Annotated in this window: 58 protein-coding genes and 1 pseudogene (2 of these 59 only partly in view); 29 read left to right on the top strand and 30 right to left on the bottom strand. The window is 62.3% G+C overall.

Going from position 1 to position 55,551, the window contains the following annotated elements; genetic code table 11:
• Positions 1–351, bottom strand: the beginning of a protein-coding gene (speB, locus tag FHX10_RS11165; RefSeq protein ID WP_132573363.1) for an agmatinase. Its footprint begins 705 nt before the window's first position; the window shows 351 of its 1,056 coding nt (coding positions 1–351); its start codon is at positions 349–351; its stop codon lies beyond the left edge, outside the window.
• Between the two features lie 96 nt (positions 352–447).
• Here speB and FHX10_RS11160 point away from each other — a divergent pair, with 96 nt between their 5' ends.
• Complete coding sequence (locus tag FHX10_RS11160; protein WP_097622440.1) at positions 448–1,611, top strand: aminotransferase; 1,164 nt, start codon at positions 448–450, stop codon at positions 1,609–1,611.
• On the opposite strand, the gene FHX10_RS11155 is transcribed toward FHX10_RS11160, so the two are convergent.
• The 4 genes from FHX10_RS11155 to FHX10_RS11140 form a co-directional block, all read right to left on the bottom strand.
• Positions 1,591–2,127 carry a flavin reductase family protein gene (locus FHX10_RS11155; RefSeq protein WP_047614579.1) on the bottom strand — a complete coding sequence of 179 codons (537 nt, stop codon included), beginning with the start codon at positions 2,125–2,127 and terminating at the stop codon, positions 1,591–1,593. The two genes, FHX10_RS11160 and FHX10_RS11155, sit on opposite strands and share 21 nt — an antisense overlap.
• Positions 2,124–3,479, bottom strand: coding sequence for an LLM class flavin-dependent oxidoreductase (locus tag FHX10_RS11150; RefSeq protein WP_097622439.1), 1,356 nt, complete (start codon positions 3,477–3,479; stop codon positions 2,124–2,126). The genes FHX10_RS11155 and FHX10_RS11150 overlap by 4 nt, the downstream gene beginning before the upstream one ends.
• Before the next feature lie 111 nt (positions 3,480–3,590).
• Entirely contained in the window at positions 3,591–4,529 is a 939-nt protein-coding gene (locus FHX10_RS11145) for a LysR family transcriptional regulator (RefSeq protein WP_127429862.1), read from the bottom strand.
• Between the two features lie 28 nt (positions 4,530–4,557).
• Positions 4,558–5,265, bottom strand: coding sequence for a UTRA domain-containing protein (locus FHX10_RS11140; protein ID WP_097622437.1), 708 nt, complete (start codon positions 5,263–5,265; stop codon positions 4,558–4,560).
• A gap of 234 nt (positions 5,266–5,499) precedes the next feature.
• On the opposite strand from FHX10_RS11140, the gene FHX10_RS11135 reads away from it, so the two are divergent.
• From FHX10_RS11135 to FHX10_RS11120, 4 genes are all read left to right on the top strand, one after another.
• A complete protein-coding gene (locus FHX10_RS11135) occupies positions 5,500–6,327 on the top strand; it encodes a transporter substrate-binding domain-containing protein (RefSeq protein ID WP_025570099.1) in 828 nt (275 codons plus the stop codon).
• 96 nt (positions 6,328–6,423) lie between these two features.
• Complete coding sequence (locus tag FHX10_RS11130; protein WP_025570101.1) at positions 6,424–7,065, top strand: amino acid ABC transporter permease; 642 nt, start codon at positions 6,424–6,426, stop codon at positions 7,063–7,065.
• Positions 7,062–7,730 (top strand): amino acid ABC transporter permease, encoded by a 669-nt coding sequence (locus FHX10_RS11125; RefSeq protein WP_025570102.1) that lies wholly within the window; start codon positions 7,062–7,064, stop codon positions 7,728–7,730. The genes FHX10_RS11130 and FHX10_RS11125 overlap by 4 nt, the downstream gene beginning before the upstream one ends.
• Complete coding sequence (locus tag FHX10_RS11120; protein WP_025570103.1) at positions 7,727–8,518, top strand: amino acid ABC transporter ATP-binding protein; 792 nt, start codon at positions 7,727–7,729, stop codon at positions 8,516–8,518. The genes FHX10_RS11125 and FHX10_RS11120 overlap by 4 nt, the downstream gene beginning before the upstream one ends.
• A gap of 51 nt (positions 8,519–8,569) precedes the next feature.
• On the opposite strand, the gene FHX10_RS11115 is transcribed toward FHX10_RS11120, so the two are convergent.
• Genes FHX10_RS11115 through FHX10_RS11080 form a run of 8 tightly spaced genes read right to left on the bottom strand, consistent with a single transcriptional unit; the run spans position 8,570 to position 16,074 of the window.
• Positions 8,570–8,923 (bottom strand): cupin domain-containing protein, encoded by a 354-nt coding sequence (locus FHX10_RS11115; RefSeq protein ID WP_097596054.1) that lies wholly within the window; start codon positions 8,921–8,923, stop codon positions 8,570–8,572.
• Positions 8,916–9,584, bottom strand: coding sequence for a cysteine hydrolase family protein (locus tag FHX10_RS11110; protein ID WP_025570106.1), 669 nt, complete (start codon positions 9,582–9,584; stop codon positions 8,916–8,918). Before FHX10_RS11110 ends, FHX10_RS11115 begins: the two co-directional genes overlap by 8 nt.
• Complete coding sequence (locus FHX10_RS11105) at positions 9,584–11,134, bottom strand: ABC transporter ATP-binding protein (protein ID WP_097622435.1); 1,551 nt, start codon at positions 11,132–11,134, stop codon at positions 9,584–9,586. Before FHX10_RS11105 ends, FHX10_RS11110 begins: the two co-directional genes overlap by 1 nt.
• The gene (locus FHX10_RS11100; RefSeq protein ID WP_025570110.1) at positions 11,131–11,832 is read right to left on the bottom strand and encodes a cysteine hydrolase family protein; all 702 of its coding nucleotides are present in this window, start codon (positions 11,830–11,832) and stop codon (positions 11,131–11,133) included. The genes FHX10_RS11105 and FHX10_RS11100 overlap by 4 nt, the downstream gene beginning before the upstream one ends.
• 11 nt (positions 11,833–11,843) lie before the next feature.
• Positions 11,844–12,860, bottom strand: coding sequence for a formamidase (locus FHX10_RS11095; protein WP_097622434.1), 1,017 nt, complete (start codon positions 12,858–12,860; stop codon positions 11,844–11,846).
• A 12-nt stretch (positions 12,861–12,872) separates the two neighbouring features.
• On the bottom strand, positions 12,873–13,799 hold the full coding sequence (locus tag FHX10_RS11090) for an ABC transporter permease (protein WP_025570114.1): 927 nt from the start codon (positions 13,797–13,799) through the stop codon (positions 12,873–12,875).
• Positions 13,799–14,926 (bottom strand): ABC transporter permease, encoded by a 1,128-nt coding sequence (locus FHX10_RS11085; protein ID WP_097622433.1) that lies wholly within the window; start codon positions 14,924–14,926, stop codon positions 13,799–13,801. Before FHX10_RS11085 ends, FHX10_RS11090 begins: the two co-directional genes overlap by 1 nt.
• A gap of 20 nt (positions 14,927–14,946) precedes the next feature.
• Positions 14,947–16,074, bottom strand: a complete 1,128-nt coding sequence (locus FHX10_RS11080) for a BMP family ABC transporter substrate-binding protein (protein WP_025570118.1) — start codon at positions 16,072–16,074, stop codon at positions 14,947–14,949.
• A 339-nt stretch (positions 16,075–16,413) separates the two neighbouring features.
• On the opposite strand from FHX10_RS11080, the gene FHX10_RS11075 reads away from it, so the two are divergent.
• Positions 16,414–17,088: a GntR family transcriptional regulator gene (locus tag FHX10_RS11075; RefSeq protein ID WP_025570068.1), complete on the top strand. Its 675-nt coding sequence runs from the start codon at positions 16,414–16,416 to the stop codon at positions 17,086–17,088.
• A gap of 87 nt (positions 17,089–17,175) precedes the next feature.
• Here the strand turns inward: FHX10_RS11075 and FHX10_RS11070 are convergent, their stop codons facing one another.
• The 5 genes from FHX10_RS11070 to FHX10_RS11050 form a co-directional block, all read right to left on the bottom strand.
• Positions 17,176–17,973: an ABC transporter ATP-binding protein gene (locus tag FHX10_RS11070; protein WP_025570514.1), complete on the bottom strand. Its 798-nt coding sequence runs from the start codon at positions 17,971–17,973 to the stop codon at positions 17,176–17,178.
• Positions 17,974–17,984: 11 nt separating this feature from the next.
• Complete coding sequence (ntrB, locus tag FHX10_RS11065) at positions 17,985–18,878, bottom strand: nitrate ABC transporter permease (RefSeq protein WP_097622432.1); 894 nt, start codon at positions 18,876–18,878, stop codon at positions 17,985–17,987.
• Between the two features lie 56 nt (positions 18,879–18,934).
• On the bottom strand, positions 18,935–20,248 hold the full coding sequence (locus FHX10_RS11060; RefSeq protein ID WP_047612030.1) for a CmpA/NrtA family ABC transporter substrate-binding protein: 1,314 nt from the start codon (positions 20,246–20,248) through the stop codon (positions 18,935–18,937).
• A 446-nt stretch (positions 20,249–20,694) separates the two neighbouring features.
• Positions 20,695–21,699: an inorganic phosphate transporter gene (locus FHX10_RS11055; RefSeq protein ID WP_025570519.1), complete on the bottom strand. Its 1,005-nt coding sequence runs from the start codon at positions 21,697–21,699 to the stop codon at positions 20,695–20,697.
• Positions 21,699–22,343, bottom strand: coding sequence for a DUF47 domain-containing protein (locus tag FHX10_RS11050; RefSeq protein WP_025570521.1), 645 nt, complete (start codon positions 22,341–22,343; stop codon positions 21,699–21,701). Before FHX10_RS11050 ends, FHX10_RS11055 begins: the two co-directional genes overlap by 1 nt.
• 96 nt (positions 22,344–22,439) lie before the next feature.
• Here FHX10_RS11050 and FHX10_RS11045 point away from each other — a divergent pair, with 96 nt between their 5' ends.
• On the top strand, positions 22,440–22,973 hold the full coding sequence (locus FHX10_RS11045; RefSeq protein ID WP_063475746.1) for an NUDIX hydrolase: 534 nt from the start codon (positions 22,440–22,442) through the stop codon (positions 22,971–22,973).
• A 35-nt stretch (positions 22,974–23,008) separates the two neighbouring features.
• Here the strand turns inward: FHX10_RS11045 and FHX10_RS11040 are convergent, their stop codons facing one another.
• From FHX10_RS11040 to FHX10_RS11000, 9 genes are all read right to left on the bottom strand, one after another.
• On the bottom strand, positions 23,009–23,920 hold the full coding sequence (locus tag FHX10_RS11040; protein ID WP_025554754.1) for an ABC transporter permease: 912 nt from the start codon (positions 23,918–23,920) through the stop codon (positions 23,009–23,011).
• Positions 23,917–25,017 (bottom strand): ABC transporter permease, encoded by a 1,101-nt coding sequence (locus FHX10_RS11035; protein WP_097630182.1) that lies wholly within the window; start codon positions 25,015–25,017, stop codon positions 23,917–23,919. Before FHX10_RS11035 ends, FHX10_RS11040 begins: the two co-directional genes overlap by 4 nt.
• The gene (locus tag FHX10_RS11030; protein WP_184389293.1) at positions 25,014–26,537 is read right to left on the bottom strand and encodes an ABC transporter ATP-binding protein; all 1,524 of its coding nucleotides are present in this window, start codon (positions 26,535–26,537) and stop codon (positions 25,014–25,016) included. Before FHX10_RS11030 ends, FHX10_RS11035 begins: the two co-directional genes overlap by 4 nt.
• Positions 26,538–26,540: 3 nt before the next feature.
• Positions 26,541–27,638 (bottom strand): BMP family ABC transporter substrate-binding protein, encoded by a 1,098-nt coding sequence (locus FHX10_RS11025; RefSeq protein ID WP_097622429.1) that lies wholly within the window; start codon positions 27,636–27,638, stop codon positions 26,541–26,543.
• A 25-nt stretch (positions 27,639–27,663) separates the two neighbouring features.
• A complete protein-coding gene (locus tag FHX10_RS11020; protein ID WP_097622651.1) occupies positions 27,664–29,043 on the bottom strand; it encodes an amidohydrolase in 1,380 nt (459 codons plus the stop codon).
• Positions 29,044–29,045: 2 nt separating this feature from the next.
• A complete protein-coding gene (locus FHX10_RS11015; protein ID WP_028756311.1) occupies positions 29,046–29,705 on the bottom strand; it encodes a glutathione S-transferase family protein in 660 nt (219 codons plus the stop codon).
• Positions 29,702–30,547, bottom strand: a complete 846-nt coding sequence (locus FHX10_RS11010) for an aromatic ring-hydroxylating oxygenase subunit alpha (protein WP_097596050.1) — start codon at positions 30,545–30,547, stop codon at positions 29,702–29,704. The genes FHX10_RS11015 and FHX10_RS11010 overlap by 4 nt, the downstream gene beginning before the upstream one ends.
• Entirely contained in the window at positions 30,544–31,197 is a 654-nt protein-coding gene (locus FHX10_RS11005) for a Rieske (2Fe-2S) protein (protein WP_097622428.1), read from the bottom strand. The genes FHX10_RS11010 and FHX10_RS11005 overlap by 4 nt, the downstream gene beginning before the upstream one ends.
• Before the next feature lie 155 nt (positions 31,198–31,352).
• The gene (locus FHX10_RS11000) at positions 31,353–31,622 is read right to left on the bottom strand and encodes an acylphosphatase (RefSeq protein ID WP_097622427.1); all 270 of its coding nucleotides are present in this window, start codon (positions 31,620–31,622) and stop codon (positions 31,353–31,355) included.
• A 176-nt stretch (positions 31,623–31,798) separates the two neighbouring features.
• On the opposite strand from FHX10_RS11000, the gene FHX10_RS10995 reads away from it, so the two are divergent.
• The 12 genes and pseudogenes from FHX10_RS10995 (at position 31,799) to FHX10_RS10940 (ending at position 43,066) form a co-directional block, all read left to right on the top strand.
• Positions 31,799–32,527: a FadR/GntR family transcriptional regulator gene (locus FHX10_RS10995; RefSeq protein WP_025554837.1), complete on the top strand. Its 729-nt coding sequence runs from the start codon at positions 31,799–31,801 to the stop codon at positions 32,525–32,527.
• Positions 32,528–32,548: 21 nt separating this feature from the next.
• Positions 32,549–33,535, top strand: coding sequence for a D-erythronate dehydrogenase (denD, locus tag FHX10_RS10990; protein ID WP_097622426.1), 987 nt, complete (start codon positions 32,549–32,551; stop codon positions 33,533–33,535).
• A gap of 173 nt (positions 33,536–33,708) precedes the next feature.
• Positions 33,709–34,776 carry an ABC transporter ATP-binding protein gene (locus FHX10_RS10985; RefSeq protein ID WP_025570637.1) on the top strand — a complete coding sequence of 356 codons (1,068 nt, stop codon included), beginning with the start codon at positions 33,709–33,711 and terminating at the stop codon, positions 34,774–34,776.
• Between the two features lie 153 nt (positions 34,777–34,929).
• Positions 34,930–36,234, top strand: coding sequence for an ABC transporter substrate-binding protein (locus FHX10_RS10980; protein ID WP_025570636.1), 1,305 nt, complete (start codon positions 34,930–34,932; stop codon positions 36,232–36,234).
• Between the two features lie 82 nt (positions 36,235–36,316).
• Positions 36,317–37,249, top strand: coding sequence for a carbohydrate ABC transporter permease (locus FHX10_RS10975; protein ID WP_028758286.1), 933 nt, complete (start codon positions 36,317–36,319; stop codon positions 37,247–37,249).
• Between the two features lie 23 nt (positions 37,250–37,272).
• On the top strand, positions 37,273–38,172 hold the full coding sequence (locus FHX10_RS10970) for a carbohydrate ABC transporter permease (protein ID WP_097622424.1): 900 nt from the start codon (positions 37,273–37,275) through the stop codon (positions 38,170–38,172).
• Between the two features lie 226 nt (positions 38,173–38,398).
• Positions 38,399–38,543: pseudogene (locus FHX10_RS10965) on the top strand (helix-turn-helix domain-containing protein); the annotation flags it as partial.
• 178 nt (positions 38,544–38,721) lie between these two features.
• Positions 38,722–39,486, top strand: a complete 765-nt coding sequence (gene cobF / locus FHX10_RS10960; protein WP_097622423.1) for a precorrin-6A synthase (deacetylating) — start codon at positions 38,722–38,724, stop codon at positions 39,484–39,486.
• A 73-nt stretch (positions 39,487–39,559) separates the two neighbouring features.
• On the top strand, positions 39,560–40,942 hold the full coding sequence (gene cobG, locus FHX10_RS10955) for a precorrin-3B synthase (RefSeq protein WP_097630181.1): 1,383 nt from the start codon (positions 39,560–39,562) through the stop codon (positions 40,940–40,942).
• A 2-nt stretch (positions 40,943–40,944) separates the two neighbouring features.
• A complete protein-coding gene (locus FHX10_RS10950) occupies positions 40,945–41,577 on the top strand; it encodes a precorrin-8X methylmutase (protein ID WP_025570630.1) in 633 nt (210 codons plus the stop codon).
• The gene (locus tag FHX10_RS10945; RefSeq protein WP_097622421.1) at positions 41,574–42,305 is read left to right on the top strand and encodes a precorrin-2 C(20)-methyltransferase; all 732 of its coding nucleotides are present in this window, start codon (positions 41,574–41,576) and stop codon (positions 42,303–42,305) included. Before FHX10_RS10950 ends, FHX10_RS10945 begins: the two co-directional genes overlap by 4 nt.
• Positions 42,302–43,066, top strand: a complete 765-nt coding sequence (locus tag FHX10_RS10940) for a precorrin-3B C(17)-methyltransferase (RefSeq protein WP_047611991.1) — start codon at positions 42,302–42,304, stop codon at positions 43,064–43,066. Before FHX10_RS10945 ends, FHX10_RS10940 begins: the two co-directional genes overlap by 4 nt.
• On the opposite strand, the gene FHX10_RS10935 is transcribed toward FHX10_RS10940, so the two are convergent.
• Positions 43,030–43,800, bottom strand: a complete 771-nt coding sequence (locus tag FHX10_RS10935; RefSeq protein WP_097622420.1) for a cobalt-precorrin-6A reductase — start codon at positions 43,798–43,800, stop codon at positions 43,030–43,032. The genes FHX10_RS10940 and FHX10_RS10935 overlap by 37 nt on opposite strands.
• On the opposite strand from FHX10_RS10935, the gene cbiE reads away from it, so the two are divergent.
• Together cbiE and cobM are read left to right on the top strand one after the other, a co-directional pair.
• Positions 43,799–45,031, top strand: a complete 1,233-nt coding sequence (cbiE, locus tag FHX10_RS10930; RefSeq protein ID WP_097622419.1) for a precorrin-6y C5,15-methyltransferase (decarboxylating) subunit CbiE — start codon at positions 43,799–43,801, stop codon at positions 45,029–45,031. The genes FHX10_RS10935 and cbiE overlap by 2 nt on opposite strands.
• A 4-nt stretch (positions 45,032–45,035) precedes the next feature.
• On the top strand, positions 45,036–45,794 hold the full coding sequence (gene cobM / locus FHX10_RS10925; protein ID WP_028758292.1) for a precorrin-4 C(11)-methyltransferase: 759 nt from the start codon (positions 45,036–45,038) through the stop codon (positions 45,792–45,794).
• Between the two features lie 93 nt (positions 45,795–45,887).
• On the opposite strand, the gene FHX10_RS10920 is transcribed toward cobM, so the two are convergent.
• On the bottom strand, positions 45,888–46,700 hold the full coding sequence (locus FHX10_RS10920; protein ID WP_097622418.1) for a TIM barrel protein: 813 nt from the start codon (positions 46,698–46,700) through the stop codon (positions 45,888–45,890).
• Positions 46,701–46,860: 160 nt separating this feature from the next.
• Positions 46,861–47,889 (bottom strand): LacI family DNA-binding transcriptional regulator, encoded by a 1,029-nt coding sequence (locus tag FHX10_RS10915; protein WP_097622417.1) that lies wholly within the window; start codon positions 47,887–47,889, stop codon positions 46,861–46,863.
• A 133-nt stretch (positions 47,890–48,022) separates the two neighbouring features.
• On the opposite strand from FHX10_RS10915, the gene FHX10_RS10910 reads away from it, so the two are divergent.
• The 8 genes from FHX10_RS10910 to nadC all read left to right on the top strand — a co-directional run.
• The gene (locus FHX10_RS10910) at positions 48,023–49,111 is read left to right on the top strand and encodes a fatty acid desaturase family protein (RefSeq protein WP_097622416.1); all 1,089 of its coding nucleotides are present in this window, start codon (positions 48,023–48,025) and stop codon (positions 49,109–49,111) included.
• 21 nt (positions 49,112–49,132) lie between these two features.
• Positions 49,133–49,447, top strand: coding sequence for a MocE family 2Fe-2S type ferredoxin (locus FHX10_RS10905; RefSeq protein ID WP_047611977.1), 315 nt, complete (start codon positions 49,133–49,135; stop codon positions 49,445–49,447).
• An 11-nt stretch (positions 49,448–49,458) separates the two neighbouring features.
• Entirely contained in the window at positions 49,459–50,685 is a 1,227-nt protein-coding gene (locus FHX10_RS10900) for an NAD(P)/FAD-dependent oxidoreductase (protein WP_097630180.1), read from the top strand.
• A gap of 42 nt (positions 50,686–50,727) precedes the next feature.
• Positions 50,728–51,540 (top strand): 3-methyl-2-oxobutanoate hydroxymethyltransferase, encoded by an 813-nt coding sequence (locus FHX10_RS10895; protein ID WP_097630179.1) that lies wholly within the window; start codon positions 50,728–50,730, stop codon positions 51,538–51,540.
• Between the two features lie 29 nt (positions 51,541–51,569).
• Positions 51,570–52,568, top strand: coding sequence for an NUDIX hydrolase (locus FHX10_RS10890; protein ID WP_174824420.1), 999 nt, complete (start codon positions 51,570–51,572; stop codon positions 52,566–52,568).
• Positions 52,569–52,637: 69 nt separating this feature from the next.
• Complete coding sequence (gene nadA / locus FHX10_RS10885; protein WP_097630178.1) at positions 52,638–53,609, top strand: quinolinate synthase NadA; 972 nt, start codon at positions 52,638–52,640, stop codon at positions 53,607–53,609.
• A complete protein-coding gene (locus tag FHX10_RS10880; RefSeq protein ID WP_097630177.1) occupies positions 53,606–55,147 on the top strand; it encodes an L-aspartate oxidase in 1,542 nt (513 codons plus the stop codon). The genes nadA and FHX10_RS10880 overlap by 4 nt, the downstream gene beginning before the upstream one ends.
• On the top strand, positions 55,147–55,551 hold the 5' end (the start) of the coding sequence (gene nadC, locus FHX10_RS10875) for a carboxylating nicotinate-nucleotide diphosphorylase (protein ID WP_097630176.1). It continues 495 nt past the right edge of the window; only the first 405 of its 900 coding nucleotides appear in the window; it begins with the start codon at positions 55,147–55,149; the stop codon falls past the right edge of the window. Before FHX10_RS10880 ends, nadC begins: the two co-directional genes overlap by 1 nt.

Genomic DNA, 55,551 nt, shown 5'->3' with positions numbered 1-55,551 from the left:
AAGATCGAAGACCGGCGCCGTGGCGAGAACGTGATTGTAGGGGCCGATCCTTTCGATAGCGCGAAGCGCTCTCGGTCCGAAGCGCGAGCCTGGACGATTGGTGACGCCAAGATCCATGGGGATGCCGGTGATCGCAACCTGGAGATTGCCGAAGTCCGGATCCTCGGCCGCAACCTGCATGTAAGGCGCGCTGAGGAAAGTCGGTATTCCGGCATAGGGCGCCAGTCTCGTGCCGTTCTTGGAGATGATCTTCTCCGCCACTTTCCGAAACTTCTCGTCGAAGATCTCGCCGCCATTGGCGTCCGCAAATTCTGCCCGCAGTTGTTCCAGCCGCGTTTTTTCCCACACCATGCGCTTGCGTCTCCGCTTCAGGTCCGTCTCGTCAGACAAAGAGGTTGAGAAAGCAATTGGTATCGTTGTAGCAATCGGTATCAAAGAGAAATCGACATGATCGCTGCAAAACCCAATTCCCTCGTTGCCCGCCTCTCTGCCCCGCCTATTCCTTCGGTCGTCGCCTGGAGCCGCGAATACAAGGGCGAAAAAGGACCGCTCATCGATCTGTCGCAAGCCGTCCCCGGCTATCCCGCGCATCCGGAAATGCTTCGTCTTCTGGCCGAGGCGGCCGGTCAACAGGCGATGACCGGATACGGGCCGATCGAGGGCGAACCTCTGTTGCGCAAGACCTATGCGGCTCACCTTGCCGAGCTTTACGGCGCCGAGCTTTCCGCCGGCAATATCCATATCACCGCCGGCTGCAATCAGGCCTTCATGTGTGCGGCGATCGCGCTTGCGGGCGCCGGCGATACGGTGGCGCTCACCAATCCCTTTTATTTCAATCACGACACAACGCTGTCGATGCTGGGCATCGGGCGTCGATTGGTCGATTGCGCCGCCGCCGGCGGGTTCCTTCCCGATCCGCGTTCGGCCGAGGCTGCACTTGCGGCCGGCGCGAAGATGCTTGCCGTCGTAACACCCAACAATCCCACCGGAGCGGTGTATCCGCCAAGCCTGCTGCACGAGCTTTTCGTCCTCTGCCGGAAATATGGCGCCTGGCTGATCCTCGATGAAACCTATCGCGATTTCCTTGGCGAGGATTATGGGCGGCCGCACTCTTTGCTGTCCGAGCCGGACTGGGAGGACACGCTCGTTCTTCTCTACAGTTTTTCGAAATCCTTCTGCATTCCCGGTCATAGACTGGGTGCGATCACGGCAGGCCCCAAGCTCATCGCCGAGATCGCCAAGGTCATGGACAATATGCAGATCTGCGCGCCGCGCTCGGCTCAGATCGCCGTTGCATTGGCCCTCCCGGCGCTTGCCGATTGGCGGGCCGGCAATCGGCTGGAGATCGCCCGCCGGGCCGATGCGTTGAGGCAGGTCTTTTCCGGGCTGCCGGATTGGAAGATCGGAGCGATCGGCGCCTATTTTGCCTTTGTCCGCCATCCCCACGCCGATCGATCGTCTTCAGAGGTTGCCGAAAAGCTCGCCAGGGAAGCCGGCATAGTTTGTTTGCCCGGCGCCTATTTCGGGGAGGGACAGGAGCGCTACCTCAGACTTGCCTTCGCCAACGCGGATGTGGCCTCGATCGGATTATTATCCGAGCGCCTTCGCTAGACCGCTGCGATCGGCCTCCGCCGGAAGTTGATGATAGCCACCGCGCCAGTAAAGCAGGGGTCCCATGTCCTGCCGGATTTCGATAGCGCAGACATGTCCGACCAAAATCGCATGAGAATTGTAGTGGAATGCGGTTTCGAGCTTGCAGTCCAGGACCGTCAGGGCATTTTCAAGGGCGGCGGCACCCGTCTTGAGGCGATACCATCCCGCGTCGCCGTAACGTTCGGCGCCTTTTCGCCCGTCGAGACCGGCAAAGGATTGGGCCACCTGCTGCTGGTCGGCGGCGAGCACGTTGACACAGAAGCAGCCGTACCGCTGCAGCGCCGGCCATGAGGAAGACGCGCGGTTGACACTGACGATGACGGAAGGCAACGCCGCCGAAAGCGAGGACACCGAGGTTGCGGTGAAGCCGGTGCGGTCTTGCCCGTCGCCGACCGTAATCACGCTGACCGCCCCTGCCAGATGACGCATCGAAAGCTTGAAGTCCGCCTCGCTGATCAAAGCCTCGGCACTCATCGGGCTGACTCTTTCGTTTTGGCAAAGCGGTTTACAGGCATTGAAAGACCGAGGTTTTCACGCAAGGTCTTGCCCTCGTATTCCTCGCGGAACAGCCCGCGGCGGCGAAGCTCGGGCAGGACGAGCCGCACGAAGTCGTCGAGACTCGACGGCAAGGTCGGAAACATCAGGATGAAGCCGTCGGCGGCGCGCGTCTCGAACCATTCCTCCATGAAGTCGGCAATCTGGGACGGCGTGCCCGTGATGCCATTTCCAGTATGTTTCTCGGCATAGTGCCGGATGAGTTCGCCGACGGTGTGGCCGCCTTTCACGAAATCGACCAGCTCGTCGAACAGAGCGCGTGACCCCTTCGGCGCCGCCGGCAGCCGATCCATAGGGAAGGGCTTGTCGAGAGCGACGTCGTGCAGGTCCGCTTCCAGGAATTCGGAGAGCATCAATCGGCCGACATCCGGATGCATCTTGTCGATCAGATAATCGACCTTGGCCTTTGCCTCGGCCTCGGTTTCACCGACATTGATCACGATGCCCGGCATGATTTTCAGATCGTCCGGATCGCGTCCATAGGCCGGCATCCGGCGCTTGACGTTTTCGTAGAAGGCCCGGTTACGCTCGATATTCGATGCGAGGCTGAAGACGATCTCGGCGGTTCGCGCCGCCATGTCTATTCCGGGTTCCGAACCGCCCGCCTGGGCGATGACGGGGCGGCCCTGGGGCGTTCGCGCGATGTTGAGGGGGCCGCGAACCTGGAAGTGCTTACCTTTGTGATTGAGCGTATGGTGCTTGTCCTTGTCATAATAGACACCGTTTTCACGGTCGAGAAGCAGTGCGCCTTCCTCGAAGCTGTCCCAAAGACCGAACACGACATCGACGAATTCGTTGCCGCGCTCATAGCGTAGAGCATGCGGGTCGAGCCCCTCGCGGTTGAAGTTGTAGCCGGTTTCGTCGTGATCTGACGTGACGACGTTCCAGCAGACGCGGCCCTGGCTCAGATGGTCGATCGAGGCGAACAGACGCGCGACATTGTATGGCTCGTAGTAACTGGTCGAGACGGTCGCCACGAGACCGAGATCGCTGGTGGTGACCGCCAGAGCCGAAAGCAGCGAGAGGGGTTCGAAACGGTTCATCTTGGTCGGAATGCGGGCAAGCGCATTGGCGTCGCCGACGGCAGCGGCGGGGGAATCCGCCATGAACATGAAATCGAATTTCGCCGCTTGGGATCGTTTGGCGACATCGAGCAGATGGGCGAAGTCGTTGGCGCCCTTGACGTCGCTTGCCGGATGCAGCCAGGAGGCAGGATGAAAGCCGAAGGTATAGACGAAAGTCCCGAGTTTCATCTTGTCGGTGCGCGCCATTGAGCTCTCCTGCTTTGTCGGGTCATGCCGCCAACGCAGGGCGACTGAGCGAATTATCGCCCAGCGCAAATTTTCATCAATATCGCCCAGCTGGGTTCCATTTTAGTTTTTCTAAAGCATTGGCTTGGGTGCCGATGCCACGGCCTGCTGACGGGAAATAGCGATGAGCCAATCGCGGAATTCGCGCCCATGGGGCTTCTGCAACGCCGCACGATCCCAGGCGAGGAAATAGCTTTCACGCAGTGCAATGCGTATGTCGACCGGAATGACGAGCGTTTGCGCCGCGAGCTCATCTGATATCATCGACATTTGCGCCAGCACGACGCCGCGTTTGTTGACGGCCGCGTCAATCGCACTGCTCGACAGGGTGAAAGAGAGGCCTGATGTCGACGCATCGAAGGAAATGCCGGCCTTGGCGGCAAACTCCGCCCAGCTGGGATAGGGAGTGAAGTGTCGTTCCCACTCGACATGCAGCAAGGGCTGTTCGAAGAGATCGCGAGCCGCATGCGCGCGATCCTGCATCAGCGCCGGCGAGCAGGCCGGCACGACCCAATCCCGAAACAGTTCGGTATAATGTTCGTGCTGCAGCACGTCCGACCCATAGCTCACGCGGAAATCGACATCATCGAAGCCGATCCGGGGCTCTTTGTCGCGTCCGATGATTCTCACCTGCACGTCGGGATGAAGGGCCTGCCAGTCGAAGATGCGCCTGCCGATCCATTTGTTGACGACAGAGGACAGCGCACTGAGGACCAGTGCCGTCTCATTGCGCGCCTTTTCCAGCAGTTGTTCGGCGCGCGCAAATTGCTCGAACCCCTTCGATATCTCCTGATGATAGAGCCGGCCCCAGGCGGTCAACTCGACGGTTCGTCCGCTGCGCTCCAGAAGTGAAACTCCCAGAAAGCTCTCGATCTTGCGAATCTGCTGGCTGATGGCCCCTGGCGAAACCTTGAGCTCCAGTGCCGCAGCCGTCACGCCGCCGCAGCGCCCCACGGCCTCGAAGGCTTGCAAACTCTTCAGCGGGATCGTCTTGAAGCGCTCATCGGTCACTTGCAGAGCCTCTCGTGATTTGCGCCACTCAATTTGCCATCGGATGAAAGGTCCCCGCAAACTGGAACCGGTCGCCTGGATGGACAAACTCGACATAAGTCACCGTGCGGCCATTCTGCCAGGTCTGGCGGACGAGGCTAAGGCAGGCCTCGCCTTTCTCTGTCTGCAGGATTCGGGCGGTCGCACTATCGGCCGAAACGGCACGAATGACATGTTTGGCCTTGGACCAGGGAACCTCCTGCAGCAGCCATTTGCCGGGGGGAGTCGAGGCAAAGCTTTCTTCTCTCGCCCGCGGGACGGCATCAAGCATGATGATGCGCCGCTCGATGGCATTCGGTCTGCCGTCGACGATATGCAGGCATTGAAGCCTGAGGACTTCTGCATCGGCAGCTTCCGACAGCTGCTGCGCTTCCACCTCTCCGAGGCGCTCGATCTTGCGGGCGAGGATTTCGAAGTGGTGTTCGTGCCCGGCCAGTTCCGCCTCGGTGCTGATATCCTGGATATCCATCACCGTGCGGTCGATCTGGGGGGAGGCGACGAACGAACCGGTCTTGCGCCTTCTGACGATCATGCCGCGCTCGGCCAGCGCCGACAGCGCCTTGCTGACCGTCATGCGCGAGCATTGATATTGCGCCACGAGTTCGCGCTCGACGGGAATGCAGTCACCCGGCCGCCAAATGCCGCTGATGATCTTCGTCTCGATATCCGTAAAAATACGCTGGTAAATCGATACCAAGTCCGCACCTCATCCGGCGTCAACGATCATAAGTTCCGGAACGGTCGGGTCGCGCCGGTGCAGATCGCTGCCGCCCGGCACAAATTTTGCGTTCCTCGTCTTTTACATTGACACTCTAGGCCCGCCTATATCTATTTGTATAGTCAAAAGCGGAGCATAGAAATCCGCGCAGAGGAAATCGAAGTCGAGAACCAAAACTCCTCCACCGGGGGAATGAAAACTGGAGAGATGATCATGAAGGCAAATTCACTGCTGAAGGGTCTGGTCGGCGCTGCGTTCCTCATCGGAGCAGCCGTTTCCGCCCACGCAGCCGACACGCTTGCGGCCGTCAAGGCAGCCGGCACCCTCAAGGTTGGCACCGAAACAGCTTTTGCCCCGTTCGATTATATCGATGCCGGGGAACATACGGGCTTGAACGTCGACCTCTTTGCCGAGATCGGCAAGGAACTCGGCGTCAAGATCGAGTGGGTCGCCCTTCCCTGGGACGGTGTCTTCCCCGCGCTCGAGGCCGGCAAATTCGATGTCGTCGCAGGTCCTGCAACAATTACCAAGAAGCGCTTGGAGCGCTATCGCTTCACGCCGCCGATCGCCGAAGCGACGATTGCCATTTTGAAGAAGGCTGGCGATACGACGATCAGCAAGCCGGAGGATATTGCCGGCAAGACGATCGGTGTCGGCAAGGCAACCGCTCAGCTCGACCAGTTGAAGGAGTTCTCCGCCACCCTGCCGACCAAAGTTGACGTGCGTGAATATCCCGCCTTTACCGAATCCTACGCCGATCTCGCCGCCGGCCGTATTGCCGGCGTTGCCAATTCGCTACCGAATATCGCCTTCGTCGCCAGCCAGCGAAAGGGCACGTTCGAAGTCGTTCTGCCGCCATTCGGCAAGAAGTCTTATTTCGGCTTTATCGGCCTCAAGGATGCCGATCATGCGCCCCTGATGGATGCGATCGATGCCGCGATGCTCAAGATCAAGGCAGATGGACGCATGGCGGAGCTGCAGAAGAAGTGGTTTGGTGCGTCTTTCGATACGCCTGATGCTGTCAAGGATCCGGCATTCTGATGAGCCACCGGTGAACGAACGCGCCCCGCCAATGGTCGGGGCGCAATCTGCCGTGGCATCAGAGCTCACGGCCGCAGCGCCAGGCAAACACCGCCCATGTCCATCAAACTTTTCGAACTGCTTCTGCAAGCGTCGATCTACACGGTAACGATCAGCGTGGTTTCTATCCTGATCGGCTTTGCGATCGCGATCGTTATTTCCGCCATGCTGCTGTCGCGACAGCAGCTCTTCGTCCTGCCGGCGCAAATTTTCATCAGTTTTTTTCGTGGCGTGCCGCTGCTGGTGCAACTGCTGCTGATCTATAACCTGCTGCCGGCGATTGGCCTCAACGTGCCGAGTATCGTTGCGGCCGTCGTTGGTCTTTCGCTGTGTACGGCAGCCTATCAGGCTGAAAATCTGCGTGGCGGTTTTGCCAGCGTTCCCATGGGTCTTGTCGAGTCTGCCGAAATGGTCGGCATGACTCCCGTTCAGATCTTCCGCCGGATCAAGGCCCCGATCGCCCTGCGCCTGACTTTCCCGGCGCTCGTCAACGAAGCGATCCTTATCCTGAAGGCGTCGTCGCTGGTCTCGGTCGTCGGGGTCATCGAGCTGACGCGCATGGCCCAGGACCTTGCCGGCAGCACCTTCCTGCCGCTCGAGATTTTCGCGTCCGCAGGGCTGATCTATTTCGTCATCAATTGGATCGTCGCCCTTGCGGGCGGCCTGATCGAACGCTCCCTGCCGGGAGTGCCGCGATGACCTTCGACATCAATGTGATTTTCAACAACCTGCCCGATATCGTCAGCGGTGCATGGCTTACCCTCCTCATCTGGATCGTCACCACGCCAGTCGCTGCTGCGCTCGGCTTCCTTATCGCCGTTGCCAGACGTTTTGGCGGCGTCATCCCGGACAAGGCGTTCGGCATTGTCATTGCGGTGCTGCGCGGCACGCCCTTCCTCATCCAGATATTCCTCGTCTACTACGGCGGGCCCTTCGTCGGCTTGTCACTCGATCCGATCCCGGCCGGCATCATCGGCCTTTCCATCTACGGCGCGGCTTATTTCAGCGAGATCTTCCGCTCGGGTTTTGCCGCCGTCCCGAAGGGACATATCGAGGCCGGCCTGTGCGTCGGCCTGACACAAGGGCAGATCATCCGGCGCATATTGCTGCCGGAGATGACCATGCTGGTGCTGCCGCCTTCGATCAACATGACGATCATCCTCATGAAGGAGACGGCCGTGCTGTCCATCATCACCGTGCCGGAATTGACGGCGACGCTGAGTGCGATCGGCTCGCAGCAATATGCCTTCGTCGAGGCGCTCTTCGTGCTTGCCCTATTCTATTGGGCGCTCGTCGAAATCACCGGCTGGCTCGGTCATCTCGCCGAAACGAAACTCTCCAGATTCAGGTTTTTCAACATATGAGCGTTCCTGCGATCGCAGTCAAAAATCTCGTCAAGACGTTCGGCGGTTCCACCGTGTTGCACGGCATCGACCTCGATATCGTGCAGGGACAGGTTTCCTGCGTCATCGGCCCGTCCGGCTCCGGCAAGAGTACGTTGCTGCGCTGCATGGCCTTTCTCGAGGAATCGACGAAGGGGACGATCGCCATCAATGGCGAGGTGCTTGGCTTTACGGAAAACGCCAAAGGCGTCCGTGAGCGGGTGCCGGCGGCGGCGAACCGGCGGATACGATCGCAGATCGGGATGGTTTTTCAGCAGTTCAATCTCTGGCCGCATATGACGGCGCTCGGCAATGTCAGCGAAGCGCTGAAGACCGTTCACAAGATGAGCCGTAGGGATGCAGAGGAGCGGGCCATGGCCCAGCTCGTCAAGGTCGGCCTCGAGGCCAGGGCAGGGCACTATCCGTCGCAGCTTTCCGGAGGTCAGCAGCAACGCGTCGCCATCGCCCGGGCACTCGCCCTCAACCCGAAGATCATGCTGTTTGACGAGCCGACCTCATCGCTCGATCCCGAGCTGACCGGCGAAGTGCTGAACGTCATGCGCGATCTCGCCGCCGAGGGCATGACGATGGTCGTCGTTTCCCACGAGATCGGATTTGCCGCGACGGTCGGCCAGCAGATCGTCTTTCTCGATCACGGCAAGGTGCTGTTCACCGGCCCGCCGCAGGACGTCTTCAAACGGCCGAGAAACCCCCGGCTCGAACAGTTCCTGGACACCTATATCGATCGCGGAGCCTCGATGCTGCTCTGACGTTCATGTCCTTCCTGATCGTCGGAAAGACCTCCAATTCCGACGTCGGGTTCAGGCAATATCGTCTTCGAGTATCTTCACGGGCCGGTCCCACTGGATGAGAACGACACAGCCGGGGTCACTCCAGACCGAGTGTTCGCTGCCCGGCGCATTGACGATATAACTGCCGCTGGAGTAATCGCCCGTCTCGTCGGATTGAACGCCATCGAGCACCAGGATGGTCTCGAGCCCCTCGTGACGATGACGGGGAACGGAGGCGCCAGGCTCATATTTCAACAGCGCCACGCCCGGCTGATCGCCCTCGAAGGGCCGGATCCAGTGAATGGTGACCGCGTCGCGAAAAGGGCCGAATTCCAGCGCCTTCCAGCCGCCCGAGGTCAGCAGTTCGCGGGTCGTGTCAGGCATGGATAATGCTTTCCAGTATGTCGTCGACATGGGCGGTCCAGCCGACGATCGCGCCCTGAGCGCGGATCATGGCGATGGCTGCGGCTTTGAATTCCGGGAAATAGCTTTCCGTCGCCTCCTCGGCGAGCAGGCACTCATAACCGCGGTCGTTTGCTTCACGCATCGTCGTCTGCACGCAGACTTCGGTGGTAACGCCGGCAAAGACGAGTTGTTTGATACCCTTCTGCTGCAGCACGGTGCCGAGTTCGGTGGCGTAAAAGGCGCCCTTACCGGGTTTTTCGATGACGACTTCGCCCTTCACGGGCGCGAGTTCCGGCAGGATTGCCGTGCCGGGCTCGCCCGAGATCAGGATGCGGCCCATCGGGCCTTCGTCGCCGATCCTGAGCGCAGGATTGCCGCGGTCGCGTTTGGCCGGCGGCAGGTCGGAAAGGTCCGGCCGATGGCACTCCATCGTATGGATCACAGGCAGGCCGGCATTGCGGAAGCCCTGGATGAGGCGTTTGACATCGGGAACGATCCTGGTGATGCGGCTGACATCGTTGCCGAGGCTTGCACCGAAACCGCCGGGCTCGGCGAAATCGCGCTGCATGTCGATGACGATGAGGGCGAGCTCGTCGTGCTTCACCGGAAAGGCAAAAGGTTCGGCCTTGATCTTCACCATCAATGATGTCCCGCCATGTGGGCGCCGATCACGCCGATATCGGCCGAGCGTGCCGGTGTTTCGTAAACCAGCTTGCCTTCCGAAATGACCATGATGCGGTCGGACATCTCGAGCAGTTCGTCGAGGTCTTCGGACAGCAGCAGCACGGCGGCACCCAAATTGCGTGCCTTCATGATGCGGGCGCGGATTTCGGCAACGGCCGAGAAATCCAGACCGAAACAGGGGTTCGAGACGATCAGCAGATCGACATCGCCGGTCAGTTCGCGGGCGAGCACCGCCCGCTGCACGTTGCCGCCCGAAAGCGCTGCGATCGGCGAGGAGGAAGAGGCGGTCTTGACCTTGAAATCGGAGATCAGCGCCGAGGCGCGCTTCTTCATGCCGCCCCTGTTCAGCCAGATCGCGTCCTTGCCGTCCGGCTTCAAGTCGAAGGTGCGAAACGCAAGGTTCTCGCTCACGCTCATCTTGGGCGCGCAGGCATTCTGCAACGGCTCTTCGGGGATGAAACGCACCTTGTTCTTGCGGGTCTCGTCACGGGTGGCGCCGTAAGCCTCGCCATTGACCATGACCTCACCGGTATCGGTCGGGCGCTGGCCGGCGAGAATCTCCGTCAGCTCCTTCTGGCCGTTGCCCGATATGCCGGCAATGCCAACGATCTCGCCGGAGCGGACCGTCAGCGCGTCGATCTCGATCGTCTTCAGGCCGGAGCGATCGGGGGCCTTCACCTGGCTGACGGTCAGCACCGGTCTTGCCGCTTCGGCCACCGGCAGGCGGCTGTCGAGCTCGGCGAGCTTGACGTCGCCGATCATCATCGCCGCCATCTCGGCGGTGGAGAGTTCGCCGACCTTGCCGGTGCCGACCAGCTTGCCGCGCCGCAGGATCGAGACGGCATCGGCGAACTTCGTCACCTCGTGGAACTTGTGGGAAATCATCAGCACGGTGAGTTCGCCGCGCTCGGTCATTCCGCGCACGATGCCGAGCATCTCGTCGGCTTCGGCCGGCGTCAGCACCGAAGTCGGCTCGTCGAGCACGAGGAAGGAGCGGCCGAGATAGAGCTGCTTGACGATTTCGAGCTTCTGTTTTTCGCCGGCGGCAAGTTCACTTACCGGCCTGTCGAGCGGGATCTTGAACGGCATGCGCTCCATGAAACCCGCCAGGTCCTTGCGCTCCTTGGCCCAGTTGATCACCGCGGGGACTTCGGTGCGGCTGATGACCAGGTTTTCCGCGCCAGTCAGAGAGGGAACCAGGGTGAAATGCTGGTAGACCATGCCGAGCCCATAGGCTGCGGCATCCTTGGGGGAGGCGACCGCCACCTCGCGGCCGTCGACCGACAGCGAACCTGAGGTCGCGTGATAGAAACCCATGATGCATTTGACCAGTGTCGACTTGCCGGCGCCGTTTTCGCCGAGAAGGGCGTGGAAAGAGCCGGCCGGAACGGCCATCGAGACGTTGTCGAGCGCGGTGAACGAACCGAAGCGCATGGTCATCCCGAGCGTATCGATACCGACCGCCTTGCCGGCCTTGGGGAGGGGCGTGTCGCGAACGGTGCTCATGGCAGCTGGCTCACAAAGGTTTCGGAATTGGAGACGGCGCCGAAGACGCCGCCCTGCATCTTCACCATCTTGATGGCGGCGAGGTGGTTTCCGTAGTCGGTCGCGCCGCAGCAGTCCTCCAGCAGCAGGCATTCGTAGCCGCGGTCGTTCGCCTCGCGCATCGTCGTCGAGACGCAGACATCGGTGGTGATGCCGGTGAGGATGATGTTCTCGATGCGCTTCCGGTTGAGGATGAGTTCGAGGTCGGTGGCGCAGAACGAACCCTTGCCGGGCTTGTCGATGATCGTCTCGCCTTCGACCGGGTAGAGTTCGGGGATGATGTCCCAGCCGGGTTCGCCCCGCGTCAGGATGCGGCCGCAGGGGCCGGGATCGCCGATACCGGCGCCGATCCGCTGCGAGCGCCAGCGTTTGTTGGCCGGCAGATCGGCGAGGTCGGGACGATGGCCCTCGCGGGTGTGGATAATGTGGTAGCCCTTGGCCCGCATAGCGGCAAGCACGCGTTTGATCGGTTCGATCGGCGCCTGCACCAGCGACAGGTCGTAGCCCATATGGTCGACATAGCCGCCCTTGCCGCAGAAATCCGTCTGCATGTCGATGATGATAAGGGCGGTGTTATCAGGCCTTAGAGCGCCGTTATAGGGCCACGGATACGGATCGGCGTCGATAAAATGCCCTTCGGTTTCGACCATCGCGTCCATCATTCTCTCTCCTATTCCGCGGCAGGTTTGAGGGGTTCGCCGTAGCGGCGCATCGGCTTGTCAAATCCGCAGGACGTGCCGTCCTTGACCTTTATCTCGTCTTCCCATGGCAGGCGGTATTTGCCGGCGACGAGGTCGTGCATGTAGGTGTAGGGCGCATCCTGCGCGCCGCCGGCGACGGCGACATAACCGCGATGGCCGAACTGGTAGATATTGTTCTCCACGCCCCAGCCGAGCCGGGCCTCGCGCACCAGGTCAGGACGCACCTCGGCGGTGATGATCTCGTTGACGCGGCCGGAGGTGCCGTGGGCGATGATCGTGCCGTCGAAATTGCAGATCATGCCTTCACCCATGGAATCGAACGTGCCGTCCGAGCCGCACATACAGACATTGGCGGTGATCATCAGGTTGCAGAAGGCATTGGCCTGGTTGGTGAAGCGCCAGGCCTCGCGGATCGGCGCCGTGTAGCCGGCTGTGCGGATCATGATTTCGGCGCCCTTATAGGCGCATTCGCGCGCCATCTCCGGGAACATGCCGTCATGGCAGATGATCAGTGCGAGCCTGGCGCCTCGCGGGCCTTCGATGACAGGGATGCCAAGATCGCCGGGCTCCCAGGGCTCGACGGGGATCCAGGGATGCATCTTGCGGTAATAGAGCTTCAACTCGCCTTGATCGTCGATGACGATGCCGGAATTGTAGGGCATGCCGCCAGGGTTCAGCTCCATGATCGAGAAGCAGCCCCAGATCGCATTGTCCCTGCAAGCCTTCCTGAAGGCCGCGACCTCCGGCCCGTCGAGCGTGCACATGATCTCCGGATTGATGTCCATGGAGAGGCCGTGCAGCGCATATTCGGGAAAGACGACGAGGTCCATGCCCGGCTGGTTGCGCCGCGCTTTGGCCACCAGATCGACGATCACCTGCGTCTGTTTTGCCAGATCCGCTTTGGTGACCGTCACCGGCAGCTGGAGTTGTACCAGGCCGATACCCACACCGTGTTCGGATTTGTTGAGGCCGCCAAGTCCGTTCATCGGCAAGCTCCGTTATTTCGTAAGCGACAGCGCACCCGGCGCACCGGCGAGCGAGCGGGTGGGCGAGGACGTGGCGATCAGGATGATGAGGGTAAGCACGTAAGGTGCCGCGTAGAAGAGGTAGTAGCCTTGCGTGACGCCGACCGATTGCAGCGCCGGGCCGAGCGCGCCGGCGCCGCCGAAAAGCAGGGCAGCGAGAAAGCAGCCGATCGGGTTCCAGCGGGCAAAGATCACGAGCGCCACGGCCATCAGGCCCTGACCCGACGAGATGCCTTCGTTCCACGAGCCCGGATAGTAGAGCGACAGATAGGCGCCGCCGATCGCCGCCAGCGAGCCGCCAGCGGCGGTCGCCAGCAGGCGAACCCGGTCCGGGTCGATGCCCATGGCTCGGGCCGCGTCGGTGCTGTCGCCGACAACGCGCAGGATCAGGCCGATGCGAGTGTTCTTGAAGGCCCAGAACAGGAAGAGAGCCAGCGCTGCGCCGATGAAGAACAGCACGTTGATATTGAGTGCCGCCTGGATCTGCGGAGTGCTCGACCAGCCGCCGAGCGCAATCGAGGGCAGTTTCGGCGCCACCGGCTGGATGAAGGATTTGCCGAGGAAAAACGCCATGCCGAGACCGAACTGCATCATCGCGATGCCGATGGCGATGTCGTTGACCTTCGGGAATTTGCAGATCCAGCCGTGGATGAGGCCGAAGACTGCGCCCGCCGCCATGGCGGCGAGCACGCCGAGGGTCGGCGAGCCGGTGATGACGGCCACCGCATAGGCCGTCATGGCGCCGAAGACCAGCGTGCCTTCCAGGCCGAGATTGATGCGGCCGGAGCGCTCGGTGATCGTCTCGCCGAGGCTGACGAAAATGAATGGTGTGGACACGCGGATGGCGCCTGCGAAGATCGCCAGCGGCACGCCCCAGATGCCGATGCCTGTCTCTTCCATCAGAGGCTCCTTTTCCAGAGGTCGGGATTGAAGATCTTGAAGCGGCCGTAGAAGGTCTCGCAGAAGAGAATGACGATGAAGAGCGTCCCCTGCAGCACCAGAACCGTCGCATCCGGCAGGCCCATGCGCCGCTGGATGAGGCCGCCCGAGGCGTCGATGCCGCCGAGCAGGATCGCGACCGGAATGATCGCCAGCGGATTGTGCCTGGCGAGGAAGGCGACGAGGATGCCGGTATAACCGTAGCCGGCGGCAAGCGAGGCGTTGGCGCTTCCCTGCACCGCCGCCACTTCAATCATGCCCGCCAGACCGGCAAAGCTGCCGGCAAGTGCGGTAAATCCCGCGATCAGTTTGCCCACAGGAAGTCCCTGGATCTGGGCGGCGCGCACGTTGCCGCCGGCGATGCGGGCGGCAAAACCGTAGCTCGTCGCCTCGATCACTATCCAGGACACAATGCAGGCGAGGATGCCGATGACGAGACCCCAATGCACGTCCATGCCGGGAATCTTGCCGAGCATATAGTCCGCCGGCAACGGCCTGGTCGACGGCTTGTTGAGGCTTGCAGGATCGCGGAGCATCCCTTCGACGAACTGGTTCATCAGGGCAATGGCGATATAGGATAGCAGCAGCGACGAGATGGTTTCGTTGACGCCGCGGTAGTGGCGCAGGAAACCGGCAAGGCCGATCCAGATGCCGCCGACCAACATGGCGGCGATCGCCATCAGAATGAGGGTGAGGAAGACAGGCGCGGTGCCGGCAAGCGGCAGAGCCATGGCTGCGGCCGCAACGCCGCCCAGCACGACCGCTCCTTCCCCGCCGATGATGACGAGGCCGAGACGGGCGGGCAGGGCGACGCAGAGCGCCGTCAGGAGAAGGGGTGCGGCGCGGCTTAAGCTGTTCTGCACCGAAAACCAGCTGCCGAAGCCGCCGGTATACATCAGTTGGAAGAGGGTGACCGGCGACTTGCCGACCGCCAGGATGAAGAGGGAGAAGAGCGCAAGACCGATCAGTATGGCCGCAAGGCCGATGACGACAGGTTCGGCTCGCCGCGCGATCCATTCGAGGACGGGGCGCAGCGAAGCCGGTTTTTCCGCGATGGCGAGTGCGGGATCATTGGCCTCGATGGTCATGGCGCTTCTCCCTTCGCGGTTTACGCCGTGGACCCGACGACGCCCTCAACCAGGTAATTCATGCTCTCGAGCTCGATCGCATCTTCGGCGTAGCTCTTGTCGGCAGCCACGACGGTGTCGCCCTTATTGTCCTTCAACGGGCCCTTGAAGACCGAGAAGCCGCCCTTCATCATCTCCGCCTGCGTGGCTTCGAAAGCCTTGCGGCCCTCCGCCGACACGGCGGGGCCAAGCGCGCTCATCTTCACGAAGCCGTCCTTCAGGCCGCCGCGCACGAAGTTGCCGAGCTTTTCGCCGGCCTGCGCCTTCTTGACGAAATCGCTGTAGACGTTGCCCCAGGCCCATTCGGCGCCGGTGAGGTATTTTTCGGGAGCAAGTGGGCTCTGATTGGCGTGATAGCCGCAGACGAAGGCGCCGCGGCCGGCCGCCGTCTCGACGACCACTTTGGGGCTGTCGACGTGGCAGGTGATGACGTCGGCGCCCTGATCGACCAGCGCATTGGTGGCTTCGGCTTCCTTGACGGCGAGCGACCATTCACCGGTGAAGATCACCTGGCAGGTGATAGCGGGATCGACCGTGCGCGCGCCAAGCAGGAAGGCGTTGATGTTCTGCAGAACTTGCGGGATCGGCTTAGCGGCGACGAAGCCGATCTTTTTGCTTTTCGTCGCATGACCGGCGGCGATGCCGTTCAGATACTGGCCCTGGAAGATATAGCCGAAATAGGAGCCGGTATTGGCGGGGTTCTTGCCTTCCTGCCAGAGGCCGCCGCAATGGCGGAACTGGATATCGGGATATTTGGCGGCCATGGCCAGCATGTGGGGATCGAAATAGCCGAAGGAGGTCGGAAAGAGCAGGGTCGCACCGTCGAGATTGATCATCGACTCCATGGTCTTCTGGACATCGACGGTTTCCGGCACATTCTCTTCTTCGACCAGCGTCACGCCCGGCAGCGCCTTGACCACGGCGGCACCTTCCGCATGCGCCTGGTTGTAGCCGTAGTCGTCTTTGGGGCCGACATAGATGAAGCCGACGGTCAGCGCGGTCTGGGCTGCGGCTGGCGAGCCGATCAGGCCCGGCATGGCGCCGGCGAGCGCACCGGCGGCGGAAGCCTGAAGGAAATTGCGGCGGTTCATGGAAAGGAGTTTGGTCATCGGAATGCTCCTTGCGGCGCTGGGCCGGTTTCGAACGGGTACAGAAAAGTGCATGCAATGTGCGTGCCAGAAATCAATCTATTGTTTTTTATAATTTATTTGTTTCTGCAAAATGCACACTCCGAAAAGTGCATGCAGATTGATCGATTTCTTGCGCAAAAAGTAATCAACAGGTATTTCTTGGTCATCGTGACTGCGTGATTGCTGATACTTCGCGCAGGCCAAGCTCTCTTATTCATCAGAAAGCGAAAATTTAACAATATCTTCCCTGCTCAATTTGACTTATCGAGTCTCGGACGGCATCTGTATGCAGAGTGTTGATGTGAGCAGATTCGTATTGTGAAGCAGACTAGGCGCAGAGAAGTGATCCGCACCGGAACCACCGTCGAACAGATGGTGCGGGCGATTTCCGACATGATCGTCACAGGTGAAATCCTGCCGGGCGCGAAGTTGGACGAGGTGTCGCTCGCGGTTCGTTTCGAGGTTTCGCGCACGCCGGTACGCGAGGCCTTGCGTGAGCTGGGCGCCATGGGATTGGTCGTCCGCGAGCCAAACCGCAGTGCCCTCGTGACCAATGTCACCGAGGCCTATCTGCATTCGATGTTCGAGGCGATGGCGGAGCTTGAAGCAATCTGCGCCAGGCTGTCGGCCGAGCGCATGACGGTCGATGAGCGGCGCGCGCTGGAGTTGGAGCATCGGGCATCGGTGAGGCTGGTGCATGCCGGCGCCGAAGAGGAATATTCGGCTCACAATACCGAATTCCACACCCGGCTTTATCGAGGTGCGCATAATGATCATGTCTTCGAGATGGTGACGCAGACCAGGGCGCGGCTGGCACCTTTTCGACGGGCACAGTTCCGTTTGCCGGGGCGCTTGGCAAAATCCTATGAGGAGCACGGCCGGATCGTGACCGCGATCATGCGCGCGGACGCCGCGGCCGCGGGGCAGGCGGCCTATTCCCATGTGGAAATTGTCAGCGATGCCAGCGCGGTATTTGCAACGGCCGGGGAGTAGAGAGGACGCGGCGCCCGAAATCAAGCGCCGCCCCCGCTACAAGACAAAGGGCTCCGACAACCAAACGCTCCAGTTGTTTCGCGGCGTCTACTCCGCGGCTTCGACGAAACGGTGGCGTTCGTAGAGGAACTTCAGCACGGCCTCGCGGCATTTGAGATATGTCCGGTCGGAGGCGAGTTCGATGCGATGGCGCGGACGAGACATGGTCACATCGAGCACTTCACCGATCCGGGCCGCCGGGCCATTGGTCATCATGACGATGCGATCGGACAACAATACCGCTTCGTCGACGTCATGGGTGATCATCACCATCGTATTGCCAAGCCGGGCGTGGATTTCCATCACCGCGTCCTGAAGATGGGCGCGGGTCAGCGCGTCGAGCGCGCCGAAAGGCTCGTCCAGCAACAGGATCTTCGGCTCCATTGACAGCGCGCGGGCAATGCCGACGCGCTGTTTCATGCCCCCTGATATTTCCGAAGGCCGCTTATCCCTGGCATGCGCCATCTGCACGAGGTCGAGGTTGGCCATGACCCAGTCGTGCCGCTCGGCCTTGGTCTTTGTTCGGCTGAAGACCTTGGTGACGGCGAGATTGACGTTCTCGTAGACCGTCAGCCAGGGCAGCAGCGAATGGTTCTGGAAGACGACGGCGCGTTCCGGACCCGGTTCGTTGACCTCGCGGTTTTCAAGCAGCACGGCGCCTGCGGATACCGGAGTCAGGCCGGCAATCAGGTTGAGCAGGGTAGACTTGCCGCAGCCGGAATGGCCGATGATCGAGACGAATTCACCCTCGGAAATCGTCAGGTTGATGTCCTTCAGCACCTCGGCGCGCACGCCGCCCCGATCGAAATGTTTGTCGATATGGTCGAGTTTGAGATAGGCGTTCATAGGTGCGTTCCTCAGTTGGCCATGGCGCCGCGGGTGACGAGTTTGCCGAGCGCAGCCACCAGCTTGTCAAGGGCGAAGCCGACGATGCCGATATAGGCGAGCGCGACGATGATGTCCGGAAGGCGCGACGAGTTCCATGCGTCCCAGATGAAGAAGCCGATGCCGACGCCGCCCGTCAGCATTTCGGCCGCGACGATGGCGAGCCAGGAGAGGCCGACGCCGATCCTGAGGCCGGTGAAGATATAGGGCGCTGCCGAAGGCAGCATGATCTTCCAGAAAAACTCGAACTGGTTGAGGCGCAGCACTTCGGCGACGTTGCGGTAGTCCTGCGGGATATTGCGGACGCCGACGGCGGTGTTGATGATGACAGGCCAGATCGACGTGATGAAGATCACGAAGATTGCCGAAGGATTGGAATCCTGGAAGGCTGCCAGCGACAGCGGCAGCCAGGCGAGCGGCGGGACCGTGCGCAGCACCTGGAAGATCGGATCGAGGCCGCGCATCGCCCAGATCGACTGACCGATGATCGCCCCGATGATGACGCCGGCGACTGCGGCAAGGCCAAAGCCATACACGACGCGCTGCAGCGAAACGAGCACGCGCCAGCCAAGCCCGATATCCTGGGAGCCGTAGTTGAAGAACGGATAGGCGATCAGGTCGTAGCTCTCCTGCCAGACCTGATGCGGCGAGGGCAAGGACGCATCCGTCGATGAACAGAGCACCTGCCAGACGAGCAGGATGAGCGCCAGCACCACGGCCGGCGGAACGACATTGCGAAGTGCGGTCAGCGCCGCTCGACGAAAATCGATCCGCGATCCATGCTTGCCGGAAAATGGCAGAACCTTTGCCGCCGGCTTGGCTGAGGCGGCCGTGGAGGGATTTTGTTTATTTGCCAGGGCGGACATCGACGCGCTCCTCATACGAATGAAAGGCCGGCGCGCCGATCGCGCGCCGGAGCGGGTCAGGCGACGGCCTTGATCGAAAGGCTGTCGAGATAGGCGGAGGGATTTTCAGGGTCGAAGACCTTGCCGTCGAAGAAAGTCTCCTTGCCGCGAGACGACGACGCGGGAATATCGGCCGCCGCGACGCCGAGATCCTTGGCGGCCTCGCGCCAGATGTCTTCGCGGTTCACCTGGTTGACCAGCGCCTTGACGTCGGTGCTCGCCGGCAGATTTCCCCAGCGGATGTTTTCCGTCATGAACCAGGTATCGTGGCTCTTGAACGGGTAGGAGGCGCCGTCCTTCCAGAACTTCATGTAGAGGTCGGTGGCCTTGACCTCGCGGCCGTTGCCATAATTGATATCGCCCTTGAGGCGGCCGAGCACGTCCTTGGTCGGAACGTTGAACCACTGGCGCTTGCCGAGAATGTCGGCCATCTCCGCCTTGTTGTCCATGCTTTCGCACCACTGCTGAGCTTCCATGACAGCCATCAGCAGCGCCTTGGCAGCATTGGGATTCTTTTCGATCCAGTCGGCGCGCAGCCCGAGCGCTTTTTCGGGATGGCCCTTCCAGAGCTCGCCGGTGGTGGCGGCGGTGAAGCCGATGCCCTGGTTGACCAGCTGCTCGTTCCACGGTTCGCCCACACAGAAGACGTCCATGTTGCCAACCTTCATATTGGCAACCATCTGCGGCGGCGGCACGACGATGGTCGAAACGTCCTTGTTCGGATCGATGCCGCCGGCGGCGAGCCAGTAACGGATCCAGAGGTCGTGGGTGCCGCCCGGGAAGGTCATCGCGGCCTTGATCTCCTTGCCTTCCGCCTTCTTCTTCTCGAAGGCGGCCTTCAGCTTAGAGGCATCGAGCTGGACGCCGGTTTCGGCATATTCCTTGGCGACGGAAATGCCCTGGCTGTCGAGGTTGAGCCGGGCGAGGATTGCCATCGGCACCGGCTTATTGTTCTGCGTCACCTTGCCGGTGTGCATGAGATAGGGGAGCGGCGAGAGAATATGGGCGCCGTCAATGCCATTGGCTGCGCCGCCCAGCACGAGATTATCGCGGGTCGCACCCCAGGAAGCCTGTTTGGCCACATCCGCTTCCGGAAGGCCATGCTTGTCGAAAAATCCCTTTTCCTTGGCGATGATCAGCGGTGCGGAATCGGTGAGCGCGATAAAGCCGAGCTTGACACCTTTCACCTCGGGCCCTGCTCCGGCTGCGAAGGCGCCCGATGGAAAGGCAGTCTTGACGGCGCCGATGAGGGCAGCCGCTGCAGTCGTCTTGAGCATGCCGCGGCGGGTCATGCCGGTTGTCGAAATCCCAGTCGTCGAATTTTTTGTCATGCGCAGGTTCCCTCTGCTGGCTGAATTTGGACACAAAAAAACGCCGCCGGAAATTGCGTCCAAGGGATGAGAGATCCCGGATTGCAAAGACCTTGCGACGTCGGTGTCTAATGCAGGCGCTTATGCCGCGCCTATCCGCCCCGGTCGCCGTTGACCGGTGCATCTAAGAACCTGCAAGCAGCGTGCCAATTTCGAGAGGAGTTGGTAACAGCATGAAGCAAAAGGAGAAATGCGAAGAATTAACGATTGCCTATTTCTTGAGCGCTATCGTTTTCTGCTTCCTTTTTGTGCGATTGCCACGATAGTCACAGCCATGGAAGCGCTCTATTTGTGCAGTGCACGCAACATTAAAGCCGCGATGCAGCTGGCCGGATGGATGTCTTTCCAGCGGCAAAGCTCAACAGGAGAGGGGTAATGTGCGGCGATTGCCTTCGCTCTCACCCCATTCAGTGCAGCAAAGATACGAGTCCGTAGAACGCTGCGGATATTGCTGCCGCCGCCGGCATCGTGACGATCCAGGCGATCACGATGTTGCCGGCCAATCCCCAGCGCACGGCGGAAACACGGCGAGCCGCGCCCACTCCAACGATTGCTCCGGTGATGGTATGCGTCGTCGAAACGGGAATGCCGAGCCACGTCGCTCCGAACAGCGTCAGCGCTCCGCCCGTCTCCGCGCAGAAACCTTGCATGGGGTTGAGCCGGGTGATCTTCGACCCCATGGTATGAACGATCCGCCATCCGCCAAACAGCGTACCGAGAGCCATTGCCGATTGGCAGGTAATGACCACCCAGAACGGCACGTAGAATGTCGGGCCGAGATATCCCTGACTGAACAGGAGCACCGCGATGATGCCCATCGTCTTCTGCGCATCGTTTCCGCCGTGGCCGAGCGAATAGAGCGAAGCGGACACGAACTGCATGATGCGAAAGGTCCGATCCACCGCAAACGGCGTCTGCCGGACGAACAACCAGGAGACGGCGAGTACCAGCACCAGCGCAAGCAGGAAGCCGATGGCTGGTGAAAGGAAAATGGCGCCGACCGTCTTTAGGAGACCATTCCAGACGATCGAGCTGAAGCCCACCTTTGCCAGACCGGCCCCCACCAGCCCACCGACAAGCGCATGCGACGAACTCGATGGAATCCCGAAAATCCAGGTGAGGATATTCCAGATGATGGCGCCCATGAGCGCGGCGAAGATCAGTTGGGGCGAGACGATCGCGGGATCGATGATGCCAGTCCCCAGCGTCTCGGCGACATGCAAGCCGAAGAACAGGAAAGCGATGAAATTGAAGAACGCCGCCCAGGCGACCGCATATTGCGGCCGCAGGACGCGGGTCGAGACGATCGTGGCAATGGAATTGGCCGCATCATGAAGGCCGTTGAGAAAGTCGAAGAACAAAGCGACGACGATAAGGCCGACCAGCAGCGGCAGAGCGAGGGAGGCATCCATCAGACGTTCTCGATGAGAATGCCGCTAATCTCGTTGGCGACATCCTCGAAGCGGTCGACGACTTTCTCCAGCTCTCCGTAGATTTCGCTGCCGATCATGTAGGCCATCGCATTGCCGCTGGCGCCATGACGCAAGAACAGATCCTTCAAACCCTGGTCGTGGAGCTCATCGGAACGTCCCTCCACTCGGGTGACTTCCTCCGCGATGGCGGCGAGACGCTGCGCATTGGCCCCCAATCTGTCGAGCAGGGGTATCGCTTCCGCGACAAGATTTGCCGCCTTGACGATTTCGCTGCCCATCTCCTGCATGAGCGGATCGAAGCTGGATTGCTCGAACAAGCGGATCGTCTTGACTGTCTTGTGCATCATGTCGATCGAATCATCCATCGACTGGATGAGGTCCTTGATGTCTCCCCGGTCGAAGGGCGTGATGAAGCTTCGGCGAACGGCAAGAAGAACGTCACGCGTGATGTCGTCGGCCTCGTCTTCCAATGTGACGATACGTTCGCAGTTTTTTTCGACGTCATTGCCCTTCAGGAGTTGGTCGAGGGCGTAGGCTGCGGCAACGACGGTCTTCGAGTGCTTGGAAAACATGTCGAAGAATCTGTCTTCCCGTGGCATCAGCTTGCGAAAAATGCTCATCATGCCTGGGAACCTTCCTCGTGCGGCCGATTGTCATAAATCTGTCATAAACACGCTCAGGCAATTGAAGCAACATGCAAATTCGGTAATTCATCTACTATGACGCCGAGCAAGAAAAGCAGGAAGCCCCGACCGGACAAGTCCCAGCCACTGCTACGGCAGCTCGCTGCTGTTCCTGAAACGCTGTTCGCCGGTGCATTCCGTCAACAGTACGGCGCTCTTTGCTTCCGCTACGGCGATGCCGGATCCGCGATCGAAATCCTGGTGATCACATCGCGTGAGAGCGCACGCTGGGTCATCCCAAAAGGATGGCCGATGAAAGGGAAAAAGCCTTTCGAAGCAGCGGCAATCGAGGCGTGGGAGGAGGCAGGCGTGCGCGGTGTGGTGAAGAAGAAGCCGGTCGGCCGTTATACCTATCTGAAAGAACTCGACAATGGCGATGTGGCCCCCTGTATCGTCGACATGTTTCAGATTGAAGTCACTGATATCAGCGGCGATTTCAAGGAGCGGGGTCAGCGTATCCTCGAATGGGTCAGCCCGGATGAAGCGGCACGCCGCGTTCGCGAGATCGAACTCAAGTCGCTGCTCGTCCAATTCGAAGCGCGCGGCGGAAAGAAGCTCGATCGCGGCTGACCATCTTCGCCGGCAGATAGCAGCGCCGCGCGTCTTTATCGCTCGAATGGTTCGCCGAGCGAAGCAACGCCGTTCAGTTTCAGCAGGCGACGGTCGGCGGAGATGATGCCGAGCACGATGATCGTGACAAGATAGGGCAGGCTCGACAGCAGCTGCGAGGGAACATCCAGTCCGGTTGCCTGGGCTGCAAGCCCCATCAGCGAGACCGCCCCGAAGAGGCAGGCGCCGAGGAAGATACGGCCGGTGAGCCAAGTCCCGAAGACGACAAGGGCGATGGCGATCCAGCCGCGGCCGGCGATCATTCCATCGGCCCAGAGCGGTGTGTAGACCACCGACGCATAGGCACCGGCGAAGCCCGCCATGGCGCCGCCGAAGGCGATGGCGAGGACGCGGACTGAGATGACCGGATAACCGATGGCATGCGCGGCCTTGGGGTTCTCGCCGACAGCGCGGACGATGAGACCGAGCTTGGTGTAGGCAAATATGGCCCAGAGGGCGAGGGTCGCGGCGAGCGAAATCCACACGACGATGTCCTGGACGAAAAGGCCGCCGATAACCGGCAGTTCCGAAAGTCCGGGAAGGGCGAGCTTCGGAAGTCCTCTGACGGTGAGGCTTTCATAGGTCTTGCCGAAAAGTGCCGAGAGGCCCTGGCCGAGAATGCCGATGGCAAGGCCCGCCGCCACCTGGTTTGCCCGGAATCCGAGGGTGACGAAGGCGAAGAGCAGGGAAAGGACAGCGCCGCCGAACCCGGCGACGACGAAGCCCAGGAGATGTCCGCCGCCCTGATAGACGACGATGAAGGCGAGCACGGCGCCGAAGGCCATCAATCCCTCGACCCCGAGGTTGAGGACGCCGGCGCGCTCGGCCACCAGTTCGCCGAGGGCTGCGAGAAGAAACGGTGTCGCCGCCGCAAGCATGCCGGCAAGAATGAACTCGATGGCGTTCATGACGGGCTCCGGTGGGCGGCGCGGCGCCATTCGAGGCGGTAGCGCACGAAGGCGACGGCGATGAGATAGGCGAGCAGCAGACTGCCTTGGAAGACGCGGACGGCGGCGATCGGCAGGCCGGCCGAGACCATGGCATTGTCGCCACCGATATAGATGACCGCCATGACCAGCGCCGAGACCACGATGCCGATCGGGTGCAGGCCACCGAGATAGGCGACGATGATGGCCGCATAGCCATAACCGCTCGCGACCGAACGCTGCAGCTGGCCGAGCGGACCGGCGACTTCGGCAGCACCGGCAAGACCGGCGGCAAAGCCGCCGATCAGCAGCGACAGCCAGATTGCCCAACCCTCCTTGAAGCCGGCATAGCCGGCAGCCCGCGGCGCCAAGCCGCCGACCTGCAGCTTGTAGCCGATGAAGCTCTTCTGCATGAAGACCCAGGCGGCAACCGACAAAGCGAGCGTAATCAGGAAAGAGACGTTGAGGCGGGTCCCGGAAATCAGGGTCGGGACCATCGCATCATACTGGAACATCACCGACTGGGGGAAGTTGAAGCCGTTCGGATCCTTCCACGGGCCGAGCAGCAGATAGTTCAGCAGCTGCGCCGCAACGAGGCTCAGCATCAGCGAAACGAGGATCTCGTTGGCGTTGAGGCGCACGCGCCAGAAGGCGGTGAGAGAGGCCCAGAGCGCGCCGCCGATGGCGCCGAGCAGCAGCATCGCCGGCCAGATCCACTGGCCCGTTGCCTGAGGAAACCAGACCGGAATGGCCGAGGCGAAGATCGCGCCGAGAATGAACTGGCCTTCGGCGCCGATATTGAAGACCTTGGCGCGAAAGCCGATCGCCAGTCCCTGGGCGATCAGCAGGAGCGGGCCTGCCTTTAAGAGCACTTCCGAAAATGACGCCCAGGAGAGGAAGGGCTCGAAAAGGATCGCGTAGAGGACCGCGACCGGGTCACGGCCCATCAGGATGTAAAGGCCGAGGTTGAGCGCGATCGCTATGACAAGCGCCATGACGGGCGCAAGCAGGCTCGCGGCAAGCGAGGCGCGCTCCCGGCGCACCAGGGTGGGAACGAAAGCAGGGGACCAAGCGCTCATAGACGGACTTTCTCGGGTGAGGCTTGTGCCCCGACCATGTATCGGCCGATCTCTTCGGGCTGTGTGTCCCGCGTTTTTAGCGGCGGGCTGAGCCGGCCGTGATGCAGCACCTGGATGGAATCGCAGAGCTCGAACAGCTCTTCCAGCTCTTCGGAAATAACAAGGATCGCCATGCCCTGATTGCGCAATGCGACCAGACGGCTGCGAATGGCGGATGCGGCGCCGATATCGACGCCCCAGGTCGGCTGCGCCACGAACAGCAATTTGGGAGCCAGCATGATTTCCCGGCCGACGATGAATTTCTGCAGATTGCCGCCGGAAAGCGTCCCGGCTTCCGCATCCGGGCCGGGTGTGCGGACATCATACTGACGGATACAATCCTCGGTGAACGCCGTCGCCCGCGCCTTGTCGAGAAGACCATGGCGCAAAAGCTTCAGCGGATGGGCCGTCAGCAGGCTGTTGAGGATAAGCGACATTTCGGGCACGGCGCCGCGTCCGAGCCGGTCCTCCGGAACGAAGGCAAATCCAAGCGTCCGTCGCGCCGCGGCATCGAGCCTGCCGACATCCATCCCCATCATGTAGATCCGGTCGCGCTGGTCGCGCCCCAGCACCGTCTCGCCCGAGACCAACGCGGCAAGCTCGCTTTGGCCGTTGCCCGAAATACCGGCGATCCCCAGAATTTCACCGGCATGCACTTCGAGGCTGATGCCGGAGAGCGACACCGCAAAGGGATCGTCCGGCTGATAGTCCAGACCGATGATCTCCAGCCGCTTTTCCCCGCCGGACAGCGGCAGCGCCGACAAGGGTTCGGGCATGTCGCGGCCGATCATCATGCGGGCAAGGTCATGGGCATCATGTTCACGCGGGTCGACATTCCCGGTCACCCGGCCGCCGCGCAGAATGGTCGCCCGGTCGCAGATTGCCCGGATTTCCTCGAGCTTGTGGGAGATCAACAGGATGGAAACGCCGCCGTCGCGCAGCCGGCGCAGCGTGTCGAACAGCTTCTCCACCAGTTGCGGCGGCAGGACGGAGGTGGGCTCGTCAAGGATCAGCAGCTTCGGATCGGTCATCAGGCTTCGGATGATCTCCACCCGTTGCCGCTCGCCGACGGACAGCGCATGCACATGGGCGAGCGGGTCGACTTCAAGGCCGAACTCCCGTCCAAGCGTCCGGATGCGTTCCTTGAGCTCAGCCTTGCGGCCCGGCACGACCAGCCGAATATTCTCCAGGACGGTCAGGGTCTCGAACAGCGAAAAATGCTGGAAGACCATGCCGATACCGTTGCGCCTTGCCTCCGCCGGAGAGGCGAGGCGCAAGGGTTTTCCTTCCCAGACGACGTCTCCGTCATCCGGTTGCTCGACGCCGTAGATCAGCTTCATCAGCGTCGATTTTCCCGCGCCATTTTCTCCGAGAATCGCATGGATCGATTGCGGAGCCACGTCCAGATCGATGGCCTGGTTGGCGTGGATCTGGCCGTAGCTCTTCGAAATGCCGCGCAGCGACAGGAGCGTGGTCGTCATGACTTATTTCGGCAGCGGCGTGGACACGCCCTTGACGTGCCAATTCATGGCGATGATCTCGGGGTCGGCCAAGGTCGCGCCGGATGCGACACCTTCGCTGCCGTCGGCCTTGGCGATCGGCCCGGTGAACGGCGAGAAGCTGCCGTCGGCGATCTTTGCCTCGATCTCCTTGATCTTGGTCATGACGTCAGCCGGAATATCCGAATTCCAGTCGACCACTTCGACGACCTTGTCGGCGACGCCGAGGAACGCATTGGCCCCCTTGAAGGTACCGGCGAGATGGGCATCGACCGAAGCTTTGAAGAACGGTGACCAATCCGTCGCGACGCAGCCGAGATAGGTCTTCGGCGCATATTTCTTCATCGAAGAATTGAGGTTGAAGGCATAGACGCCGGCTTCCTCGCAGGCCGAGATGACGGACGGCGTGTCCTGGGCGTTGGAGAAGATCACGTCGCACTTCTGCGCAATCAGCGCCTTGGCGGCTTCCTGCTCCTTGGCCGGGTCGAACCAGGAGTTGACCCAGACGACCGAGACTTCGATGTCGGGCTTGACCGCCTGGGCGCCGAGCGTGAAGGCATTGATCGAGGTGATGAGCTCGGGGATGGCAAAAGCCGACACGGAGCCGAGCTTGCCGGTCTTGGAAAGCGCTGCCGCTGCCATGCCGAGCAGATAGGTACCCTGGAAATATTTGGCGGCGAAAGGCGAGAAGTTCGGAGCGACCTGGAAGCCCGAGGCATGCAGAACCGTGACGCTCGGATCACGGCGGGCGATCTGCAGGGCGCCGTTCTGATAGCCGAAAGAGCCGGCGACCAAAAACTTGTTTCCGTCGGCGACGGTCTTGTTCATGATGCGGTCGGCATCCGGGCCTTCGGCAATATTCTCAAGCACGGTGACCTTCACCTTGTCGCCGTAAGCGGCCTTGATCGGCTCGAGACCGGCGGCCAGTGCATGTCCCCAGCCGACATCGCCGATCGGCGAAGGGACGACGAGCGTGATGCCGAGCGGCGCGTCGGCGGCCAAAGCAAGGCGGCTGCCGAGCACACCGGCAAGGCCGGTGGCGGCAGCGGCCGTCATCAGGTTTCTGCGGGTCAGTTTGGTCATGGTCTCAGTTCCCTCTTTTGGTTTTCTAGAATTTCACGGCGGATAGTGCAGCTTCCGCCTCGGCAGCCAGCTTGGCCTCGTCGAGCCCGGGGAATTCGCCCTTCTGCCAGACGATGCGGCCATTGATCATGGTCATGTCGGTCGCCATGCCGATGCCGACGCGGGCAATCAGGCTCAGCGGGTCGTGCCGCGTGCCGACATAATCCATGCGGCGGGTGTCGATCGCAAACAGGTCGGCGGCCATGCCGGGCGCCAGTCGGCCGATATCGCGCCGGCCGAGCAGGCTGGCACCCCCTGACGTGCCGTAGCCGAGGAAATCGACCGGAGGCGGCACGGGGTGGGTGCGGGTGGATGATACGAGGCACTGCAGCATGTAGGCGGAGTGCAGGCAGTGCATCAGGTTGGAATTGTCATTGGAGGCAGCACCGTCGCAGCCGAGACCGACGCGCAGGCCGAAAGCGGCCATGGCGGGAATATCGGTGACTTCTGCGCCGACCAGATAGACGGGTTCCGAGCAGTGCGCCACCCCGGTGCCGCTGGCCGCCATCTTCCTGAGTTCGTCGTGGGTCAACTCCCAGCAATGGGCATAGAAGGCGTCGGGTCCGGCAAAGCCGAGTTCTTCCAGATAGTCGACCGTGCGCATGCCGTGACGCGCCTGGATGACCGGACTTTCGCCCTCGCCGACATGCGTGTGCATTATGACCCCGCGATCACGCGCCAGTGCCACCGATTCCACGAACGTCTCACGGTAGCAGTTCACCGGCTGGCAGGGCGCGACCACGACCTGGCGCATGCTGAAGCGGCTGGTATCGTGGTAGGCGTCGATCAGCCGGGCGCAGTCGGCGATGAATTCGTCCGTCGTTTCCAGCATCTCGTCGGGAATGGTCGAGCCTTCCGACTTCGGCAGGGTGTTGCCGCCGCGGCCGGCATGGAAACGCATGCCGAGCAGCTCGGCCGCTTCGAACTGGCGATCGATCAGCCGCTTCCCGGCATGCCGGGGGAAATTATACTGGTGATCCAAGGCCGTGGTGCAGCCATGCTTGATCATCTCGGCCATCGCGGTGACGGAGGAGTGGTAAAAGCACTCCTCGTTGAGCTGCGAAAAGATCGGGTAGATGCGGTCGAGCCACTCGATCACCGAGAGCTTCGTCCAGTCGAGATCGGCGCGGTTGCGCACGAAGCACTGGAAGAAGTGATGATGGGTGTTGACCAAGCCTGGATAGACGAACCAGCCGGCAGCATCCTGAACGGTCGTGCCGGGAGGCAGTGCGTCCGCCGCGAGATTTTCGCCGATCGCCACGATCTCTGGGCCGCTGGTCAGCAGATCGACATTGCGATGGACGACCGGTCCCTTGCCCTCGTCGACGATCACGGCCGCGCAATTCTTCAGGAGGTAGCCGGCCATCATCACGCCTCGCCCGGTTCGATCTGGGGTTCGGGCTTCAATTCGTGCAGCCGGTGAATGCCTGGCATCTCGATGAAGTTGTCGAGGGCGCGCAGCGCGCGGGACCAGAGCCGGATGGCGGGATAGGAATCCAGTATGACACCGCCATCGGGGGCCAGCGCCACATAAGGGAAGCAGGCGATATCGGCAATTGTCGGCCGGTCGGCTGCGAGGAAACGCATGCCGCGAAGGCCCTGCTCGACAAGCCCGGCCTCAAGTTCGCGAAGCGCGGCGATGCCCTGGGCCTGCAGCGCGCCGATATCGCCCGGCCGCAGCAGCATTTCGTGAAGCCGCGCTGCCCCGAGGCTTGCCGTCAGCCGGCCGGAGAACGACAGCCACTGCTGCACCCGCGCCGCTTCCTCGGCCCTGCCGCCGCCGAGCCATTCAGGTGCTGCCTTGGCGGCGAGATAGACGAGAATGGCCGAGGATTCGGTCAGGATCAGGTCGCCATCCTCCAGGATCGGAATCGAGCCTGCCGGGTTGAGCGCAAGCAGCTCGGGGCCGCGATGCTCGGCGCCGGGATGAAAATCTACCGGGCGGAGTTCCAGCTTCACTCCGGTCAGCGCCGCCATCAGGCGCACCTTGTAGCAGCTCGGCGAGAGAATGTAGTCGTAGAGCTTCATTGCGCCACCAGCTGTGCGCCATAGGTATAATTGTGGCGCTTCAGCCAGCGCCGGTAGGCGATCGATGTCAGATCGGCCCGCGTCGGGATTTCCATGCCGGGGTCGAGCGGCAGCAGCCGCGGAATCTGATTTTCGAGGATCGAACGGTCCTGCAGAAAGATCGTCTGCTGGAAGTGGATGAGGTCGGTCATCGCGGTCTCGTCGTCAAAGAGCGCCATCCATGGCCAGACGTCGCAGAGGTCCTCGGCCAGCGGCTGCACGAAAAGCGTGATGACATCCCATTCGCTCGGGCGCGGCGGGCAGGTTTTGTAAAGCACGGAGCAGGTCGGTGCCGGCACGCGGTACATGTATTCCGTGGTGATGCCGCCGCTTGCCGACTTGGCAGCCTGCGGCTGGTAAAATTTCACCTGCGTCGCCCAGACCTCGTCTTCTTCCTCGCGGATCTCGACCTTGTAGTTCTGAACCTCGGTGTGCGGCTCGGCGCCGAGAATGTCGGTGTGGACGAAGGGGAAATGGGCGATGTCGAGAAAATTCTCGACGGCACGCAGCGGCGAGCAGCGCACCCGCACCACGCCGACATCGACGAAGCGGCGGCCGGGCTGGTCGGCCTCGGGAATCGGGAAAAGCTCCTTCTTCGGCGCGCCGAGGGAGGACCAGACATGACCGTAACGCACGCGCACCGGCAGTACACGACCGTCGCCGCCCGTCACCTTGGCATTGCCGTCGCCATCGCGCGCCACTTCGATCGGCTCGCCCATCAGTGCCGTCCTGCGACCGGCGCTGTCGAGCTGGCTGAAGAGCCCGACCGGATACCATTCGTCGGTCATCGCCTGCATGGTCATTGGCCGATCTCCTTCCTCTGAAGATCTTCGGCCCGGCGGCGCAGGCTCTCGGCGGCCCGCGAAGCGCCAATGCCCGCCGCGGGGCCGGTGTCCGGCTTCAGCAGCACGTGGATCAGTGTCTGTCCATCTTCTTGAGCGGATAATAGCAGACAGATGGTCCCGCTTGTTGCATTGAACTCGAGCAAGCCTTCAGGACTTGCCTTCGCGCCAGCAGCCGCCTCGATCGCCGCAATGCCGGCCAACGCCGTCAGCGATCGCAGGGGAATGAGGCCCTCAAGCCGCGGCGGCTTCGCAGCCGGCGTGCCCACCGCGACCCAGATCACGTTGTCCGCCTCCTCGACGTCATGGGTGGCGACGCGGATGGTTTCCGGTGGCGCCAGCCCTGGATGGGCCGGAATGCGGAGACAGTTTCCGGCCTGACCATAACTCCAGCCGTGATAGATGCAGGAGAGCGCCTCGCCGCGCACGAAGCCGTGAGACAGACGCATGCCGCGATGCGGACAGCGATCGGCCGATGCCGATATGCGCCCGGAAGCGCTGCGCCACAGGGCAATCGATCCGGCTGCCGTCCGTGCCGGCATGACGGTGCCGGCTGGCAAATCCCGGGACAGAGCGACTGGCGTCCAAAAGCCGGTCGTAGCGGATGGCATGACTAGAGTTCCCAAACAAAATCATATGCTTGCCGAGCACGTCCCGCCTCCGCATCGAGGCAATTCCGCTCAACCTTATCAGGTTTGCATAATTATTTCGCATTGGCAATATTGAGTAAATAATATGCACGGCGCAAAATACACGGTAGCCGGTACTAGGCTCTTTCGCCGATGATCGTCGTGCGTTCTATGCTCTCGACCCATACGTCGATAGGCCCGAGAGAGCATCCCATCTCCATCATGTCGATCAGCTCCTCCGGCCCGGCAACCTCAAGTTCGATCCGCATGGGACTCGTATGAGAGATGGTGTGCGACAGCCCAAGCTTGGCGGCGTGGCGCCGGATCCAGGGGACAAAGGAGGCGGCCTCGAGATCACCGACGATCGTCATCCGTTCCAGGAGGTGGCTTGTATCTTGTCCCGTCATCACGCTCGCTCTTGCTTCCCCATACTATAACGCCTGGATGACCGTGCGGAAGGGGTCATCGTCAAGGCGAGGATGCTCGGCCGATCATGACGTGCTGCATTGACAAGCCTCTTCCGCTCAGGTCTACTGGTCCACTTACCGGACCAGTAGACCTGAGCGCGGGGAGGGGGAAAGCAATGGATGTTCGAGCAATGCTCGAAGACGACGTTGCGACGCTCGGCGGAGCGCCGAAGAAGTCGATGAAAGACTTCGTCGTCCAGAAGATTGCGACCTTCATAGCGACGGGCATCCTCAAAGTGGGCGATCCCTTGCCAAGCGAGCGCGAATTGGCTTCCGCGCTGTCGGTCAGCCGCGAGACCGTCCGTGGCGCGATCCTCATCCTTTCCACGCATGGGATTCTCTCCGTCGCGCATGGGACCCGAACCGTGGTGGCATCGGAGGATGTCGGCGAATTGGCTGTCCAGGCTGCGCGGTATCGCGACATTGCGGCCTACAGTCTCGACAATGTTCATGAGGCGCGACTTCTCATCGAAGCGCAGGTCGTCAGGGCTGCCGCGGTCAAGATGGAGCCTTCAACGCTTGATTATCTCCGCAAGTCGATCGCAGCACAGGAGGCCGCCTGTGACGATCCTGTCCGTTTTTTGATATGTGACCGGGAATTTCACACCGCTATCTACCGTTCCAGCGGCAACGCGGTGCTGGCTGATATGGCCGCCGACCTCTATTCCTACCTTCTCAGCCACCGAAGGCGCGTCGTATCGCAGCCCGGAAGCATCGCCACCAGCATCGCCGATCACCGGATGATCCTTGCCGGCCTGGAGACGCGGGACCCGGATGCTGCGGCCGCGGCCTTCGCAATCCACGAAACCCGTATTTATACGACGACCAAGTTACTCTTCTCGTAGTTCGCAGGGAGGCGAAACACGATGCATATTCTCATTATCGGCGCGGGAGGAATGATCGGCCGGAAGCTCGCCGCCACACTGGGGCGCAGCGGTTCCCTCGGCGGCGATACAATCACGCGCATGACGCTTGTGGATGTAACGCCTCCGCCGGTGCCCGCCGACATCTCCGTGCCGGCGGAAGCGCTGGCGGCCGATATTTCCGAAAGCGACGCAGCGGCAGCACTTGCGGCGGGTCGGGCCGATGTGATCTTCCATCTCGCCGCGATCGTTTCCGGCGAAGCCGAGCGCAATTTCGACCTCGGCTATCGGGTCAATCTCGACGGCACGCGAGCCTTGCTGGAAGCGATCCGCCGGGAAGGCAGTCGCCAAGCCTATGTCCCCCGTTTCGTCTTCTCCTCGTCGATCGCGGTCTATGGCGCGCCCTTTCCCGATCCCATTCCCGATGACTACGTGCTGGCGCCCCTCACCAGCTACGGAGTCCAGAAAGCGATATCGGAGCTTCTGCTTGCCGACTATTCGCGCCGCGGCTTCGTCGATGGCATCGGAATTCGGTTGCCGACCATCGTCATCCGCCCCGGCGCGCCGAACGCCGCCGCATCGGGCTTCTTTTCCGGAATCCTGCGGGAACCGCTCGCAGGCCAGCGTGCCGTTCTGCCGGTCGAAGAAACCGTCAAGCACTGGCTGGCGAGCCCGCGTTCGGCCGTCAACTTCCTGATCCATGCCGCCACGCTCGATACAGCGTCGCTGGGTGTCCGGCGCACGCTCACCATGCCAGGGGTTGCCGCCACCGTTGCCGACCAGATTGATGCGCTGCGCCGTGCCGCCGGCCCCGAAGCGGCGGATTTGATCGATCGGCGCCGCGACGAGGTCATTGAGGAGATCGTCGCCGGGTGGCCGAAATCCTTTACGCCGCAACGCGCGGCGCAACTCGGATTTACCGCTGAAAGCAGCGTCGACGAGCTGATCGAGGTCTACCTCGCCGAAGATGCTCCGGGTGCATCCCGATGAGGTTGGGGAGACGGCGCGACCCGGATCATGCGGCAGGGGCCTGACCAGGCACCCCCACAGATGCGGGATTGCCGTGCTTGAAGAACTTGAGAGAGAAGATTACGGCCGCCGGCAAGACATAACGACAATACGAATACATAGCATGTAGCGCTCGATATCTGGGAGGAGAGAGTATGGCAGGCGTTCAATTCGCGGATGTGCGGAAATCATTCGGTGCATTTCCGGTCATCAAAGGCGTGGATATCGATATCGCCGACGGTGAGTTCGTGATCCTGGTCGGCCCCTCGGGTTGCGGCAAATCCACCCTGCTGCGGATGCTGGCCGGACTTGAGAACATTTCCGGCGGCGAGATCAAGATCGGCGGGCGCGTGGTCAACACGCTGCCGCCCAAGGATCGCGACATCGCCATGGTGTTCCAGAACTATGCGCTCTATCCGCATATGACGGTGCAGCAGAACATGGGCTTCTCGCTGATGCTGAACAAGGCGCCGAAGGCGGAAGCCGAGAAGCGGGTGAAATACGCCGCCGGCATCCTCGGTCTCGACAAATTGCTCGACCGTTATCCGCGCCAGCTTTCCGGCGGCCAGCGCCAGCGTGTCGCCATGGGGCGGGCGATCGTGCGCGATCCGGAAGTCTTCCTGTTCGACGAACCGCTCTCCAATCTCGACGCCAAGCTGCGCGTCGCCATGCGCGCCGAGATCAAGGAGCTGCACCAGCGGCTGAAAACGACGACGGTCTACGTCACCCACGACCAGATCGAAGCGATGACCATGGCCGACAAGATCGTCGTCATGCATGACGGCGTCGTCGAGCAGGTCGGCACGCCGCTCGAGCTCTACGACAAACCGGCCAATCTCTTCGTTGGCGGCTTCATCGGCTCGCCGGCGATGAACATGATCAAGGGCCGGCTCGATCCGGAGAACCCGACACGATTCAGGGCACCCGACGGCACCGCGCTGCCGGTCGCCAATCCGCCCGCCGACGCCATCGGCCGCGATCTCGTCTATGGGCTTCGCCCGGAATACATCCTGCTCGATGCCAATGGCCTGCCCGGTGAAATCGTGGTGATCGAGCCGACCGGCTACGAGACGCATCTTATCCTCAAGCTCGGCGGCAGCGACCTCAGCTGCGTCTTCCGCGAACGTGTCAACGCGCGGCCGGGCGAAACCCTGCGCGTTGCGATCGACGCCGCGCATGTTCATCTCTTCGATGCCGAGAGCGGCCGGAGATTGACCGACTGAGGCCGGCCGGTGGCGGCGCGGGGGCGGAGGAGCCCTCTCGTTGCCTGCAGGCAGGCACACATCCCCTCTCAGGGATGCAATGAGCGGCGTTCACCAAGCGGGAGGTGAGTGCCGGCAAGTTCGTACCCGCTTTTTTTGATGAGGAGGAATCTCATGAGGATCAGAAGACGTGACTTTCTTGCCGCCTCGGCTGCCGTCGCCGGCGCCGCCGGCCTCGGCATCCGGCCATCCCTGGCGCAGGCCGAGCCGACTTACACGCCGGAAAGCGGCGCCAGCCTTCGCCTGCTGCGCTGGACACCGTTCGTCAAGGGCGACGAGGAGGCATGGCTTGCCAACACCAAGAAATTCACCGAAGCGACCGGCGTCGAGGTGCGCATCGACAAGGAAAGCTGGGAGGACATCCGCCCGAAGGCCGCCGTCGCCGCCAATGTCGGCTCCGGCCCCGACCTCATCATGTGCTGGTTCGACGACGCCCACCAATATCCCGACAAGCTGGTCGATCTGACCGAACTCGGCAATTATCTCGGCAACAAGTATGAGGGCTGGTACGACGGCGTGAAGGGTTATGCCACACGCGGCGACACCTTCATCGCCATGCCGCTGACGGCCATCGGCAATGCCGTCGTCTATCGCGACAGCCACGTGAAGGCTGCCGGTTTCAACGAATTCCCCAATGATACCGCAGGCTTCCTCGAGCTTTGCAAGGCGATGAAGGCAAAGGGCACGCCGGCCGGCTTCCCGCACGGCAAGGCAGTCGGCGACGGCAACAACTATGCCCATTGGCTGCTGTGGAGCCATAACGGCATGATGGTCGACGAAAGCGGCAAGGTAACGATCAACAGCCCGGAAACGCTGGCGTCGATCAACTATGCCAAGGAGCTCTATGCGACCTTCATCCCCGGCACCGAAAGCTGGCAGGACGTCAACAACAACCGCGCCTTCCTCGCCGGCCAGGTTTCGCTGATCGCCAACGGCGTCTCGGTCTATTACACCGCCAAGAACGACCCGAAGCTCGCCGAGATCGCCAAGGACATCCGCACGACGAACTTCCCGATTGGTCCTGTCGGCAAGAGCGTGGAACTTTGCCAGACGAGTTCGCTGCTTCTCTTCAAGCACAGCAAATATCCGGAAGCGGCCAAGGCCTACATCAAGTTCATGATGGAAGCCGACCAGATGAATGCGTGGATCCAGGGCTCCAGCGCCTATTGCTGCCAGCCGCTCAAGGCTTTCGCCAAGAACCCGATCTGGACAGCCGATCCGGTCCACGCGCCCTATGCGCGCGCCTCGGAAAAGCTGCGTCCGAACGGCTATGCCGGCCCGCTCGGTTATGCCTCGGCGGCAACCATGGCCGACTACGTTCTGGTCGACATGTATGCGGCGGCCGTTACCGGCCAGATGTCGCCGGAAGATGCGATGAAGGAAGCCGAACGCCGGGCAAACCGCTACTATCGCGTCTGAGCCACACCTCGAACAAGCGGCATGCCGGCCTTCGGCATGCCGCAAGATCTGGGGGTTCAAAAGGCGATCTGGGAGATAAGCAATGTCGATGGCAAATTCGGGGGATAGACGTGGGCCGGTCTCTTCGCTCCTGCAGAACAACAATGTGCTCGGCTTCCTGTTCATGCTGCCGGCGGCAGTATTCCTCGTCTGCTTTCTGACCTATCCGCTGGGGCTCGGCGTCTGGCTCGGCTTCACCGATACGAGGATCGGTCGCGACGGCATCTTCATCGGACTGGAGAACTACCAGTTCCTGATGGACGACAGCGTCTTCTGGCTGTCGGTCTTCAACACCGTTCTCTATACCTTCGTCGCCTCCGTGCTGAAATTCGCGCTCGGCCTCTGGCTGGCGATGCTGCTCAACCAGCACCTGCCGTTCAAATCCTTCTTCCGGGCAATCGTATTGCTTCCCTGGGTGGTGCCGACGGTGCTTTCGGCGCTCGCCTTCTGGTGGATCTACGATTCCCAGTTTTCGATCATCTCCTGGTCGCTGATGCAGCTCGGGCTGATCAGCGGACCGATCAACTTCCTCGGCGACCCGATCAATGCGCGCATCTCCGTTATCGTCGCCAATGTCTGGCGCGGCATTCCCTTCGTGGCGATCTCGCTGCTTGCCGGCCTGCAGACCATTCCAGCATCGCTGCAGGAGGCTGCCTCGCTCGACGGCGCCACCAGCTGGCAGCGTTTCCGCTATGTGACGCTGCCCATGCTGACGCCGATCATCGCCGTCGTCATGACCTTCTCGGTGCTTTTCACCTTTACCGATTTCCAGCTCATCTACGTGCTGACCAAGGGCGGGCCGGTCAACGCTACGCATCTGATGGCGACGCTGTCGTTCCAACGCGGCATTCCCGGCGGCCAACTCGGCGAGGGGGCGGCCATCGCGGTCGCCATGGTGCCCTTCCTGCTCGGCGCGATCATGTTCAGCTTCTTCGGCCTGCAACGGCGCAAATGGCAGCAGGGCGGCCAGGATTAGGAGCCAAGATTAGGAGAATATCGATGTCGACACATTCCAACACCGCCGATCAGGCCCTGACCGATAATGCCGAAGGCATGAGCTATCTGAACCGCCTGCCACGGCGGATCGTGATGCTCTACTTGCCGATGGCCATCTTCGTCTTCGTGCTGCTCTTCCCGTTCTACTGGATGGCGATCACTGCGGTGAAGCCGAACGAGCAGCTGACCGACTATACCAATTACAGCCCGTTCTGGGTGGTGGGAGCAACGCTCGCGCATATCAAATATCTGTTCCTCGAAACCTCCTATCCGGGCTGGCTGTGGAACACGATGCTGGTGGCGGTCTGCTCCACCTTCCTCTCGCTGGTGGCCTCAGTCTTGGGCGCCTATGCCATCGAGCGCGTCCGCTTCACCGGCTCCCGATCGGTCGGCCTGGTGATCTTCCTCGCCTATCTCGTGCCGCCGTCGATCCTCTTCATCCCGCTTGCCTTCATCGTCTTCAAGCTCGGGATCTACGACTCGCGGCTGGCGCTGATCTTTACCTATCCGACCTTCCTCATTCCCTTCTGCACCTGGCTGCTGATGGGCTATTTCCGCTCGATCCCCTTCGAGCTGGAGGAAAGCGCACTGGTGGATGGCGCCAACAGGTGGCAGATCCTCACCAAGATCATCCTGCCGCTGGCCGTCCCCGGGCTGATTTCGGCCGGCATCTTCGCCTTCACGCTGTCCTGGAACGAATTCATCTATGCGCTCACCTTCATCCAGTCATCGGAAAACAAAACCATTCCGGTCGGCGTCCTGACCGAACTGGTGCGCGGCGACGTGTTCGAATGGGGAGCGCTGATGGCCGGTGCACTGTTCGGCTCGCTGCCGGTGGTCATCCTCTATTCGTTCTTCGTGGACTACTATGTCTCCTCGATGACCGGTGCAGTGAAGGAATAGCAATCTGCTGGATTTCGCTGCGTGGCAACGATGCGCAAACTGCGCGCTCGCAGTGAAACCAGCGTCCCGGGGTGGTTGTTCGATAATACTTGCTACGCCGCTAATTCGTGTAGGGGCTATTTAGAGATGCGACAGTCTCGCCTCTCGACGTTCTGATCAAGGTCAACGTTGAGCGCAAGGATGACGACCTCCAGCCCGGTCGAGACCATGAGGGGTCGGAATCTTGATGCCCTGTTTGACCACCATGTCGCATAAAGAATTGCATCGCCTCGAAGTTTATTCAGACGATCCGTGATCAGCGCCTGAGCGTCGTCCAGGCCGCTGAGCTGCTTGGGCTCAACCGAAGTCAGGTGCACAGGCTGTTGCAGGCCTGTACATCGATCCTCTGTGTCGCCTCGCCGTAGAAGAACGTTCGCAGTGTCTTCTGCGAGAGCGGCGGAAGCAGCTTGTCGCGGAGGAGCTTCAGGTTGGCGCGGCCAACTCCCGCTCCGCCCTTGCGACGACCGGGCTTTTTCGGCAAGACCGCCAGGACGCAAAGGGAGCATCCGCTTGAAGCATATCCAAATCATCGGCATCGGCACGGGCAACCCGGAGCACCTCACCATACAGGCGATCAACGCCATGAACGCGGCCGACGTGGTCTTCCTGCCGGTCAAGGGCGCCGGCAAGGAAGAACTTGCCGATATCCGCCGCGAGATCTGCCAACGCTATATCACGCGGCCAGCTGCCCGAATTTCGGAGTTCGCCGTGCCGCAACGGCAGACGGCAGAGAGGAGCTATGCGCAAAGCGTCGATGCCTGGCATGGCGAAATCGCCGGTATCTATGGAGAGCTGATCGCTAGTCTGCCGGATGAGGGCAGCGGCGCCTTTCTCGTCTGGGGCGATCCCAGTCTCTACGACAGCACGATCCGCATCATCGAACGCGTGCGACGGGAAAGCGGCCTGGATTTCGATTACACCGTCATTCCCGGCATCACCAGCATCCAGGCCCTGGCTGCCAGCCACAGGATCCCGATCAACCTCGTCGGCAAGCCGATCGAGATCACCACGGGGCGCCGGCTGGCGCAGGACGGGCTTCGGAGCGACAGCACCATCGTGATGCTCGACGGCGAACAGGCTTTTGCCAAGATCGACGATCCCGATGCCGAGATCTTCTGGGGCGCCTATCTCGGCACCCAGGATGAAATCGTCAGATCGGGCCGGCTTGGCGATATCGCCGCCGACATCGTGACGCTGAGGGCCGAGGCCAGGCAGCGGCACGGCTGGATCATGGACATCTATCTCCTGCGCAAGGGATGCGATTTCGAGGAATAGCCGTTCCGACCCGTTTCTCTCATGCTTTGCCGGCCCGGCCGCGATCATGTAAGAAATGCTCAGAGGATTGAGAATGAGTGTTGAGGCCGCAAGGGCAAACAACAGGACAGGCGAGGCGGATCTGCACGATCACCTGGCAGCAAAAATGCGCGCACGCGGCGCCTGCCCCGCCCTGTCAGCTCCGATGCCGACCGGCGACGGCCTGCTTGTGCGGCTGCGGCCAGCCGGCGGCGCGTTGACGCTGCCGCAATTTGCAAGCCTTGCCCGCTTAGCCGCAGTTCATGGAAACGGCATTCTGGAAATCACCGCACGCGGCAATCTGCAGATCCGCGGGCTCAGCGCCGAGACGGTCGGACCGCTCGCTGCCGATATCGATGCCGCCGGCATTGTCGTGCCGGAGGGGCCGGCGATCGAGATCTCGCCGCTGCACGGCATCGATCCGGAAGAAATAAACGATCCGGCCGCAATGGAAACGGCATTGCGCCGCACGCTCCGCGATCAGCTTCGCTCGCCACGGCTCGCGCCAAAACTATCGCTCGTCGTCGACGGCGGGGGAGCCTTCGGCTTGGCGGCGGTTTCCGCTGATATCCGTATTGTCGCGCAATCCCCCGCAGATTGGCTTGTGGCGATCAATGGCGACGGTGAAAGCGCAACGCCGGTCGCGATCGGTTCTGCGGAGGCGGCAATATCGGCGGTCGGCGACATTCTGAGCCTGTTGGCAGATCTCGGGCAGGGCAAGAGGGCACGCGATATCGATCCGGCGCTGCTGCGGGCGCGTTTTCCGGCGATGGATGGCATTCAGTTCTTTCCGTCCCGCGCGGCAGGGGTGCCGCTTTCCGGCCCGCACAGGCTCGCCGACGGCAAAACCCTGCTCGGCGTCAGGCCGGAATTCGGACAGATGAGGACGTCCGATCTCTCCGCCCTGCTCGATCTCGCAGAGAGCCAGGGCGCGACAGCCATCCGGCTTGCGCCCGATCGCGGTTTCTTCCTGATCGGACTTCCGGCTGATACAGTGCCGGCTATGCAGGTCGCCGCGGCCAGACTTGGCTTCAGCGCCCAACCCGGCGACAACAGCGAGCATATCGCCGCCTGCGCCGGCGCCGGCGCCTGCGGCTCCGCCTTCTACGAGACGAGAACTCTGGCGCGCCGCATCATCGCTGCGGCACCTGCCCTCTTCGACGGTTCGCTGACGCTGCATCTGTCAGGCTGCGCCAAGGGCTGCGCCCATGCACGGCCGGCGCTGACCCTGACGGGCTCGCCGGAGGGTTATGACCTCATCCTCAATGGGCTTGCTGCGGATCGGCCGGACGAACGGATCGCTGGCGGTCGGATCGATTTCGCTATAGAGAGGCTCGCCCGCTCCATCGAAGACAACCGAGGCGCTGGCGAATCGGCCGCGGCCTGCCTTACACGGCTTGGCACAACCGGCGTTTCAAAGGCGCTGCGACAGGAATAGGAATGCCAGACTACGATTATATCCGCAGCGGCGACGCGATTTACGAGCGTTCCTTTGCGATCATCCGCGCCGAGGCCGATCTTTCGCGCTTTACCGAAGATCAAGCCGAAATCGCCGTGCGCATGATCCATGCCTGCGGGCTCGTCGAGGCGGCGGAGCATTTCCTGTTCTCCGCCGATGTCGTCGGCGCGGCGCGCGATGCGCTGAAAGGTGGGGCGCCGATCTTCTGCGACGCGGAAATGGTATCCCATGGTGTCACCCGGGCGCGGCTGCCCGCGCTGAACGAGGTGATCTGTACGCTGCGTGATCCCGCGACACCGGAGCTTGCACGCGAGACCGGCAATACCCGCTCGGCCGCCGCCATGCATCTCTGGCTCGATAGGCTCGGCGGAAGCGTTGTCGCCATCGGCAATGCGCCGACCGCCCTCTTCCATCTGCTCGAACTCCTGCGCGACGGCGCCCCGAAACCTGCGGCGATCCTCGGCATGCCTGTGGGCTTCGTCGGTGCCGCCGAATCCAAGGATGCGCTGGCGGAGAATTCCTACGGCGTCCCCTTCGCCATCGTCCGCGGCCGGCTCGGCGGCAGCGCCATGACGGCAGCCGCCATCAATGCACTGGCGAGGCCCGGCCTATGACCACAAGCGGCCGTCTCATCGGCGTCGGGACGGGTCCCGGCGACCCGGAGCTCCTCACCCTCAAAGCCGTGCGCGCCATCGAAGCCGCTGACGTCATCGCCTATTTCGCCAAACAGGGCAGGGGCGGCAACGGCAAGGCGATCGTCGAACCGCTGCTGAAATCCGGGGTGACGCTGCTGCCGCTCTATTATCCGGTGACAACCGAGATCGACAAGAACGACGAACGCTACCAGAGGCTGATCACTGAATTCTACGATCAGTCCGCCAAGTCGGTGGCCGACCATCTCGATGCCGGGCTGACAGTCGCCGTTCTCAGTGAAGGCGATCCGCTCTTCTATGGCTCCTATATGCATCTGCATGTCAGACTTTCCCAGCGCTACCCGACGGAAGTGATTCCGGGCATCAGCGCCATGTCGGGCTGCTGGTCGCTGGCCGGCATGCCGATCGTCCAGGGTGACGATGTGCTTTCCGTACTGCCGGGTACGATGCCCGAAACCGAGCTGACACGTCGTCTTGCCGACACGCAAGCCGCCGTCATCATGAAGGTCGGCCGCAATCTGCCGAAGATCCGCCGGGCCTTGGCGGCAGCCGGCCGGCTTGCGGAAGCCGTCTATGTCGAGCGCGGCACCATGGCCAATGCGGCGATGGAAAAGCTTGCCGACAGGAGCGATGGCGATGCGCCGTATTTTTCGCTCGTGCTGGTGCCTGGCTGGGAGGCGAGCCGATGAGCGGCAGGCTTTTCGTGATCGGCACCGGCCCCGGCAATCCCGAGCAGATGACGCCGGAGGCTTTGGCCGTCGTCGACCAGGCAACGGATTTCTTCGGCTACGGACCCTATCTCGACAGGCTGCAACTCCGCGACGATCAGCTGCGCCATGCCTCGGACAATCGCGAGGAACTCGACCGGGCGGGGGCAGCCCTGGCCATGGCGGCTGACGGCGCGAAAGTCTGCGTCGTCTCCGGCGGCGACCCCGGCGTCTTTGCCATGGCCGCCGCCGTCTGCGAGGCGATCGAGAACGGGCCGGCCGCCTGGCGCTCGGTCGATCTCACCATTCTGCCCGGCATCACGGCAATGCTGGCCGTGGCGGCAAGAGCCGGCGCCCCGCTTGGTCACGATTTCTGCGCCATATCGCTGTCTGATAATCTAAAGCCTTGGAATATAATCGAAACCCGCCTTGAGCTGGCGGCGAAAGCGGGTTTCGTCATCGCGCTCTACAATCCGATCAGCCGGGCGCGGCCGTGGCAACTCGGCGATGCCTTCAAGCTGTTGCGCAACCATCTGCCGGCAACAACGCCGGTTATTTTCGGGCGCGCCGCCGGGCGCCCGGACGAACGCATCGCATTACAGCAGCTGTCGCAAGCAGACGCGTCGATTGCCGATATGGCGACCTGCATCATCATCGGCTCCGCCGAGACACGCGTCGTCGCGCGGCCGGGCAGGCTGGACCTCGTCTATACCCCGCGGTTCATGGCGGGAGGAAACAGGTGATCGATCACTGCCAGCGCCGCTTCGACCGTGTCGACCGTCGTGACCGCGGAGGCAGGCGCACGCGCGACCATCAACACCTCGATGCCGAGCAGCCGGGCTGCCTCGATCTTCGCATAGGTGGCGGCACCGCCGCTGTTTTTGGCGACGATGATGTCGATGTGGTGCTGCCTCAGGAGATCGCATTCGCCTTCCAGCGTGAACGGACCGCGATCAAGCAGATAATCGACATGATCAAGCGCAAGCGGCGGCTCGACAGGATCGACGCTGCGGACAAGATAGTGATGTTGCGGCGCGGCTTCCGCATGATGCGCGCCCTGCCGGCCCGTCGCCAGGAAGACATGGCGGGGGGAAGGGCCGAGCGCTTCGATAGCCGCCGGAATGCTCTGCACCTCCCGCCAGCGATCGCCGGCTTCGCGTTGCCATTCGGGACGGCGCAGAGCGATCGCTGCGATACCGGTGACCTCAGCGGCAAAAGCGGCATTGGCCGAAATCCGTTCGGCAAAAGGATGCGTGGCGTCGATCAGCAGATGATAGCCGCCGGCCGTCAGGAAATCGGCGAGTGCGGCAGCGCCGCCGAAACCGCCGATGCGGACCGGAACAGGCTGTACGGCCGGTTTCTCGGTGCGTCCGGCAAGCGACAGCATAACATCGCAATCGTCGCGCGCCGCGAGCGCCGCGGCCAACAAGCGCGCCTCGCTGGTGCCGCCCAGGATCAGGATGCGGGGTCTTCCCATGTCTGATATCTCTCCTGCGTCCGGCCAGCGCTGGCTGACTATTATCGGCATCGGCGAAGATGGTCCAGAAGGGTTGGGTGAGGAGGCGAAGAGGCTGATCGCGGCAGCACCTGCCGTCTTCGGCGGTGCGCGCCATCATGCACTCGCGGCCTCGCTGATATCAGGCGAAAAGCTTTCCTGGCAGAGCCCGTTCGAACGCTCGGTCGACGCCATTCTTGAAAGGCGCGGCACGCCTGTTGTCGTGCTCGCCTCCGGCGACCCCTTCCTCTACGGCGTCGGCGCAACGCTCTCCCGCCACGTGGCGGCGCACGAGATGCGCATCATTCCGGCGCCCTCGGCCTTCAGCCTTGCTGCCTCCCGCCTTGGCTGGCCGCTGCAGGAGGTCGCGACGGTCTCGCTGCATGGACGGCCGATCGACCTGATCCGGCCGCATCTGCATCCCGGGCGGCGCATCCTCGCGCTCACCTCGGACGAAAAAGGCCCCGGCGACCTGGCTGCCCTGCTTGCCGCGACCGGCTTCGGTCAGTCGCAGCTTACCGTGCTCGAGGCGCTTGGCGGCGCGCGGGAGCGGCAAAGACGTGCTGTGGCGGCGGATTTCGATCTCGTGGACATCGATCCTCTGAATGTCTGCGCCGTCGATGTTGCGGCAGGGGAGGGGGCTCGCATCCTGCCTTATGCTGCAGGGATCGAGGACGAGCTGTTCGAGCATGACGGACAAATCACCAAGCGTGAAATCCGGGCGATGACGCTTTCGGCGCTCGCGCCGCGTCACGGCGAACTGCTCTGGGATATCGGCGCCGGCGCGGGCTCGATCGGCATCGAATGGATGCTCGCCGATCCCAGTCTGAAGGCAATCGCTGTCGAGCAATCGCCGGAGCGGGCCGCACGGGTCGCCCGCAATGCAACCGCCTTCGGCGTGCCGCATCTTGCCGTTGTCGAGGGGACAGCGCCCCTCGCGCTGAAGGGCCTGCCGGAACCGGATGTGATTTTCCTCGGGGGCGGCGGCAGCGAACCGGGTGTTATCGAGACTGCGATCGCCGCGCTGAAGCGGGGAGGGCGGCTCGTTGCCAATGCCGTGACGCTGGAGATGGAAGCCGCGCTGCTCGGCGAACATGCCAAACGCGGCGGCTCCCTCACGCGGATCGAAATATCGCGCGCCCAGCCCGTCGGCGGCATGAGCGGCTGGCGGCCGGCGATGCCGGTGACGCAGTGGCGCTGGACGAAAGGATGACGAGATGACGGTGCATTTCATCGGCGCTGGCCCAGGTGCTGCGGATCTGATCACGGTGCGCGGCCGCGATCTCATCACCCAATGCCCGGTCTGTCTCTATGCCGGCTCGATCGTCTCGCCCGAACTGCTGCAATATTGTCCGCCGGGCGCACGCATCGTCGATACGGCGCCGATGTCGCTTGACGAGATCGAGGCGGAATATCTTCGCGCTGCCGCGGCCGGCCAGGATGTCGCCCGGCTGCATTCTGGCGATCTCTCCGTCTGGAGTGCGGTGGCCGAACAGGTGCGCCGGCTGCAAAAACACGGCATCGACTATACGATGACGCCAGGTGTTCCAGCCTTTGCCGCCGCCGCCTCGACGCTTGGGCGCGAGCTGACGATCCCGGCAGTGGCGCAGAGCCTGGTGCTGACCCGCGTTTCCGGCCGCGCATCACCGATGCCGAACGACGAGACGCTGGCAAAATTCGGCGCGACGGGCGCCACGCTGGCGATCCATCTGGCCATCCATGCGCTGAGCCAAGTGGTGGAGGAATTGACCCCGCTTTACGGCGTCGACTGCCCGGTCGCCATTGTCGTCAAGGCCTCCTGGCCGGACGAGCGCATCCTGCGCGGCACGCTTGCCGATATCGAAGCAAAGGTTGCGGTCGAACCGATCGAACGCACGGCGATCATCTTCGTCGGCCCTTCGCTCGCGGCCGAGGATTTCCGCGAGAGTTCACTTTATGATCCGGCCTATCAACGCCGGTTCAGAGGCAGGGAATAACTTCAAGCGATTGGCCGCGCCAGCGTATCGTGACAATCGTTCCCCCGCCGTCCTGACACCAAAAACAGTATCAGGCGACGTTTCACTCAGGTCTCAAACCCGCGCGCTGAGATAGTCCATGCTGGTGCGAAGCGCCCCGGCCGGGTCCTTGACCGCATGAACTTCCGCTGCAAAGGGCTCAAAAGAGAACGGACCCTTATAGCCAGCCTGCAGCAGCGCTCTGATCTGCCCGGCATTATCGAGCCGGTCGTCGCCGTCCACGAGCACGCGATGGGAATCGCGCATCTCGGCAACGGAAACTGTGGGATCACTGACGCTGGAGATGTGCACGAGGCCGGCCAGCTCAGGGAAGGTCGCCGCTTCGCCGGCAAGGTGATGGTGGAAGGTGTCGTGGACAAGCCTGAAGGTCGATTCCGCGCCGAGCTCCCTGATTGCCTCGGCCGCCTCGGTCTTCGAGCGAAGCGAGCAGATCTCGAAACCGAGCGGCTCGACGAGACCGATGATGCCGGCCTTCTCGAGCATCGGCTTCAGCGCCGCCAGAGACCGGCGCAGATTGGCCTGCCGTTCGCCATCGGCGCAGCCGGTGCCGTCGTTCTTCGGAACGAGGACGAGCGCCTTGGCGCCCGACGCGCTGGCATAGTCGATCAGTTCCTGCGCTTCGGCAGCCCTGGTCGCGTTCCACTCGTTGAAGCGCTGCAGGGCGTTGATCGAGATGATCGTCAGCCCATGGCGGGCAGCCGCGTCCTTGATCGTTTCGGGTTTGGTGCCGTCAAGGATGGCATTGCCGGAAAGGTCGTTGCGGATCTCGACGGCATCGATGCCGAGCGATTGGGCCAGCGCGAAAAAATCGTCGATGGCAAGCGACGGGGCGGCCATGTGGTTGAGCGCAAAACGGATCGTAGTCATGACTGGTTCTCCTCCTGATCTCCGCGTCACGGCGGAGCGGTCCTCGTGAATGGGTCAGCGAATCTCTATCGGAATTCGCGTCGCAATCCATCCGTCATTGCCGGCGGCCGCTTTCATTGCTGAGAGAATTTCCAACGAAATGATGGAATTCCATCATTGTTTAGATGTTCTCCGAGATATGAATATCGAAAGGCAGGAAGAGTTGTCCGGGAACCGCCGTTTCGCCGTTTTCGATAGCGCTCGTCATCAGCACCATCAGCTCCTTGCAGAGGGCAGGCAGGGGCGTGCCGATCGCCATGGCGACGATATCGTCGGCAAGACCGGCTTTGCTGTCGGGGGTCAGCTCGTTGACCACGAGAACGACCTTGCCGCCGACGCTTTCTTCGCGAAACGCCGAGATTGCCCCCTCCATGCCGCCGCCGCAGACATAGAGGCCGACGAGATCGGGATGTTTCTGCAGCAACGTCAAGGTTGCCTCATGGGTGATTTCGGCGGTCTCGAGATTGATCAGCGTGTCGACGACATCGAACTCCGGTGCATTCTCGCGAAAATAGGAGCGGAAGCCGATTTCCCGCAACTCATGGCCGTGAAAACGGTGGCTGCCGACGAAACAGGCGACCTTGCCGGGCTGGCGCGCCGTGCGCGCGATCGTCCAGGCGGCGGTGCGCCCGACCTTGCGGTTATTGACCCCGACATAGGCGTCGCGCACGCCCGTGGCGAGATCGGAGAGCAGCGAGAAGACAGGAATGCCGCGCTCCTTCAGTTCTTCCACCGCCGTCGTCACCGCCGGATAGTCCGGGCCGACGAGGGCAACGGCCTGGTTGCGGGCGCCGAGCGTCTTGATCTTTTCGACGATCGCAGCCGGTGTCGCGGCGGAGGGAAATTCGATCTGCGTCTGGATGCGCGCCGTCGTCAGCGCCCGCGCTGCCGTTTCGATCTCGCGCGCGAAGCTCTGGTAGAAGGACTGCGTTGGTTTCTGCAGCAGGAAGGCGAGCTTGTATTGCGGCAGATCCTCGAAGACACGCTGCTTGATCAGGCCGACGGCGTGATAGCCGATCGACTGCGCCGCATCATAGACCCGCCGTGCTGTTTCCTCGCGCACCCGGTGGCGCGCGTTGAGAACACGGTCGACGGTGGCGACGCTGACGCCGGAGGCGCGGGCAAGATCGGATATGGTTGGACGGCGCATGAGCGTTCCTGATGTATTCAATCATGAATGCAAGCCATTCATGATGGCTTTTGATAGAATATATCAAGCCTGCATTGAGCGCCTGCCAAAGTCAACCTATTCTCCCAGGCAAGGGCATAACGGGAGGCGGATAATGGCGACCCAGACAAAGAAACGTGACTACGACCTGCTCGGCGAAAGCGGCCGCACAGCCGTCGAGACGGGGCTGGCGGCAGCCGAATGGTATCACACCGACATTCCGCGCAAGGACATGAAGGCGCTGATGCAGCGCTCCGATGCGCCGGCGATCCGCGACACGGTCATCTGGCTCGGCAGCATGGCGGTCTTGGCCGGGCTTGGCATCTATTTCTGGGGCTCGTGGATCGCGCTGCCCATCTTCCTTGCCTATGGCGTGCTCTACGGCTCGGCCTCCGACAGCCGCTGGCACGAATGCGGTCATGGCACCGCCTTCAAGACGCGCTGGATGAACGATGCCGTCTATCAGATTGCCTGCTTCATGATCATGCGCAATCCGGTGACCTGGCGCTGGAGCCATGCGCGCCACCACACCGACACGGTGATCGTCGGCCGCGATCCCGAGATCGCCGTCATGCGGCCGCCGGATCTCTTGCGGCTGGTGCTCAATTTCTTCGGCATCCTCGACGCCTGGCATGCCGTCGTCGACATGCTGCGCAATGCCTTCGGCGGCGTCAGCGCGGCGGAAAAAACCTTCATTCCCGAGATGGAGCAGCCGAAGGCGATCCGTTTCGCCCGCATCTGGCTGGCGATCTATGTCGCGACAATCGCCGCGGCGATCGCCACGGGCTCGATCCTGCCGCTGATGCTGATCGGCCTGCCGCGCCTTTACGGCGCCTGGCACCATGTGCTGACCGGACTGCTGCAGCATGGCGGCCTTGCCGACAATGTCACCGACCACAGGCTGAACAGCCGCACTGTCTACATGAACCCGATCAGCCGCTTCATCTACTGGAACATGAACTACCACGTCGAACATCACATGTTTCCGATGGTGCCCTACCACGCGCTGCCGCAGCTGCATGCGATGATCAAGCACGACCTGCCGGCGCCGAACCCGTCGATCTTGTCCGGTTATCGCGAGATGATCCCGGCCTTCCTGCGCCAGCTGCGCAACGAGGACTATTTCCTGAAGCGCGAATTGCCGGCCACCGCGCGGCCGTATCGCGAGGAATTCCACAACGAGCTGGCTCCGGCCGCGCAATAACGACAATCGAGGGAGGATAAGATGAGCGGAAACTGGATTGAGGTTTGCGGCAAGGACGAGATCGACGAGGAGGATGTCATCCGCTTCGATCACGACGGGCGCACCTTCGCGGTCTATCGCAGCCCGGATGACGAATTCTTCGCCACCGACGGGCTCTGCACACACGAACATATCCATCTCGCCGACGGGCTTGTCATGGATGAGATCATCGAATGTCCGAAACATAACGGCCGCTTCAACTACAAGACGGGCGAAGCCAAGGGTGCGCCGGTCTGCGTCAATCTCAAGACCTATCCGGTCAAGATCGAAGACGGCGCCGTCTTCATCTCGCTCTGAGGGAGCTGGACGTGGCTCATTTCGTTATCCTGGGCGCGGGCGAATGCGGTGCGCGCGCCGCCTTCGCCTTGCGGGAAAAGGGCTTTGCCGGCGAAGTAACGCTAGTCGGCGCCGAGCCGCTTCCGCCCTATGAACGGCCGCCGCTGTCGAAGGCCGGCTCCACCGATGCAAGCGATCCGAAATTCATCGCGACGGCGGAAAAATATGTCGAAAACGGCATCCGGCTGCTGACCGGCCTCGAGGCAAGGGATCTCGACCCCGCGTCCAGGACCGTCACGCTTTCGGACGGTACCGTGCTTTCCTACGACAAGCTTCTGCTTGCGACGGGTGCCGCTGCACGCTCCTTCCCCGGCGCGCCGCAGGGCAGCCCGCATATTCGCGCGCTGAGGACCCATCACGATGCGGCGGCGCTGCGTGATGTCATGAAGCCGGGACGGCATATCGCCATCATCGGTGGCGGGTTCATCGGACTGGAACTTGCGGCAACGGCGCGGCTGCTCGGCGCCGAGGTCACGGTCATCGAAGGGCTGGAACGCGTGCTGAAGCGCGGCGTGCCGGAGGAGATCGCCCATCTCATCACCGAGCGCCACCGCGCCGAGGGCGTCGATATCCGCTGCGGTGTCTCCATCGAGGCGCTGACTGCGGAAAACGGCAAAGCCCAGATCAGATTGTCGAGCGGTGAGGCGATCGAAGCCGATCTCGCCCTTGTCGGCATCGGTGCCCGGCCGAATGTCGAGATCGCCGAAAGAGCGGGGCTTACTATCGAAAACGGCATTGCCGTCGATATTCATCTGCAGACCTCGGCGCCGGATGTCTTTGCCGCCGGCGACTGCTGCTCCTTTCCGCTGTCGATCTATGGCGGCCGGCGGGTGCGGCTCGAATCCTGGCGCAACGCCCAGGAGCAGGGCACATTGGCTGCGGCCAACATGCTCGGCCTCGACGAGGCCGTATCGGCCGTGCCGTGGTTCTGGTCGGATCAATACGACATGACGCTGCAGATTGCGGGCCTTGCCGAAGGAGCCGCCACGCATCAGCGCCGCGATCTCGGCGCAGGCGCCTTCATTCTTTTCCATCTCGACGCCACCGGGCGACTGATCGCCGCAAGCGGCATCGGGCCAGGCAATGCCGTGGCGCGTGACATCAGGCTCGCCGAAATGCTGATCGCCGCGCGTGCCCATCCGGACCCGGCAGCGCTCGCAACCAGCGACATCAAGCTGAAATCCCTGCTGGCCGCGTGAGCTGGCCGATATTTTCACCGCTTTTTTCGAAGGAATTTGACGATGAAGAAACATAGACGCGCAACCGTCGCCGATCTGCTTGCGGAAAAAGGCAAGCGCCAGCTCACCATGCTGCGCGTCACCACGCTGGAGGAGGCGGAAGCCGCCGAAAAAGCGGGCATCGATATCGTCTCGGTGCCGCCCTCGCTGCTCGGGCCGGTCTTTCGCGAGGCCGCGCCCACTCCCTTTGCCATTCCGGGGCTCGAATATGGCGACCATGTCTCGGCGGAGGATTATCTGCGCGCGGCTTTCGCGGCGCTGAAGGCCGGTGGCGATGCGGTCTATTGCGCCGCAAGCCTGCAGACGATCCGGCGCATGCGGGACGAGGGCATCCCCGTCTGCGGCCATCTCGGGCTGATCCCTTCGAAGGCGACCTGGACCGGCGGCTTTCGCGCCGTCGGCAAGACCGCGGCGAGTGCGGCCGAGATCTGGCGGCAGACCAAGGCGCTGGAAGAGGCCGGCGCCTTCGCCGCCGAAATCGAAGTCGTGCCGGGGGATGTCGCTGCCGCCATCAGCAGCAACACCTCGATGCTGATGATCTCCATGGGGGCCGGCAGCGGCTGCGACGCCCAATATCTCTTCGCCGACGACGTGCTTGGCACCAATCGCGATCACTATCCGCGCCATGCCAAGGTCTATCGCAACTTCGCCGCCGAACATGACCGGCTACAGCGCGAACGCATCGCCGCCTTCACCGAGTTCGCCGAGGATGTCAGGACCGGCGCCTATCCGGAAAAGCGCCATCTCGTCAGCGTCGACGACGCGGAGCTGAAGGTTTTCCTGGACCGGCTGCGGAGTGAGACGGGCAATAGCTAGGGGCAAACCCGCTCTCTTGTCTCGATGATGTGGGAAGCGCCGCAAAGGCGCTTCCTTTCCATTGGCTTCCGTCCCGGCCTGTGTCAGGAATGATCCGTTCGACCCATTCGGAACGGAGTATTCGGTCCCCTGTGACGATCGGCTTTGCGCATGCGGAATTGATTGCGGTGCTCGTCGCGGTGACGGGGGACGAGCCGCGCGTGATGACCATCCGCTCCGGCAATGCGCTGCCGTCAGGCCCCTTCGAAATGGGGCATCGCACGCTGCAATCGGGGCTGCGCGAGTGGGTGCAGGAGCAGACGGAACATCCCGTCGGCTATCTCGAACAGCTCTATACCTTCGCCGACCGCGACCGGAACAACGACATCCCAGGCGGACGGACGATCTCGATCAGCTATCTCGGCCTCGTCAACGAGCAGTCGGGCGCCGGCCGGCCGGGATGGCACGGCTGGTACGAATATTTCCCCTGGGAAGACCATCGCCAGGGGCGCCCAGCAGTGCTCAATGAAATCATGACGCGTCTGAAGATCTGGGCCGATGCCGATCCGGCAAGGCGCGACCATCGCCATCGCCGGGCGGATTTCACCTTCGGCCTCGACGGCGGCGGCTGGAACGAAGATCTGGCGCTGCAGCGCTACGAATTACTCTACGAGGCGGGGCTCGTCTCGGAGGCCGGATGCGGGGTGGAGGCCAATCTCGGCCGGGCGATGTTTGCCGATCACCGCCGCATTCTTGCGACCGGGATCGCCCGGCTGCGAGCCAAGATCAAATACCGTCCCGTCGTCTTCGAGCTGATGCCGGAGAGCTTTACCCTGCTGAGACTGCAGCGTACCATCGAGGCCTTGGCCGGGCTGACGCTGCACAAGCAGAACTTCCGCCGGCTCATCGAACAGCAGGAATTGGTCGAGGAAACCGGCGGAACCGAAAGCGAAACCGGCGGCCGGCCGGCGAAGCTCTTCCGCTTCCGCCACACGGTGCTCGAAGAACGGGCGCTTGCCGGAACGAAATTACCGCTCTCCCGCAATTGACATATGCTCACTGTGAGAATATCTCTTTGCCTATGATATGCTCAAAGAGAGCATAATTAGGAGCCGGTCATGAATTATCCTGTTTCCGCATCCTCGCTCTATGAGCGCGTCAGCCGCGTCATTCCCAAAGCCGAATGGATGACGTTCGAAAATGACGTCGACGCGATCCTCGAGCTCAAGCGCCGCCGCAACGCCGTCATTCTCGCGCACAATTACCAGACGCCGGAGATCTTCCACGGCGTGGCCGATATCGTCGGCGACAGTCTGGCGCTCGCCCGCAAGGCGATCGAGGTTGATGCCGATGTCGTCGTGCTGGCCGGCGTACATTTTATGGCCGAGACCGCCAAGCTGCTGAACCCCGAAAAAACCGTGCTGATCCCCGATCTCGGCGCCGGCTGTTCGCTGGCGGACTCGATCACGCCCGAGGATATTGCGCTGCTGCGCCAGGCCCATCCCGGCGTGCCCATCATCACCTATGTCAACACATCGGCCGCGGTGAAGGCCGCCTCCGACATCTGCTGCACATCCGGCAACGCCAAACAGGTCGTGGAATCGCTCGGCGTGCCGAAGGTGCTGATGATCCCGGACGAATATCTGGCGCGCAACGTCGCCCGCGAGACGGATGTCGAGATCATCGCCTGGCATGGCCATTGCGAGGTGCATGAACTCTTCACCGCCGAGGATGTGCGCCAGCTGCGTGAAAACCATCCCGGCGTAACAGTGCTCGCCCATCCGGAATGCCCGCCCGACGTCGTGGCCGAAGCCGATTTCGCCGGCTCCACCGCCGTCATGTCGGACTATGTCGGCAGGCAGAAGCCGGCGCGCGTCGTGCTGCTCACCGAATGCTCGATGAGCGACAATGTCGCCGTGCACCATCCCGATGTCGAGTTCATTCGCCCCTGCAATCTCTGCCCGCATATGAAGCGGATCACGCTGGCCAATATCCGCGCCGCCCTTGAGGAAAACCGCCACGAGGTGACGGTCGATCCGGCAATTGCCGTGGCTGCGCGCCGCGCCGTCGAGAGGATGCTGGCGATATGACCGAAGTCCTCGAGCATCTTGCCGGACGCACGGTGATCGTCGGTAGCGGCCTTGCGGGGCTGATGACCGCACTGACGTTGGCGCCCGAGCCCTCCGTGATCGTCACCCGCGCCGCCCTTGGCGCGGAGACGTCGAGCGCCTGGGCGCAGGGCGGCATCGCCGCCAGCATGGGCGCCGACGACAGCGCGGCGCTGCACCTTGCCGATACGCTTGCCGCCGGTGACGGGCTCTGCGATCCCGTGACCACCGCCTGCATCATCGCCGAAGCACCAGCCGCAATTGCCGCGCTGGAGCGAGCCGGTGTGCGTTTCGACCGGAATGCCGCCGGCCAACTGTCGCTCGGGCTGGAGGCGGCCCATAACCGCCGCCGCATCGTCCATGCCGAAGGCGACGGGTCGGGTGCTGCGATCATCGCCGCGCTGATCGAGGCGGTGATGAAAACACCTGTGATAACAGTCCTCGAAGGCTTCGAGACGCGGCGGATTCTGATGGAAGGCGAAAAGGTCGCCGGCCTGCTCTGCGCGACCGCGAACGGGGCTGCCATTCTGCCGACATCGAAGGTGGTGCTCGCCACCGGCGGCATTGGCGGGCTCTACGACGCCACCACCAATCCGATGGGCAATTTCGGCCAGGGGATCGCGCTTGCGGCAAGGGCGGGCGCTGATCTCGCCGATATGGAATTCGTCCAGTTCCATCCGACAGCACTCGATTCCCGCCGCAGGCCGCTGGCGCTCATCAGCGAGGCGGTGCGCGGCGAGGGGGCCTTGCTCGTCAACGAACGAGGCGAACGTTTCATGGCCCGCACTCCAGGCGCCGAGCTTGCGCCGCGCGACGTGGTGGCGCGGGCGATCAGCGTCGAAATTGCCCGCGGCGGCAAAGTCTTCCTCGATGCCCGCATTGCTCTCGGCCACCGCTTTGCCACGCGCTTTCCCGTCATCGCCGCCCTTTGCGGCGAGGCCGGCATCGATCCGGCAAAAGACCTCATCCCGGTACGCCCGGCAGTTCACTATCACATGGGCGGCGTGGCCACGGTTGCAAATGGCCGCAGCTCGGTGCCCGGTCTCTGGGTCGCAGGCGAAGCGGCTTCGACCGGCCTGCACGGCGCCAACCGGCTTGCCAGCAATTCGCTGCTGGAGGCGGCTGTGATGGGCATGCGGGCGGCACGCGACATATCGGGCATGCCCGCAAGCGCTGCCGGAAGCGCCTTCACCGAGAGCCTGCCGGTGCCTGCCGATGCATCGCTCGTCCGGTCGATCGTCTCGCGCCATCTCGGCGTGCTGCGCAATGCCGGCGCCATTCATGGCGCCATCGCCGCCCTGCTGCCGCTTGCCGAAGGGAACAGCCCTGCCGCCGATCCGGCCATCGTCGCGCTCTCGATCGCGGTTTTCGCCAGCTTGCGGACGGAATCACGCGGCGCCCATGCCCGCACCGATTTTCCGCTGAAGCTCGGCGATGCAAACCGCCGCCGGATGCGCCTTTCCCAAGTGCTGGAGATCGCCCGCGCGACCCCGCCCTATTCCCTTGCAAGGAGTGCCTGATGAGCCTCGTTCCCCTTCCGCGCCTGATCGTCGAACCCTTGGTCAGGCAAGCGCTGCTCGAAGATCTCGGTCTTGCCGGCGACATCACCTCGGCCTCGGTCATCCCTGCAGATCACCGCTCGACGGTGGTGATGGCCGCCCGGCAGCCGGGCGTGATCGCCGGCCTCGATGCCGCGGAACTGGCCTTTTCCCTCGTCGATCCGGAGATCGTCATGCGCCGCCATCTCCAGGACGGCGATGCGGCCAAGCCGGGTGACGTGATCGCCACCATCGAAGGCCCGTCGCGCGGTCTGCTGAGCGCCGAGCGCACCGCGCTGAATTTTCTCGGCCATCTCTCGGGCATTGCGACGGTGACGGCCGGGATTGCCACCGCCATCAGGGGCACCAAGGCTTCCGTCGCCTGC

This window comes from Rhizobium sp. BK591, assembly GCF_014195045.1.
GTDB lineage: Bacteria > Pseudomonadota > Alphaproteobacteria > Rhizobiales > Rhizobiaceae > Rhizobium > Rhizobium anhuiense.
This window is presented reverse-complemented; position numbering and strand designations above follow the sequence as displayed.

Excerpts from the sequence above, each read along its gene's own strand:
- FHX10_RS11120 (WP_025570103.1), top strand. The coding sequence starts at position 7,727 with ATGAGCGTTCCTGCGATCGCAGTCAAAAATCTCGTCAAGACGTTCGGC.
- FHX10_RS10970 (WP_097622424.1), top strand. The coding sequence starts at position 37,273 with ATGTCGACACATTCCAACACCGCCGATCAGGCCCTGACCGATAATGCC.
- FHX10_RS11085 (WP_097622433.1), bottom strand. The coding sequence starts at position 14,926 with ATGACCATCGAGGCCAATGATCCCGCACTCGCCATCGCGGAAAAACCG.
- FHX10_RS10995 (WP_025554837.1), top strand. The coding sequence starts at position 31,799 with ATGGATGTTCGAGCAATGCTCGAAGACGACGTTGCGACGCTCGGCGGA.
- FHX10_RS11030 (WP_184389293.1), bottom strand. The coding sequence starts at position 26,537 with ATGACGACCACGCTCCTGTCGCTGCGCGGCATTTCGAAGAGCTACGGC.
- FHX10_RS11035 (WP_097630182.1), bottom strand. The coding sequence starts at position 25,017 with ATGAGCGCTTGGTCCCCTGCTTTCGTTCCCACCCTGGTGCGCCGGGAG.
- FHX10_RS11105 (WP_097622435.1), bottom strand. The coding sequence starts at position 11,134 with ATGAGCACCGTTCGCGACACGCCCCTCCCCAAGGCCGGCAAGGCGGTC.
- FHX10_RS11160 (WP_097622440.1), top strand. The coding sequence starts at position 448 with ATGATCGCTGCAAAACCCAATTCCCTCGTTGCCCGCCTCTCTGCCCCG.
- cobM (WP_028758292.1), top strand. The coding sequence starts at position 45,036 with ATGACGGTGCATTTCATCGGCGCTGGCCCAGGTGCTGCGGATCTGATC.
- FHX10_RS10915 (WP_097622417.1), bottom strand. The coding sequence starts at position 47,889 with ATGCGCCGTCCAACCATATCCGATCTTGCCCGCGCCTCCGGCGTCAGC.
- FHX10_RS11025 (WP_097622429.1), bottom strand. The coding sequence starts at position 27,638 with ATGACCAAACTGACCCGCAGAAACCTGATGACGGCCGCTGCCGCCACC.
- ntrB (WP_097622432.1), bottom strand. The coding sequence starts at position 18,878 with ATGTCCGCCCTGGCAAATAAACAAAATCCCTCCACGGCCGCCTCAGCC.
- FHX10_RS11135 (WP_025570099.1), top strand. The coding sequence starts at position 5,500 with ATGAAGGCAAATTCACTGCTGAAGGGTCTGGTCGGCGCTGCGTTCCTC.
- FHX10_RS11045 (WP_063475746.1), top strand. The coding sequence starts at position 22,440 with ATGACGCCGAGCAAGAAAAGCAGGAAGCCCCGACCGGACAAGTCCCAG.
- nadA (WP_097630178.1), top strand. The coding sequence starts at position 52,638 with ATGAATTATCCTGTTTCCGCATCCTCGCTCTATGAGCGCGTCAGCCGC.
- cbiE (WP_097622419.1), top strand. The coding sequence starts at position 43,799 with ATGTCTGATATCTCTCCTGCGTCCGGCCAGCGCTGGCTGACTATTATC.
- FHX10_RS11020 (WP_097622651.1), bottom strand. The coding sequence starts at position 29,043 with ATGGCCGGCTACCTCCTGAAGAATTGCGCGGCCGTGATCGTCGACGAG.
- FHX10_RS11005 (WP_097622428.1), bottom strand. The coding sequence starts at position 31,197 with ATGCCATCCGCTACGACCGGCTTTTGGACGCCAGTCGCTCTGTCCCGG.
- FHX10_RS11070 (WP_025570514.1), bottom strand. The coding sequence starts at position 17,973 with ATGAACGCCTATCTCAAACTCGACCATATCGACAAACATTTCGATCGG.
- FHX10_RS11080 (WP_025570118.1), bottom strand. The coding sequence starts at position 16,074 with ATGACCAAACTCCTTTCCATGAACCGCCGCAATTTCCTTCAGGCTTCC.
- FHX10_RS10935 (WP_097622420.1), bottom strand. The coding sequence starts at position 43,800 with ATGGGAAGACCCCGCATCCTGATCCTGGGCGGCACCAGCGAGGCGCGC.
- FHX10_RS10975 (WP_028758286.1), top strand. The coding sequence starts at position 36,317 with ATGTCGATGGCAAATTCGGGGGATAGACGTGGGCCGGTCTCTTCGCTC.
- FHX10_RS10910 (WP_097622416.1), top strand. The coding sequence starts at position 48,023 with ATGGCGACCCAGACAAAGAAACGTGACTACGACCTGCTCGGCGAAAGC.
- denD (WP_097622426.1), top strand. The coding sequence starts at position 32,549 with ATGCATATTCTCATTATCGGCGCGGGAGGAATGATCGGCCGGAAGCTC.
- FHX10_RS11090 (WP_025570114.1), bottom strand. The coding sequence starts at position 13,799 with ATGGAAGAGACAGGCATCGGCATCTGGGGCGTGCCGCTGGCGATCTTC.
- FHX10_RS10880 (WP_097630177.1), top strand. The coding sequence starts at position 53,606 with ATGACCGAAGTCCTCGAGCATCTTGCCGGACGCACGGTGATCGTCGGT.
- FHX10_RS11110 (WP_025570106.1), bottom strand. The coding sequence starts at position 9,584 with ATGGTGAAGATCAAGGCCGAACCTTTTGCCTTTCCGGTGAAGCACGAC.
- FHX10_RS10950 (WP_025570630.1), top strand. The coding sequence starts at position 40,945 with ATGCCAGACTACGATTATATCCGCAGCGGCGACGCGATTTACGAGCGT.
- FHX10_RS10895 (WP_097630179.1), top strand. The coding sequence starts at position 50,728 with ATGAAGAAACATAGACGCGCAACCGTCGCCGATCTGCTTGCGGAAAAA.
- FHX10_RS11000 (WP_097622427.1), bottom strand. The coding sequence starts at position 31,622 with ATGACGGGACAAGATACAAGCCACCTCCTGGAACGGATGACGATCGTC.
- FHX10_RS11015 (WP_028756311.1), bottom strand. The coding sequence starts at position 29,705 with ATGAAGCTCTACGACTACATTCTCTCGCCGAGCTGCTACAAGGTGCGC.
- FHX10_RS11060 (WP_047612030.1), bottom strand. The coding sequence starts at position 20,248 with ATGACAAAAAATTCGACGACTGGGATTTCGACAACCGGCATGACCCGC.
- FHX10_RS11010 (WP_097596050.1), bottom strand. The coding sequence starts at position 30,547 with ATGACCATGCAGGCGATGACCGACGAATGGTATCCGGTCGGGCTCTTC.
- FHX10_RS11055 (WP_025570519.1), bottom strand. The coding sequence starts at position 21,699 with ATGGATGCCTCCCTCGCTCTGCCGCTGCTGGTCGGCCTTATCGTCGTC.
- FHX10_RS10985 (WP_025570637.1), top strand. The coding sequence starts at position 33,709 with ATGGCAGGCGTTCAATTCGCGGATGTGCGGAAATCATTCGGTGCATTT.
- FHX10_RS10940 (WP_047611991.1), top strand. The coding sequence starts at position 42,302 with ATGAGCGGCAGGCTTTTCGTGATCGGCACCGGCCCCGGCAATCCCGAG.
- FHX10_RS11125 (WP_025570102.1), top strand. The coding sequence starts at position 7,062 with ATGACCTTCGACATCAATGTGATTTTCAACAACCTGCCCGATATCGTC.
- FHX10_RS11115 (WP_097596054.1), bottom strand. The coding sequence starts at position 8,923 with ATGCCTGACACGACCCGCGAACTGCTGACCTCGGGCGGCTGGAAGGCG.
- FHX10_RS11040 (WP_025554754.1), bottom strand. The coding sequence starts at position 23,920 with ATGAACGCCATCGAGTTCATTCTTGCCGGCATGCTTGCGGCGGCGACA.
- FHX10_RS10945 (WP_097622421.1), top strand. The coding sequence starts at position 41,574 with ATGACCACAAGCGGCCGTCTCATCGGCGTCGGGACGGGTCCCGGCGAC.
- FHX10_RS10905 (WP_047611977.1), top strand. The coding sequence starts at position 49,133 with ATGAGCGGAAACTGGATTGAGGTTTGCGGCAAGGACGAGATCGACGAG.
- cobG (WP_097630181.1), top strand. The coding sequence starts at position 39,560 with ATGAGTGTTGAGGCCGCAAGGGCAAACAACAGGACAGGCGAGGCGGAT.
- FHX10_RS11155 (WP_047614579.1), bottom strand. The coding sequence starts at position 2,127 with ATGAGTGCCGAGGCTTTGATCAGCGAGGCGGACTTCAAGCTTTCGATG.
- FHX10_RS11100 (WP_025570110.1), bottom strand. The coding sequence starts at position 11,832 with ATGGACGCGATGGTCGAAACCGAAGGGCATTTTATCGACGCCGATCCG.
- FHX10_RS10920 (WP_097622418.1), bottom strand. The coding sequence starts at position 46,700 with ATGACTACGATCCGTTTTGCGCTCAACCACATGGCCGCCCCGTCGCTT.
- FHX10_RS11050 (WP_025570521.1), bottom strand. The coding sequence starts at position 22,343 with ATGATGAGCATTTTTCGCAAGCTGATGCCACGGGAAGACAGATTCTTC.
- FHX10_RS10980 (WP_025570636.1), top strand. The coding sequence starts at position 34,930 with ATGAGGATCAGAAGACGTGACTTTCTTGCCGCCTCGGCTGCCGTCGCC.
- FHX10_RS11130 (WP_025570101.1), top strand. The coding sequence starts at position 6,424 with ATGTCCATCAAACTTTTCGAACTGCTTCTGCAAGCGTCGATCTACACG.
- FHX10_RS11150 (WP_097622439.1), bottom strand. The coding sequence starts at position 3,479 with ATGGCGCGCACCGACAAGATGAAACTCGGGACTTTCGTCTATACCTTC.
- FHX10_RS11095 (WP_097622434.1), bottom strand. The coding sequence starts at position 12,860 with ATGAACGGACTTGGCGGCCTCAACAAATCCGAACACGGTGTGGGTATC.